The sequence below is a fragment of the Streptomyces sp. NPDC055140 genome (assembly GCF_053607285.1).
In genome coordinates this window covers 228,977-286,647 of record NZ_JBSGTG010000002.1, presented here as the reverse complement: position 1 = coordinate 286,647, position 57,671 = coordinate 228,977, and the positions used below count along the sequence as shown (strand labels likewise).

Sequence of the window (57,671 nt, the reverse complement as noted above, 5' to 3'; positions counted from 1 at the left end):
TCCAGGCCGGCGCCGTCCCGGAACACGATCGCGCGGAAGCCGTCCCACTTCGCCTCGTAACTCATCCCCGGCGGGATGTTCGCGACGGACTTGGCGAGCATCGGCTTCACGGGCGGCATCACCGGCAGATCCATGACCATGAGCCGATTCTGACGCGATGCGCCCTCACCCGCCCGGTATGCGCAAGTCGGCCGATGCGCCTAGCGTGGCCCGCATGGGCAAGTCGAACGGCGCGGCGGTGGAGCTGGAGGCGGGGGAGCGGACGGTACGCCTGTCCAGCCCCGACCGGGTCATGTTCCCGGAGCCCGGCTACACCAAGCTCGACCTCGCCCGCTACTTCCTCTCCGTCGGCGACGGCATCGTGCGCGCCCTGCGCGACCGCCCCACCACCCTCCAGCGCTACCCCGAGGGCCTGGACGGCGAGTCCTTCTACCAGAAGCGCGCCGCCAAGAACATGCCCGACTGGATCCCCGCCGGCACCATCACCTTCCCCAGCGGGCGCCACGCGGACGAGATGTGTCCCACCGAGATCGCCGCCGTCATCTGGGCGGCCCAGTACGGCACCCTCACCTTCCACCCCTGGCCCGTCCGGCGCGCGCACCCCGACCACCCCGACGAGCTGCGCATCGACCTCGACCCGCAGCCCGGGACCGACTACACCGATGCCGTCCGCGCCGCCCACGAGCTGCGCTCCGTCCTCCATGACTTCGGCGGCCTGCGCGGCTGGCCCAAGACGTCCGGCGGCCGCGGCATCCACGTCTTCGTGCCGATCGCCCCGCACTGGACGTTCGTCGAGGTGCGCCGCGCGGCCATCGCCTGCGGCCGCGAGCTGGAGCGCCGTATGCCCGACCGCGTCACCACGGCCTGGTGGAAGGAGGAGCGCGGCGAGCGCATCTTCGTCGACTTCAACCAGACCGCACGCGACCGCACCATCGCCTCCGCCTACTCGGTACGGCCCTGGCCGAGCGCCCCCGTCTCCGCGCCGCTGCGCTGGGACGAGGTCGACGACGCGCGCCCGGCAGACTTCGACATCGGCTCCATGCCGGCCCGCTACGCCGAACTCGGTGACGTCCACGAGGACATGGACGAGCACGCCTTCCGGCTCGACGCGCTCCTCGAACTCGCCGACGAGGACGAACGGGACCGCGGCCTGGGCGACATGCCGTACCCGCCCGAGTACCCGAAGATGCCGGGCGAGCCCAAGCGGGTACAGCCGAGCCGGGCCAGACACGAGGACTGACCCGGCTCGACTTGCTCAACTCCCTTATGAATACAGCCTGTTACAGCTCCTTGATGCGGATGTCCCGGTACGAGATGACGTCCGTCGTGCTGTGCACCTGGAGCCCGACATAGCCGGAGGAGAACCGCCGGCCGTCCGTGCCCGGGTCGTCCCCGCGCGGCGGCTCGAAGACCTGACCGCCCGTGTTGTCGAACTCGTTGATCAGGACACCGTTGCGCAGGATCGAGAAGTGCTGGCCGACCACACGGATCTCGTAGTCGTTCCACGTGCCCTTCTGGGTGACGCCCGCGCCCGCGAGACCCACGCGGTCGAAGCCGTAGATCGAACCGGTCTTGTACATGTCACCGTCAGGACGGTCGAGGACCTGCACCTCGTGCCCGTACTTGATGGCGACCCACTCCGGCCGCGACTCCTCCGGGTGGTCGTGGACCCACGGGAAGCGTACGAAGACACCGCCGTTGGCGTTGCCCGTGCCCGGCGCGTCGTCCCGCCACTGGAGCTTCAGCGAGAAGTCGCCGTACTTGCGCTGCGGGAACCACAGCATGCCCATGCCCTCGACCGTGGTGCTCGACGTGATCGAGCCGTCCGTGTTCAGGCCGAACTTGCCGCCGCCGACCTGCTCCCACTTGTCGAGCGAGCCCTGTGTGCCGTCGAAGATCTTGCGGTAGCCCTCGGTCTGGCCGGGCTTGCCGATCCCCGACTGCTTGGCGGCGCGGTTGATCTTGTTGTACTCGCGCTGGTCGATCACCCCTTCCTTGAGGAGCTTGTCGGTGACGGTCTTGACGTGCTTGAGGAAGAGGGCCTGCGAGGTCCACTCCCGCTCGTCCTCGATCAACTCGTTGATCCGGCACCGGTTGTTGGTGACCCGGTTCGGGATGCCCGTGTCGACCGTGCCGACGATCACCGTCAACCGCTCGTCGAACTCCGCGCAGTTGGGTGCCGGGACCCCGCCGCCCGTGGTGACCGTGAAGGCCTCCGACTTCGCCGCCGACGTGTTGCCGGCCTTGTCGGTCGCCCGGTACGCGACCGTGTGCGCGCCCGCCCGGTCCACCACGACCGGCGCCGTGTAGGCGAGGTAGGGGCCCGCGTCGAGCGAGTACTCGATCTTGTCGACACCCGAGTCGGCGTCCGTCGCGGAGACCGTCACCTTGGCGCTCTTGAGGTACGCGCCGTCGGAGTTCTTGTCGCCGTCGACCTTCGCCGACACCTCGGGCGGCGTCTTGTCCTGCACGGGCGGCGCGACCACGGTGAAGTCGACCGACTTCTCCGCCGCCATGTTCCCCGCCTTGTCCGCGGCCCGGTAGCGCACGGTGTGGGCGCCCACCTCGTGCACCATCACGGGTGAGGTGTACGGCTGCCAGGCACCGTCCGAACCCACCGCGTACTCGATGGAGTTGACGCCGGATCCGGTGTCGGAAGCCGTCACCGTGACCGTCGCCATCGAGAGGTACTCGCCCTTGTCGTTCTTCTCGCCGCTGACCGTCGCCGAGGTCTCCGGCGGCGTCTTGTCGTCCGTCGGCGGCGCGACCACGGTGAAGTCGACCGACTTCTCCGCCGCCACGTTCCCCGCCTTGTCGGACGCCCGGTAGCGGATCTTGTGCGCCCCGACCTGGTCGACGACCACCGCGGTCGTGTACGGCTGCCAGGCGCCGTCGGCGCCCACCGCGTACTCGACCTTGTCGACACCGGAGCCCGCGTCCGTCGCCGTCACACTGACCGACGCCGAACCCACGTACTCCCCTTGGGCGTTCTTCTGCCCGTCGACCTTCGCCGAGGTCTCCGGCGCGGCCGTGTCGTCGCCGCCCTCGGTCACGACGAGGATGCCCTGCATGCCCTCGTGGCCGGGGATCGAGCAGTGATAGCGGTAGCGGCCCGGGGTCAGGGTGACCTCGACCGAGTGCTTGCCGCCCTCACTGTCGTTCGGGTTGGCCAGGATGTTCACCGACACGTCGTTGTTGTACTCGGGGTCCGACGTGTCGAACGTCAGCGTGTGCGGCATGCCCATGGTGTTGCCGGTCGCCGCGCTGTTCTCGAAGACGATCGTCGTCGCGCCCGCGACCGCCGTCGTCGGCGCCGAGGCGTACTTGGTGATGTCGTCGCTGCCGGTCCAGTTCAGGACCTGCTGCGCGGCGGCGACGGGGGCGTCCTGCCCGAACGCGACGGGGGAGCCGAGTCCGAGCGTCATCAGCAGGGCGGCGAACAGCGCCGTCCACAGTCTTCGCCGGTTCTTGCTGCGCATCCTCATCACTGCGCCTTCCTGGCCAGGTCACCGGCCGCAGGGGTCGCCTCGCCGCCCGTGTAAGTCACCTTCCACAGGGCTGACTTGGCGTCCGAGGTGAAGAAGCCGCGGCCGTAGTCGAGGACGTAGAGCGCGCCGTCGGGGCCGAACTTCCAGTCCATGAGGTTCTTGATGCCGTCGTTGCCGACCGGCACGATCTTCTTGAGGTTCTCGGCGTGCACCGGGATGCCGCCGTCGCCGGCCGTCTTCGGGTCGGTGATCACCGCGTGCCGCGGCTGCGTGCCGTCGTAGAAGTCACCGACGAACCACTTGCCGTCCCAGTAGCTCGGCCACTTGTCGGCGTTCGGGACGGACGCGTCGTAGCGGTACACGGGACCGTTCATCGCCGCCTGGCCGCCGCCCTTCAGCCACGGCAGGAGGTACTTGGCCTCCTCCTTCTTGTACGAGGGGATGCCGTTGGCGTCGCGCGGGTAGTCGGGCGCCCCGCCCTGCGGCGAGTACCAGATGTTGTTGCCGGTGACCGGCGGGAGGTTGACGAGACCGTCGTTGTTCGGCGACTCGTTCTTCGGGTGGTCGCAGTCGTACCAGCCGAGCGGCTTCGTCGGGTCCGGCAGATTGCGGTCGCGGTAGGGCTGCTTGTTGCCCATGCAGTACGGCCAGCCGCGGTTGGACGCCTTGGTGATGACGGCGAACGTGTCGTACTTCGCCGGACCCCAGGTCGTCGACGGCTCACCGGCGTCCGGGCCGACCCAGCCCGCGTACAGCGTGTCGGTCTTCTTGTCGACGGAGATGCGCGCCGGGTTGCGGACACCCATCACATAGATCTCGCCGCGCGTCTTGCCGCCGCCCTCGGCCGTCTCCTTGCCGGTGAAGAGGTTGCCCTCCGGCAGCGTGTACGTGCCGTCGGCCTCCGGGTGGATGCGCAGGATCTTGCCGTTGAGGTTGTTCGTGTTGCCGGCGGTGCGGCGCGCGTCCGCGAAGGAGACGCCCTTGTAGTTCGGCTGCGGGTTGTTGCCCGAGTAGCCGTCGCTGAAGCCGGAGGAGTTGTTGTCACCGGTCGCGATGTACAGGTTGCCCTTGGAGTCCCAGGCCATCCCGCCGCCCGCGTGGCAGCAACTGTGGATCTGTACCGGCCACTTGAGCAGCACCTTCTCGCTGCCCATGTCCAGCTTGTTGGTGTTCAGGTCGAGCGTGAAACGCGAGACGCGGCGCTCGGCCATCTGCTTGTCACGGTCGATCTGCGAGTGCGGGGTGTAGTGCAGGTACACCCAGCCGTTCTGCTCGAACTTCGGGTCGAGCTCGATGCCGAGCAGACCCTCCTCGACCTTGGTCAGCTCGTCGCCGCCGCCCTTGTTGCCGAAGACGGTCAGCGCTCCGGCCTGGGTGACCTTCTTGGTGTTCGGGTCGTAGACGTGGATCTCGCCCTTGCCCTTGCCGACATCGGGGTTGTTCCAGTCGGTGATCACCGACTGCGAGGAGTCGGCGCCGCCGCGGCCGATGTAGAGGACGCGTCCGTCGGGCGCGGTGACCAGGCCGTGCGGCTCGCCGATCTGGTCGTTCTGGCCGGCCTGGTTGGGCTGGGTGAGGCGCTCCGCCTTGTAGTTGGAGTCGATCGCGGCCTTGCAGTCGGCGCGTACGATGCGGCTCGTCCACAGCAGGGCGCCGCGCAGATGCGACTGGAAGTCCACCTCGTCGTAGCTGGAGGCCGTGCCGCCCATGCCCGTGTAGAAGGAGCGTCCGCCGTCGTAGTCGCGGCACCAGGACACCGGGTGGTCCGCGCCGTTGGCGCTCGCGCCCGGCTGGTACGTCGACTCGCGGACCCGGGCGACGGTGTGCACCGAGCCGGACGGGTTCTTCACCCAGTTCAGCCACTGGTCGGGCCGCTTCCACTGCACGGGAAGGTCCTTGGTGGCCGGATGCTGACGGTCACCGACCTCGACGGTGGCCCGCTGGACGTTCGCCGGGCTGGAGTCCGCCGGGCGCGCGCCGATCAGGCCGGTGAACCAGTCCGAGTACGGCTCGGCGCGGGCCGCGTCATGGATGCCGACGAATCCGCCGCCGGCCTCCATGAACGACTCGAGCCCCGCCTCCTGGTCCGGGTCGAGCACGTCGCCGCCGCCGGTCAGGAAGACGACCGCGTTGAAACGGCCCAGCTTGGTGGCGTTGGTGAACACGGACGCGTCGTCCGTCGCCGTGATCTTGAAGCGCTGGGCGGCGGGGCCGCTCTGGCCGATCTTCTCGATGGCCGCGATCCCCGCGTTCACCACCGGTGACTCGTCGCCGCCCGCGGCGGAGCCGTAGTACACCAGGACGCGCACGTTCGCCCCGCCGGGAGGTGACGGCAGGGACATCGTTGTCACGGATGGTTCGGGGAACGGACGCGCGCTGGCGGCGGGCCCGGTGAGGAGTCCGGCGGCGACCGCCCCGGACGCCAGGACCGCGGCGACGGCACGGCGTCGTCTGCGTCTTTCTCTGTCCAACCCTCTTACGCCCAAGGGTTTTTGATGCGGCGTGGACCGCATGAGTTCACCCACCCCTCGTCGGTCACAGGTACGGCGCGGATGAAGCTAGACCTCTTTTCGCGGCTCGCCAATAGGTATGGCCGCAGTGGCGCGAACTTTGTCCTGAGTGTGGATAAACGAAGATCACCCGGTTACCGTCTCTCTGGTCGTCACGGCAGGCCCTGGTGGCACGTCCGCGTAAGTCCCGTACGAGAGTGGGGAGTTCGACATGGACAGACGCAGCTTCAACCGGCGGGTGCTGATGGGCGGGGCCGCAGCCGCGACGACGGCGACATCGTTGTCACTCATCGCGGCGACGGATGCCGCCCCCGCGGACGGCCCGGTGCGCACGGCCCCGGCCGGCGGTGAGGTCAGGCACATCAAGATGTACGCCGAGAAGCTCGCGGACGGGCAGATGGGCTACGGGTTCGAGAAGGGGAAGGCATCCGTACCCGGCCCCCTCATCGAGCTCAACGAGGGCGACACCCTGCACATCGAGTTCGAGAACACCATGGACGTGGCGGCCAGCCTGCACGTCCACGGCCTCGACTACGAGGTCTCCAGCGACGGCACCAAGCTCAACAAGAGCGATGTCGAACCCGGCGGCAAGCGCACCTACACCTGGCGCACGCACGCCCCGGGCCGGCGCAAGGACGGCACGTGGCGCGTGGGCAGTGCGGGGTACTGGCATTACCACGACCACGTCGTCGGCACGGAACACGGCACCGGCGGCATCCGCAAGGGCCTGTACGGGCCGGTGATCGTCCGGCGCAAGGGCGACGTCCTCCCGGACGCCACGTTCACGATCGTCTTCAACGACATGACCATCAACAACAAGCCGGCGCACGAAGGCCCCGACTTCGAGGCCACGGTGGGTGATCGCGTCGAGATCGTCATGATCACGCACGGTGAGTACTACCACACCTTCCACATGCACGGTCATCGCTGGGCCGACAACCGTACGGGCATGCTCACCGGCCCGGACGACCCGAGCCGGGTCGTCGACAACAAGATCGTCGGCCCCGCGGACTCGTTCGGCTTCCAGATCATCGCGGGCGAGGGTGTCGGGGCGGGCGCCTGGATGTACCACTGCCACGTGCAGAGCCACTCCGACATGGGGATGGTGGGGCTGTTCCTGGTGAAGAAGGAGGACGGCACCATCCCGGGCTACGAACCGCACCACCCGGCGGGTCACACCGGCTAGCGGCTGACCGAGGCGTACGCGACGGGTGTACACCTCCGGGGAGGACGGGGATCATCACCTTGACCCCAACCACCCATCCGGGGAGTCAAGTTGAGCAAGGACAGCGAGTACGACTACGTCATCGTCGGGGCCGGGTCGGCCGGCTGTGTGCTGGCCGCGCGGCTGTCGGAGGATCCGGCCGTGCGCGTCGCGCTCGTCGAGTCGGGCCCGCGCGACCGCAAACCCGAGATCCGCATCCCGGCGGCGTTCCCGAAGCTGTTCAGGACGCCGTACGACTGGGACTACTCGACGTCCAAGCAGTCCGCGCTCGACGGCCGCGAGCTGTACTGGCCGCGCGGCCACACACTCGGCGGCTCCTCCTCGATGAACGCCATGATGTGGGTGCGCGGCCACCGCGACGACTACGACGCGTGGGGCGAGGCGGCCGGCGAGGAGTGGTCTTACGAGCAGCTCGCGCGCTACTTCCAGCGCGCCGAACGCTGGGCGGGCACCCGGCGCGCCGACTCCCCGCACGGCACCCAGGGCCCGCTGTGGATCTCCCCGCCGCGCGACCCGAACGTGACGACGTCCGCCTTCCTCGACGCCTGCCGCGCCGCCGGTCTGCGCGAGCTGGCGGAGCTGAACCACGAGGACCACGGCGGCTTCGCGCTCACCCCGCTCAACCAGCGCCGCGGCCGACGGTGGAGCGCGGCCGACGGCTATCTGAAACCTGCCGCGCGCAGGCCCAACCTGCACATCCACACCGACGCCCGGGTCACGCGCCTCGACTTCGACGGCACCCGCGTGGCCGGCGTCGTCGCGGAAGGAGTCCCCGGCATCCTGCGCGCCCGCCGCGAGGTGATCCTCAGCGCGGGCGCGATCGGTTCACCGCAGCTGCTCCAGCAGGCGGGCGTCGGTGACCCCGAACAGCTCGCCGAGGCCGGGATCGACGTCCGCGTCGCGTCTCCCGACGTGGGCCGCCACCTCCAGGACCATCTCTCCTTCGCCGTCACGATGCGCTGCCCCCGGCCCATCACCCTCACCGGCGCGGACTCCCTCGCCAATGTCGGCCGCTTCCTCCTGGCCGGGCGCGGACCGCTCACGTCGAACGTCGGAGAGGCGGTCGCCTTCATCAAGACACGCTCCGAACTGGCCGCCCCCGACATCGAGTTGATCTACGCGCCCGTGCCGTTCGTCAATCACGGGCTCACCCCGCCCGTCGAGCACGGCATCACGATCGGCGTCGTCCTTCTCCAGCCCGCGAGCGAGGGCCGCATCACCGCGGGCGGGGCGGACCCCTCGGCGCGGCCGCTGATCGACCCCGGCTATCTCGCCCGCGACGAGGACCTGCGCACGCTGATGGCCGGAGTGCGCCGCGCCGAGGAGCTCCTCGCGGCCAAGTCCCTCGCCCCGTACACCGACGGGCCCCTCGGGCCGTACCCGGGGGCCGTCGGCGACGAGGAGCTGGCGCAGGTGATCCGCGCGGGCGCCGAGACGCTCTACCACCCCGTCGGCACGTGCCGTATGGGCGCCGACGAGGGCTCGGTGACGGACCCGCGCCTGCGGGTCAGGGGCGTCGAGGCCCTGCGCGTCGTCGACGCGTCGGTGATGCCGCGCATCACCCGCGGCCACACCCACGCCCCGACCGTCGCCCTCGCGGAGAAGGCGGCAGAGCTCATCCGCGAGGACGCCGGGGCATGAGCCGCCCGGGACCTACGATCCGACGCTGACGGTGAAGCGCCGCGGGTTCCCGTCGTGCGCCGCGCCGGACACGTCCGGCTGCCCGTCGGGACGCACGTCGTCGTACGGGAAGGCGTACCCGATGGGCGAGTTGGCGTGCACGACCCGCGACCAGTGGTTGGTGACGTCGCCCTGGTAGTAGTCGGCCGTCGTGGTGCCGTTCGGCTGCTCGGGGTGGGTCAGCATGATGCTGCGGTTGAACCCGGCGGCGAGACGGGCGAGGAGGCCCTTCTTGTCGTCGGGGTCGCCGGGGTTGTTGGTGAACGGGCCGTGGTTGCAGGTGAAGATGTCCTTCGAGGCGGGCTTGGGGAAGCTGTGCCCGCCGTTGAAGGTGAGGGTGTCGCCGCTGACGCGACCGGTGAACACGCCCCGGCCGCCCTGGAGGTCGATCTTCAGGTCGGTCGAGCGGTACTTCTCCCAGACCTGGTCGACATAGCTGTCCCAGACGTCCCTGAACGGCATCTGGTCGGGGCGGTCGAAGTACGGGGCCATCAGGTTCTGCGGCGAGATGACGCGCAGGACCTTGCCGTCGCCGCCACGGATGACGAGCTTGTCCCAGGGCTGCCCGTCCTTGGCGGTCTGGGCCGCGAGATCCGCGGCGATCCTCTCCACGGCGCCGTCCGGGAGCGGCGCGACGGTGTGCGTGGCGTCGCCCTCCAGGGTCAGGCCGATGGGCAGGGCGGTCACCAGGTCGACGTAGCTGATGTTCGCGTACAACTGGTCGGAGTTGAAGGTGAATTCGCAGAACGACCAGGTCTTCCCGTAGTTCGCGTCGGCGGAGGTCGCGAAGGCCGGCTCGACGAGCGAGGGGCCCGGGTTGAGGAAGAAGTCGAGCGTGTTGTCGCGTACGAAGTAGACGCGGGCGCCGTACATCTGAGGGAGCGTCAAGACCTTCGGCGCCGAACCCGCGGACCCCAGGGGGATGGCGCAGTCGACGGGCAGCGGGGTCTGCGGGGCGGCCGGTGAGTCGGGGTGGTAGACCCCGCCGTCGGGCTTGAGCAGCACCCAGCGGTCGGTGCCCTGCTCGTGGCCCGTGACGTAGGCGCGCACGGTGCCGGGCAACGACTTGTTCTGCAGGGCGAGTTCGCAGGTGGCGGGGGCTGCCTTGGCGTCCGGGCTGAGGGCACTGCCCCAGGCCGGGTAGGTGAGTGCGGTGGCGGCCGTGGCGGCGCCGGTCAGGAACAGTCTGCGCGATATCACGGAGGACTCCTGATGTGTGGGGGAGCCCTACTGTTGCGAGTGCGGTGCGACGGGTCAAGACTTGTGACGGGGAGCGCTCCCATTTCTGTGGACCGTTCAACTCTTGGCGGTAGCTGACGCGGTGGCTGGCGCAATGGGTGACGCGATGGGTGGGCGGTGACCGGGGCGATGGCTGCGCGGTGGCCCGGCGTTGGCCAGGTGGCCGTCCGGGGCGCGGCGGCGTTTGGAACGGCCATTGTCAGTGCGCGGTGCCAGACTCGGTGAGGCAGACAGCGGGACCCCTGCGAGGGGGGCACCCTCAACGAGGAGGGCACCATGCTCACCACCCGTTTCGTCGACGGCTCGCCGAACTGGCTGGATCTCGGAACCCCGGATCTCGACGCCGCCGTTTCCTTCTACAGCGGACTCTTCGGCTGGCAGTTCCAGTCGGGCGGCCCCGAGGTCGGTGGCTACGGCCTGTTCCAGCTGGACGGCAGGAGCGTCGCCGGCGGTGTGCAGGTCACGCCCGACCAGGCCCCGCCGTCCTGGACCGTCTATTTCCAGACGCCGGACGCGGAGGCGACGGTGAAGGCCGCCGAGCGGGCCGGCGGATCCGCGCCGTTCCAGACCATGGACGTGCTGGACCTGGGTCGCATGGCCGTCATCGCCGATCCCGCGGGGGCGACGTTCGGCCTCTGGCAGCCAGGGCGGAACAAGGGCCTGGATCTCGCCACGGACGACGGCTCGCTCAACTGGATCGAGCTGTACACCCCGAACGTCGCCGCGGCGAAGGACTTCTACGGCTCGGTGCTCGGCTGGGGCACGTTCGACGTGTCGTTCCCCGGCGGCACGTATGTGACGGTGAACCCGGCCGGCACGAGCGCGGACGACATGTTCGGCGGCATGGTCACGCTGGGCGACGACCCGTCGGAGTCCGACATCGGGGCGCACTGGTCGCCGTACTTCCATGTGCCGGACGTCGACGCGATCGCCGCCCGGACGCGGGAGCTCCGCGGTATGGTGCGCCTCGCGCCCACGAGCCTGCCCGGCGTCGGCCGCATCGCCAAGCTGACCGACCCGCAGGGCGCCCGCTTCGCGGTGATCAAGGGAGACCCGGACCAGACCTGAGCCGGGTCGGGCCGCGCCGGGCGGCCACAGGTCACGATCCGCCCGGCGCGCCGCGTTGATCAGTCGTTGATCGTCTGTTTTTCGCCACGCGGCACGATCGGCGGCATGTACTCGAACCACACGCTGCGCCCCGTGACGAGCGCTCCCGTGGCCCCCGTCCCCTCATGGCAGGACGCGGCGCTGTGCGCCCAGACGGGCGCCGACTTCTTCTTTCCCGAGCCCGGCAGCTCCGTGCGCGAGGCGAAGAGCATCTGCGGCCGGTGCGAGATGCGCTCCGCCTGCCTGGAGTACGCGCTCGACAACGACGAACGCTTCGGCGTCTGGGGCGGCCTCTCCGAGAAGGAGCGCCTCCAGCTGCGCCGCGGCTGAGCGGGCCACACGCCCGTGACGCGGCACGCCCCGGGCGCGTGGCCCGGGGCGTGCTTGCGTGACGGGGGGCGGGTCAGCCGGCGGCGCGGGCCGCCATGCGGGCCTTGCGGGCCGCCAGCTTCTCGTCGAACTTCGCGGCCTCGCTGTCCAGGCCGCCCATGTACAGACCGAGCTCCTCCTGGGCCTTGAGACCCTCCGGGCCGAGCCCGTCGATGTCCAGGACCTTCAGGAAGCGCAGCACGGGCTGGATCACGTCGTCGTGGTGGATGCGCATGTTGTAGATCTCGCCGATGGCCATCTGGGCGGCGGCGCGCTCGAAGCCGGGCATGCCGTGGCCGGGCATCCGGAAGTTGACGACGACGTCGCGCACGGCCTGCATCGTGAGGTCGGGGGCGAGCTCGAAGGCCGCGCCGAGCAGGTTCCGGTAGAAGACCATGTGCAGGTTCTCGTCGGTGGCGATGCGCGCCAGCATGCGGTCGCAGACCGGGTCGCCCGACTGGTGGCCGGTGTTGCGGTGCGAGACGCGGGTCGCGAGCTCCTGGAAGGCGACGTACGCGACCGAGTGCAGCATCGAGTGCCGGTTGTCGGACTCGAAGCCCTCGGCCATGTGCGCCATGCGGAACTGCTCGAGCTGGTCCGGGTCGACCGCGCGCGAGGCCAGCAGGTAGTCGCGCATCACGATGCCGTGGCGGCCCTCCTCGGCGGTCCAGCGGTGCACCCAGGTGCCCCAGGCGCCGTCACGGCCGAAGAGGGAGGCGATCTCGTGGTGGTAGCTGGGGAGGTTGTCCTCGGTCAGCAGGTTGACGACGAGCGCGATCCGGCCGATCTCGGTGACCTTGGACTGGTCCTTCGCCCAGGCCTCGCCGTCCTCGAAGAAACCGGGGAAGTTACGGGCGTCGGCCCACGGCACGTACTCGTGCGGCATCCAGTCCTTGGCCACCCCGAGGTGCCGGTTCAGTTCCTTCTCGACCACTTCCTCCAGCGCGTACAGCAGCTGGGCGTCGGTCCAGGTGGAGGACGAGCTGCCGAGGTGGGGAGAGGTGATGGTCACGAGGGCTCCAGGGGGGACGGGAGTAGTGCGAGGAGTCGAATCGCAGGCACGAGCGGTTGTACCTACGGTGTCGTAGGTTACGTTGCCGTAGGTTAAACCCTCTGTAAAGGGCCGCCCGGAACTGGCCCCTCCGGTCTCAGCTCCCTCTATGGCTTCATTGCGCCTCAGGAGTGCAGCTCTCGGAGCCTGACTGAGAGGCACGTCACACAGCCCTCGAGTTTTTCGAACTCGCCGATGTCCACCAGAACCGGCTCCAGACCGAGGTCCGAATAAAGCTCCGCAGTCCTCGGCGCGCTCGCCGCCATCAGGAGCTTCCCGCCGCCCAGGAGCACCACATGCGCGCCGGCCTCCTCCGGGACGGGAAGGAAGCGCGGGAAGAGGGACGGCACGTCCACCATCGGCTCGTGCCCGACGACCGTGCCGTCGGGCAGAGCCGTCACCGCCGACTTCAGATGCAGCACCTTGCTGACCGGTACGGCGACGATCCGCGCGCCGAGTGGCTCGAACACGGCCCGCAGCTGCCGCACGCCGTCGGCGTTCGTGCGCCCGCCGCGTCCGACGTAGATCGTGTCGCCGACCTTGAGGACGTCGCCGCCGTCGAGGGTGCCCGGCTCCCGCACCCGGTTGACGGAGCAGCCGAGCCGGGCCACGGCCTCCTCGACGCCCGCCGTCTCCCCGCGCCGGGACGCGGCGCCGGGCCGGGTGACCAGTGCGACGTTGCGGTACATGACCACCGCGTCCTCGACGAAGACCGCGTCGGGGCACTCGTCGGCGGCCTCGACCTCCGCCGTCTCCCAGCCGTGCTCCCGCAGCGCCGCGACGTAGGCCTCCCACTGCGTGAGCGCCCGCTCCGGATCGACGGGCGTGCGCTCGACATGCGTGACGAGCCCGTCCGCGAGGCGGGGTCCCGGGCGGCGGATCAAGGCCTTCTGGCTGGGCACGGGCGGCACTCCTCGGGGCTTGGGCGGCGGTTCCACGGGTGCTTGGACGGCTCGTGGGCGGACTTGGGCGAGCACTTCGGGCGGGGCCGGGTGCGCAAGGGTCCGGCGCGGACATCATGCACATCCCGGCCCCGGCGACGGAATCCCCTGCCCGCACCCGGTCCCGCCCCGCCGCCAGCCCCCGGCGCGGCTATCCGCCGTATCCGACCTCCCCCTTCGTGATGTCCCGGAGCCGGCCCCCCTCCATGAGCAGCGTCCGCGTGACCCCGATGGACTTCAGGAACGGCAGGTCGTGGCTCGCCACGAGCAGCGCGCCCTCGTAGGACTCCAGGGCCGTGGTCAGCTGCCGGACGCTCGCCAGGTCGAGGTTGTTCGTCGGCTCGTCGAGCATCAGCAGTTGGGGTGCCGGCTCGGCGAGCATCAGCGCGGCGAGGGTAGCCCTGAACCGTTCGCCGCCCGAGAGTGTCGCCGCCGACTGGTCGGCCCGCGCCCCCTTGAACAGGAAGTGGGCGAGACGCGCTCTGACGCGGTTGTTCGTCGCCCCAGGAGCGAACCGCGCCACGTTCTCGGCGACGGTCAGGCCCTCGTCGAGCACGTCGAGCCGCTGCGGCAGGAAGCGCAGCGGGACATGCGCCACCGCCTCGCCCGCAACGGGACCGAGGTCACCGGCGATCGTGCGCAGGAGTGTCGTCTTGCCCGAACCGTTGCGCCCCACGAGCGCGATCCGCTCAGGGCCGCGCACCTCGAACTCGCCCTTCACATACGCCCCGTAGGCCATCCGCAGCTGACTCAGCGTGAAGACGGAACGGCCGGGCGGCACCGCCGTGTGCGGCAGATCGACGCGGATCTCGTCGTCGTCGCGCACGGCGTCCACCGCCTCGTCGAGCCGCTCCTTCGCCTCGGCGAGCCGGCCCTCGTGCAGTTGGCGGTGCTTGCCCGCGGAGACCTGGGCCTGCCGTTTACGCTGGGCCATGATCGCCTTGGGCTCGCGCTTGGTGTCCCACATCTTCTGTCCGTAGCGCTTGCGCCGGGACAACTTGACCTGGGCGTCCGCCAGTTCGCGCTTCTGCTTCTTCAGGTCGGCGTCGGCGACCCGCACCATGCGCTCCGCCGCCTCCTGTTCGGTCGCGAGCGCCTCCTCGTGCGCGGAGAGGTTTCCGCCGTAGCGGACGAGGCCGTCCGGGCGCAGATCGGCGATCTGGTCGACCCGTTCGAGGAGTTCACGGTCGTGGCTGACCACGACCATGACGCCCGGCCACGCCTCGACGGCCGCGTACAGGCGCCTGCGTGCGGTCAGGTCGAGGTTGTTCGTCGGCTCGTCGAGCAGCAGGACGTCGGGGCGGCGCAGGAGCAGGGCGGCGAGGCGGATCAGTACGGACTCGCCTCCCGAGAGCTCGCCGACGGTGCGATCGAGACCGATGTGGCCCAGGCCGAGCCCGTCCAGGGTCGCGACGGCGCGCTCCTCGACGTCCCAGTCGTCGCCGACCGCGGTGAAGTGCTCGTCGCGTACGTCGCCCGCCTCGATGGCGTGCAGCGCGGCCCGGGCACGTGCGATGCCGAGGGCCTCGTCCACGCGGAGGGAGGTTTCGAGGGTGACGCTCTGCGGCAGGTAGCCGATCTCGCCCGACACCTTCACCGTGCCGTCGGCCGGAGCGAGTTCTCCGGCGATGAGCTTCAACAGCGTTGATTTTCCTGCGCCGTTGAGGCCGATGAGCCCGGTCCGGCCGGGGCCGAACGCGGCCTGGAGGCCGTCGAAGACCCGTGTGCCGTCGGGCCAGGCGTAGGTGAGGGAGGTGCAGGTGACGGACGTGGGGGAGGTAGACATACGGGCCTCGCGGTCGCTCGGTGGGAACGGTGGGCAACGCGTCGGGACACCGCGGGCGACGACAGCCGGAAGCAACGAGAGCGCATGGGGCGCGAAGGACGGTCCCGCGCCGGATTCCGGCAGGAGGACGGCTCGATCATCCGAGGTCGCACACGCAGGACACGTGGGGCACCGGTGGGGTGCGCCGCGTGACGCGGTGTCTCAGAACCTCAGAAGAGCAACGTCCTACTCCGATCGACGACAACAGGATCAACGGGAACGCTGTACACCGTAGGAAGGCTGCCCTGGGCCGTCAACGAATTATTGTGAACCCCTCGCTCCCACGGCTCCACCCCCATGGCCCCACCCATGTCCCGCTCCTGGAGGAGGCCCCCGTGCCCCACGGCTCGCTCTCGCTGCCCGCCCGGCTCTTCCTGCTGGGCTTCGACACGGAGAAAGGCAGGGTCTCCGGCGCCCCGGACCTCGCCCTCGCCGTCCGCGCCGCCGCGCTCGTCGAACTGGCCCGGCGCCGCATCATCAGCGACGTGGACGGGGTCGTCACCCCGGTCTTCGACGCGCGTACCGGCGACCCGGTCCTCGACGAACTGATGGAACTCGCAGAGGAGTCGAGGCCGCGCTCATGGCGCACCTGGATCGGCTACCGCTCCGGCGCCACCCTCGACACCGTGCGCCGCCAACTCGCCTCCGAGGGCTATCTGTCGGCCGAGCGCAAACGCGTCTTCGGACTCTTTCCCGTGACCCGCTACGGCCTGGAGCGCGCCGGATACGTCGAGGTGCTGCGGGCCGAGGTCCTCGGCGCGCTGGAGGGGGCCGAGCCGGTCGGCCGGGTGGACGAGGACGATGCCGTCCTCGCGGTGCTCGCCGCCACGGGCAAGCTGCGCCGGCTGATCCCCGGCAAGACCCGGCGCACGCACCAGGACCGCCTCGACCAGCTCGCCACACGCGCCGGCGGCATGTCCCCCGAACTGCGGCAGAGCCTGGGCGACATCCGTGCCGCGCTCGCCGCGGCCGTCAAGGCGGCGGAGGCGGCGCGGGCCTCGGCGGGCGGGGGCTGAAGAGGGGCTGAGCGGGTGTCACGCGTACGTGTCGGATTTTCGCCAGCGCGCGCGGGGGCCGGATGGTTGGCTCTACGGCATGACGAACCGTACGCACCTGAATGACCAGGCTTTGGCTTTCCGCTCGCGGCACGTCGCAGGCCGCCCGCTCGTCCTGCCCAATGCCTGGGACGTCGCGAGTGCCCGCATCGTCGAGGACGCCGGAGCCGCCGCTGTCGCCACCACCAGCGCCGGACTGTCCTGGGACCTCGGCGCGGCGGACGGGGACCGCCTCGGCAGGGACGAGGCACTCGACGCCGTCGCGCGGATCGCCGCCGCCGTGGACGTGCCGGTGACCGCCGACATCGAGAGCGGCTACGCCGACGCGGCCCAGGACGTGGCCGTCACCGTGCGCGCCGTCCTCGACGCCGGAGCGGTCGGCGTCAACCTCGAGGACGCCTGGCACGGCGGGAGCGCCCCGCTGCGGCCCGTGCAGGCGCAGGCGGAGCGGATCGCGGTGGCCCGTGCGGCAGCGGATTCGGAGGGTGTGGCGCTGTTCGTGAACGCCCGTATCGACACGTATCTGATGGGTGTGGGGGAGCCGGAGGAGCGGCTCGCGGCGACGCTGGAGCGGGCCGCGGGCTACCTCGCGGCGGGAGCGGACGGGATCTTCGTGCCCGGGGCCGTCGACCCGGTGACCGTGAAGGCGCTCGTCGCCGGTGTCGAGGGGCCGCTCAACGTGATGGCGTGGCCCGGGGCGCCGTCCGTGGCCGAGTTCGCCGCGCTCGGTGTCGCCCGGATCAGCGTCGGCGCGGGCATCGCGCAGGCCGCGCATGCCCTCGTCCGCAGGGCGGCCCGGGAACTGCTCACCGAGGGAACGTACGGGAGCCTGGCCGGCGGGCTCGAATACGGTGAGCTCAACATCCTGCTCAGCAACGGGAGTTGAGCCCGGGGGGCCGGGCTGGTCGGGTGGTCAGTACGCGTCCCGCATCAGTTCCGCGAGATCGCCGTCCAGGTCCACGTGCAGATGCTCGTCGCCCACCGGCACCATCGCCGCCGTGCTGCTGAGGAAGCGGCGCAGCTCGCCCGTCCGGATGTGCACGATCGCCGTGCCCTCGTGGGCGTGGAACTCCAGGACCGTGCGGTCGAATCCGTACGGCCGTACCCGGACGTCGCCCGAACCGGCCGGCTCCAGCACCCCGGCCGAGAGCAGCTCGCGGGCGAACGTCCAGCTCACGTCGACGTCCTCGAGGGTGGCCGGCGCGGGGAACGACATGCGCACGGCGAAGGGGTCCCGCATGTCGTAGCGCAACGTCGCGGGAATGGTCGACATCCGCGGCGCGGCGGCGACGAGACGGGCCTCTACGGCTTGCTCGATGACGGTGGACAACGCCTGCTCCCTTGTGACGGCTGAACGGACGGCGGTTCGGGCAACAGCTCGGACGGCGAGTCGGACGGCATGTCGGACGGCGGGTAGGACTCCCCGCCACTTGAAGAGACGGCGGAACGAGGGAATCCGTGCACCGAACGGCCGAGGAAAGGTGAGTGACCTCTGTCACCGGTCTGCGTCGTTCCGGTTCCGCGGGCCATCTGGACGGGGCCGGGGGAGTGGGCTAGCTTCGCCCGCCATGAGGGGCATGGGGAAGTCGAGACGCATGGTGTCCATGGGGCTGGCCGGGGCGGCACTCGCCCTCGCGTTCGCTCCGGCGGGTCCGGCGCAGGCCGATGAGGGGCACACACAGGCGACGCCGCACGGGACGCCGCACTGGGAGCTGAAGGACGCCGGCACGGATGCGCGGTTCCGGGGACTTGCCGCGGTGAGCCGCGACGTGGCCTGGGTGGCCGGGACCAAGGGCACGGTGCTCCGCACCTCGGACGGCGGTGCCCACTGGCGTAACGTGTCGCCGCCCGGCGCGGACGAGCTGGAGTTCCGTGACATCGAGGCCTTCGACAGCCGGCGCGCGGTGGTCCTCGCGATCGGTGAGGGCGACGCCTCGCGGGTGTTCCGCACGGACGACGGCGGGGCCACCTGGACCGAGTCCTTCCGCAACCCCGACCCGAAGGCGTTCTACGACTGCCTGACGTTCTTCGACGCGCGCCACGGCCTCGCGATGAGCGACCCCGTCGACGGTAAGTACCGGATCCTGTCCACGCGCGACGGAGGACGCTCCTGGGACGTCCTGCCCAGCGACGGCATGCCCGCGGCGCAGGAGGGCGAGGCCGGGTTCGCGGCGAGCGGCCAGTGCCTGGTCAGCTCCGGTCCGCGTGACGTGTGGCTGGCCACGGGCGGGGCCGCACGCGCGCGCGTGCTGCACTCGTCGGACCGTGGCCTGACCTGGCGGGCGACCGACGCCCCGATCCCGGCGGGCGACCCGGCGCGCGGCGTCTTCGGCCTCGCGTTCCGCGACCGCACGCACGGCCTCGCGGTCGGCGGTGACTACCGCGCGGATCAGGCGTCCCCCCGGGCCTCGGCCACGACGCGCGACGGCGGCCGCACCTGGACGGCGTCCGCCGCACCCGTCCCCGCCTACCGCTCGGGCGTCACCTGGCTCCCCCACAGCCGCTCGAGCGCCCTCGCGGTCGGCCCGACGGGGACCGACCTCACGCTCGACGCGGGCCGCACCTGGCGCACCGTCGACACGGGCTCGTACGACACGGCGGACTGCACCCACGACGGCGCCTGCTGGGCCTCGGGCGAGAAGGGACGCATCGCCCGGCTCGAACCCTGACCGGGGCTGACTAGCCGGCCAACTGCTGCCGGAAGCGCTCCAGTTCGGGTGCCGTCTTCCTCGCGATGAACTCCGTGACGCGGTACGCGCACACATCGCCGGTGACGAAGGGGTCGGCCGCCGTGATCTTCTCGATCTGCGCGCGGTCGTCCCCGACGGCGAGGATGATCCCGCCGTCGCGCGGGTTCTTGCGGCCGGAAGCGATGAAGACACCGGCTTCGTACTGCTCGTCGAGCCAGGCGATGTGCGCTTCGTGAAGCGCGTCGACGCGCTCGACCGGGGCCGTGTAGGTCAGCTCAAGTACAAACATGATCGCCAGGCTACCCGTGGCCCGCCGGCGCCGCGCCCTATGGTGGTCGCCACCATGAGCCACCAACAGATCCTCGCCGACTGGCCCACCGACGAGCGCTCCGCCCGCGCGGTCCAGGACGAGCTGCGCGCCCGCGTCGTCCTCGACGAGCCGGGGCCCCCGCCCGGCACCGGATTCGTCACCGGTGTCGACGTGGCCTACGACGACGAGCGCGACCTCGTCGCCGCGGCGGCCGTCGTGCTCGACGCGGCGACCCTCGACGTAGTCGAGGAGTCCACCGCCGTCGGCCGGATCTCCTTCCCGTACGTGCCGGGCCTGCTGGCCTTCCGGGAGATCCCGACCGTCGTCGCCGCCCTGGAGGCCCTCAACTCCCGCCCCGGGCTTGTCGTCTGCGACGGGTACGGGCTGGCCCACCCGCGCCGCTTCGGCCTCGCCAGCCACCTCGGCGTCCTGACGGGGCTGCCCACGATCGGCGTCGCGAAGAACCCGTTCACCTTCACGCACGAGGAGCCGGCGGCACCGCGCGGCAGCACGGCGCCCCTGCTGGACGGCGACGAGGAGGTCGGCCGGGCCCTGCGCACCCGCGACGGCGTCAAACCCGTCTACGTCTCCGTCGGCCACCGCACGAGCCTCGACACCGCGTGCGCCCACACCCTGAGCCTCACGCCGAACTACCGCCAGCCCGAAACGACCCGCAGAGCGGATGCGCTGTGCAGGCGAGCGCTGGCGGAGGCCCAGGAGAACGCCACGCGCGCGTAGCCATCTGCCGCGTCCTCGGCGAAGCCCGAGGCGTGTCCCCGCGCGCGTAGCCCCCTACCGCGTAGCCGCCACCCGGAACCTGATCCCCGCATCCCGCAGTCGGGTCGTCAGGGCGTCGCCCATCGCGACGGCCGTGGTGACCTGGCCCGCAGTCTCGGGCAGGTCGTCGAGGGCCAGGCACATCGCGGACTCGCCGAGCATCTTCGCCGTCTCGTCGTAGCCGGGGTCCCCGCCCGAGACCTCCGTGTACACGCGGCGGCCGCCGCCCTCGCCGACGAAGCGCACCGAGAACCAGCTTGCCGCGCGCCGCGCCTCGTCCGGCCCGTCACCCGGCTTGAGCCGTCCCGACAACCACCTGCGCGCGGGCGGCAGTTGGGCGGCGGCGAACAGCGCGCCCGTAGCCGCGACGCCGCCGAACGCGACGGGCAGGTGCCGCACCGCCGCGTAGTGCCGGTAGCGGAAGTCGGGACCGTAGCGCTCCAGCGCCCGCGCGGAGCGCTGCACGACCTGCGGGTCGATCGTCGGGAGCGGCAGCGCCCACGCGTCGACCTCCTTGGCGTAGCGCGGCGCGCCCGTCGGCGCGTACGCCTTGCGGCCGACGAGGCGCGGCTGGTGCCGCCGCCGGTCCTGCTGCGCGGCCAGCATCTGCCGGCCCCGCGAGAACTGCGTCAACGCCGACGCGAACGTGCCGCCCGAGAACGTCGCGTTCGACCGCACGAACCCGTCGATGCGCAGCGGCACGCCCTCGGGGAGCTGCTCCACCGTGAAGCGCACGCCCAGGTCGTGCGGGATCGAGTCGAAGCCGCACGCGTGGACGAGGCGCGCACCGGTCTCCCGCGCGCGGGCGTCGTGCCGGACGTACGTGACGTCGACGAACTCGGGCTCGCCGCACAGGTCCGTGTAGTCGGTGCCCTCCTCGGCGCACGCAGCCACGAGGTCCTGGCCGTAGGTGACGTACGGGCCGACGGTCGTGGCCACCACGCGCGTGCGTGCCGCGAGGGCGCGCAGGGACGCCGGGTCGGCGACGTCGGCGCGGACCAGCGGCAGCACGGCGCACGCGGGGTCGATCGTGGTGAGGCGTTCGCGCAGCCGCTCCAGCTTCCCCATGTCGCGCCCCGCGACGGCCCACCGCAGCCCCTCGGGCGCGTGCGCCGCCAGATACTCGGCGGTGAGCGCGCCGGCGAAGCCGGTCGCCCCGAAGAGCACGATGTCGTACTCGCGGCCTGTCCTGTCGGCTCTGCCGGGCCTGTCCCGCATGTCCCGATCCTCGCCGTGCCCGCTGTCCTGCCTGGTCATGACACCCCTCAGTCCTGCGCCCCGCGCCGTTGTCGGTGGCCGAGGCTAGCGTGAGGGGTGAGCGGAGGTTCAGGGGCCCCGCCTGGAGCGGGAGGTCGTCGTGGCCGAGCCGAAGAAGCCGTCGCAGCGGGCGCTCAAGACGTGGGCGCGCGTACGGGAGTTCGCACTCGGGATGCCGGGTGCCACGGAGGACTTCCCGTGGGGCGAGACGGTCGCGAAGGTGAACAAGAAGGTGTTCGTGTTCCTCGGCGTCGACGACGGCAGCTATCCGATGGGGCTCACGGTCAAGCTCAGGGACGAGGAGGCCCACGCGCACGCGCTCACGACACCGGGTGCCGAGCCCGCCGGATACGGCCTGGGCAAGGCGGGCTGGGTGCGGATCCCCCTGGACGTGAAGGGCGCCCCGGGCGCGGAGCTGATCTTCGACTGGGTGGAGGAGAGCTATCGGACGGTGGCCACGAAGAAGCTCGTCGCCGAACTGGACGCGCGGTGAGCGCCGCCCCCGGGAGGTAATGGCATGCCGTCCCAGGCCTGTGCCGCCGAATCCATACGTGTCTCCTGGCAGCACCACCGCAGCGCGTCGTAAATTACTAAGCGCTTGCTCTCCAGGGGTTGTGCTGAGTGGAACACGTTCTTAGCATCGCTGGTGTTACATCAGTTGTGTCACAGTGCTGGGGGCTCGATGGCAGTGGCAGGGATGGCGAACAGCGGCCCGCTCGCCGGGGTGCGCGTGGTGGAACTGGCGGGCATCGGCCCGGGCCCGTTCGCCGCGATGCTCCTCGCCGACCTGGGCGCCGATGTCGTGCGCGTGGACCGCCCCGGTGGCGCCGGGCTCGCGATCGACCCCGAGTACGACATCACCAACCGCAACAAACGCTCCGTGATCATCGACCTCAAGGCGGACGACGGCCCTGCGCGCGTCCTCGACCTCGTCGCCAAGGCGGACGTCCTCATCGAGGGCTACCGTCCCGGGGTCGCCGAGCGCCTGGGCGTCGGCCCTGACGCCTGCCGGGCCCGCAACCCGCGCCTCGTCTACGGACGCATGACCGGCTGGGGCCAGGACGGCCCCCTCGCGCAGCGCGCCGGGCACGACATCGCGTACATCGCCCTCACCGGCACCCTCGGCATGATCGGCAAGCCGGACGAGCCGCCGACCGTCCCCGCGAACCTCGTCGGCGACTTCGCTGGCGGCTCGCTCTACCTCGTCGTCGGCATCCTCGCCGCCCTCCACCACGCGCGTGACACCGGCGCGGGCCAGGTCGTGGACGCCGCGATCGTCGACGGCGCCTCGCACCTCGCCGCGATGATCCACGGCATGCTCGCGGCCGGCGGCTGGCAGGACCGGCGCGGCAGCAACCTCCTCGACGGCGGCTGTCCGTTCTACGGGACGTACGAGACCTCCGACGGCCAATACATGGCGGTCGGCGCTCTTGAGCAGCAGTTCTACGACGAGTTCATCGCGCTCCTCGGCATCGGGGGCACGGCGCCCGCCCGCAAGGACCTCGCCCGCTGGGGCGAGCTGCGCGACGCCGTCGCCGCCCGCTTCAAGACCCGTACCCGAGAGGAGTGGACGGCCGTGTTCGAGGGGTCCGACGCGTGCGTGGCGCCGGTCCTGTCCCTGCGCGAGGCGCCCGGCCACCCCCACCTGGCCGCGCGCGGCACCTTCACCGACCACGGCGGCATCACCCAGCCCGCCCCCGCACCCCGCTTCTCCGCGACCCCCACCGCCGTCCGCAGCGGCCCCGCCCAGCCGGGCGCCGACACCGCCGGCGTGGCCCGCGACTGGGACGTACCGAGCCTGACGAAGGAAGAGAACTGATGGAGCTGTCCGCACCCCTCGCCTACGCAGCCGACCCCCGGCAGGCGGCCGACGACGCCGCTGCGCTCGAGTCGGCGGGCCTCGACGCCGTCTGGGTCGCGGAGGCCTACGGCTTCGACTCGCCGACGATCATGGGCTATCTCGCCGCCCGCACCGAGCGCATGAAGATCGGCGCCGCGATCCTCAACGTCTACTCGCGCACCCCCGCCCTCATCGCCCAGACCGCCGCCGGACTCGACGCCGTCTCCGGCGGCCGCGCCATCATCGGCCTGGGCGCGTCGGGCCCGCAGGTCGTCGAGGGCTGGCACGGGAAGGCGTACGACAAGCCCCTCGGCCGTACCCGCGAGACCATCGAGCTGACCCGGCGCATCCTGCGCCGCGAGGTCATCGACCACCACGGCATCACGGACATGCCGCTGCCCCCGGAGAAGGGCGGCAGGCTCGGCAAGCCCCTGAAGATCCTCTCCAGGCCCGTGCGCCCCGAAGTCCCGCTGTACGTCGCGTCGTTGGGCCCGGCCAACGTCCGGATGACGGCCGAGATCGCCGACGGCTGGCTGCCCACCCTCTTCATCCCGGAGAAGGCCCACCAGGTGTGGGGCACCCCGCTCGCCGAGGGCGCCGCCAAGCGTGCCCCGGAGCTCGGGCCGCTCCAGGTCGTCGCGGGCGGTCTGCTCGCGATAGGCGAGGACGCGGCGGCTGCCCGCGATCTCGCCCGCCCCAACATCGCCCTGTACGTGGGCGGCATGGGCGCGGTCGGCAAGAACTTCTACAACGACCTCGCCGTGGCCTACGGCTACGAGAAGGAGGCCAAGCTCATCCAGGAGCTCTACCTCTCCGGGAAGAAGAAGGAGGCGGAGGCCGCCGTTCCGGACGAGTTCTGCGAGCTCATGAGCCTGTGCGGGCCCGAGAGCTACGTACGTGAGCGTGTCGAGGCCTTCCGCGCCGCGGGCGTCACCATGCTGAACGTCATCCCGGTCGGCCCCGAGCCCGCCCGGCTGGTCGAGACCGTCAAGAACTGGCTGTAGGAAGGGCACCACGATGGCAATGCAACGGCAGATCTTCACCGAGGAGCACGACGCGTTCCGCGAGACCGTGCGCACCTTCCTCGCCAAGGAGGTCACCCCGCACTACGAGCAGTGGGAGAAGGACGGCATCGTCTCGCGCGAGGCCTGGCTCGCGGCCGGACGCCAGGGACTGCTCGGGCTCGCCGTGCCCGAGGAGTACGGGGGCGGCGGGAACGCCGACTTCCGCTACAGCGCCGTCATCGCCGAGGAGTTCACGCGCGCGGGAGCCGCCGGCCTCGCGATCGGTCTCCACAACGACATCATCGGGCCGTATCTGACGTCTCTCGCCACGGACGAGCAGAAGCGCCGCTGGCTGCCAGGGTTCTGCGACGGCTCGCTGATCACCGCCATCGCGATGACCGAGCCGGGCGCCGGATCGGACCTCCAGGGCATCCGCACCTCGGCCGAGGACCGTGGCGACCACTGGGTGCTCAACGGCTCCAAGACGTTCATCTCGAACGGGATCCTCGCCGACCTCGTGATCGTCGTCGCGAAGACGACGCCCGACGGCGGAGCCCGCGGCCTGACCCTCCTGGTCGTCGAGCGCGGCATGGAGGGCTTCGAGCGCGGCCGCAACCTCGACAAGATCGGCCAGAAGTCCCAGGACACGGCCGAGCTCTTCTTCAACGACGTACGCGTCCCGAAGGAGAATGTCCTCGGCGAGCTCAACGGCGCCTTCGTCCACCTGATGACGAACCTCGCGCAGGAGCGCATGGGCATCGCCGTCGCCGGGATCGCCGCCGCGGAGCACCTCCTGGAGATCACCACGACCTACGTCAAGGAGCGCGAGGCCTTCGGCCGGCCGCTCGCCAAGCTCCAGCACATCAGGTTCGAGATAGCCGAGATGGCCACCGAGTGCGCCGTCACCCGGACCTTCCTGGACCGCTGCATCGTCGACCATTCGAACGGCGAACTCGACGCGGTGCACGCCTCGATGGCCAAGTGGTGGGCGACCGAGCTCCAGAAGCGCGTGGCGGACCGCTGCCTCCAGCTCCACGGCGGCTACGGCTACATGACGGAGTACCGCGTCGCCAAGGCCTTCACCGACGGACGCATCCAGACGATCTACGGCGGTACGACCGAGATCATGAAGGAGATCATCGGGCGCTCCCTGCTCGGCTGACTCCCCACCGACCTCCCGGCCCGGCCGACACCCTCATCGCCCGGCCCACCCTCATTGAAAGGCAAGCGAGTGAGCACCGAAGCGTACGTGTACGACGCGATCCGCACCCCGCGCGGACGCGGCAAGGCGAACGGCGCCCTGCACGGCACCAAGCCGATCGACCTGGTCGTCGGACTGATCCATGAGGTCCGGCGGCGCTTCCCGGACCTCGACCCCGCCGCCATCGACGACATCGTGCTCGGCGTCGTCGGCCCGGTCGGCGACCAGGGCTCCGACATCGCGCGGATCGCGGCCATCGCCGCCGGACTGCCCGACACCGTGGCCGGAGTGCAGGAGAACCGCTTCTGTGCCTCGGGCCTCGAAGCGGTCAACCTGGCGGCCATGAAGGTTCGTTCGGGCTGGGAGGACCTCGTCCTCGCCGGCGGCGTCGAGTCGATGTCGCGCGTCCCGATGGCCTCGGACGGCGGCGCCTGGTTCGCCGACCCGATGACCAACTACGAGACGGGCTTCGTGCCGCAGGGCATCGGCGCGGACCTGATCGCCACCATCGAGGGCTTCTCGCGGCGTGACGTCGACGAGTACGCGGCGCTCTCGCAGGAGCGCGCGGCCGCCGCCGTCAAGGACGGCCGCTTCGCCCGCTCCGTCGTGCCCGTCACGGACCGCAGCGGCCTGACCGTCCTCGACCACGACGAGTTCCTGCGCCCCGGCACCACCGCCGACTCGCTCGCCAAGCTGAAGCCGTCGTTCGCGGACATCGGTGACCTCGGCGGCTTCGACGCCGTCGCGCTGCAGAAGTACCACTGGGTCGAGAAGATCGACCACGTCCACCACGCGGGCAACTCCTCCGGCATCGTCGACGGCGCGTCCCTCGTCGCCATCGGCACCAAGGAGGTCGGCGAGCGCCACGGCCTGACCCCGCGCGCGCGGATCGTCTCCGCGGCCGTCTCCGGCTCCGAGCCCACCATCATGCTCACCGGTCCCGCGCCCGCCACCCGTAAGGCCCTCGCCAAGGCCGGTCTGACCATCGACGACATCGACCTCGTCGAGATCAACGAGGCCTTCGCGGCCGTCGTCCTGCGCTTCGTCAAGGACATGGGCCTCTCCCTCGACAAGGTCAATGTCAACGGCGGCGCCATCGCGCTCGGCCACCCGCTCGGCGCCACCGGCGCGATGATCCTCGGCACCCTCATCGATGAACTGGAGCGCCAGGACAAGCGCTACGGCCTCGCCACGCTGTGCGTCGGCGGCGGCATGGGCATCGCCACCATCGTCGAGCGTCTCTGACCGTCCTTTCCCGCACTGGCATCTACGGAGCAGCAAAAATGAGCGAGAGCACCACCATCCGCTGGGAACAGGACGAGACCGGCATCGTCACGCTCGTCCTCGACGACCCCAGCCAGTCCGCGAACACGATGAACCAGGCGTTCAAGGACTCCATCGCCGCGATCGCCGACCGCGCCGAGGCCGAGAAGGACTCGATCCGCGGCATCATCTACACCTCCGCGAAGAAGACGTTCTTCGCCGGCGGTGACCTGAAGGACATGATGAAGGTCGGCCCCGGGAACGCCCAGCAGGCGTTCGAGACCGGCACCGGCATCAAGAACTCCCTGCGCCGCATCGAGACGCTCGGCAAGCCCGTCGTCGCGGCGATCAACGGCGCGGCCCTGGGCGGTGGTTACGAGATCGCGCTCGCCTCCCACCACCGCATCGCCCTCGACGCGCCCGGCTCCAAGATCGGCCTCCCGGAAGTCACGCTCGGTCTGCTCCCCGCGGGCGGTGGCGTGACCCGCACCGTACGTCTCATGGGCATCACCGACGCCCTGCTGAAGGTGCTCCTCCAGGGCACCCAGTACACCCCGAAGCGCGCCCTGGAGAACGGCCTCGTCCACGAAGTGGCGGCCACCCCCGAGGAGATGCTCACCCAGGCGCGCGCCTTCATCGACGCCAACCCCGAGTCGCAGCAGCCCTGGGACAAGCCCGGCTACCGCATCCCGGGCGGCACCCCGGCCAACCCGAAGTTCGCGGCGAACCTGCCCGCCTTCCCGGCCAACCTCAAGAAGCAGCTGAACGGCGCCCCCTACCCGGCCCCGCGCAACATCCTCGCCACGGCCGTCGAGGGCTCCCAGGTCGACTTCGAGACGGCCATGACCATCGAGGCGCGCTACTTCACCGAGCTGGTCACCGGCCAGACCGCGAAGAACATGATCCAGGCGTTCTTCTTCGACCTCCAGGCCGTCAACTCCGGCGCGAACCGGCCCAAGGGCATCGAGAAGCGCACCGTCCGCAAGGTCGCCGTCCTCGGCGCCGGCATGATGGGCGCGGGCATCGCCTACTCGTGCGCCCGCGCGGGCATCGAGGTCGTCCTCAAGGACGTGACCGCCGACGCCGCCGCCCGGGGCAAGGGCTACTCCGAGAAGCTCTGCGCCAAGGCCGTCTCCCGCGGCCGCACCACGCAGGAGAAGGCGGACGCGCTCCTCGCCCGCATCACGCCCACCGCCGAACCGCAGGACCTCGCGGGCTGCGACGCCGTGATCGAGGCCGTCTTCGAGGACCCTGCGCTCAAGCACAAGGTGTTCAAGGAGATCCAGCACGTCATCGAGCCCGACGCGCTGCTGTGCTCCAACACCTCGACCCTGCCGATCACCCTGCTCGCCGAGGGTGTCGAGCGGCCCGTCGACTTCATCGGGCTGCACTTCTTCTCGCCCGTCGACAAGATGCCGCTCGTCGAGATCATCAAGGGTGAGCGCAGCGGCGACGAGGCGCTCGCCCGCGCCTTCGACCTGGTCCGCCAGATCAACAAGACGCCGATCGTCGTGAACGACTCGCGCGGGTTCTTCACCTCGCGTGTGATCGGGCACTTCATCAACGAGGGCGTCGCGATGGTCGCCGAGGGCATCGAGCCCGCCTCCGTCGAGCAGGCCGCGGCCCAGGCCGGCTACCCGGCCAAGGTCCTGTCCCTGATGGACGAGCTGACGCTGACCCTGCCCCGCAAGATCCGCAACGAGACCAAGCGGGCCGTCGAGGAGGCGGGCGGCACCTGGGCCGGCCACCCCTCGGACGTCGTCATCGACCGCATGGTCGAGGAGTTCGGCCGTCCCGGACGCAGCGGCGGCGCCGGCTTCTACGAGTACGTGGACGGCAAGCGCGCCGGCCTGTGGCCGGGCCTGCGCGAGCACTTCACCAAGCCCGGGCACGAGATCCCGTTCAAGGACATGCAGGAGCGCATGCTCTTCTCCGAGGCGCTCGACACGGTGCGCCTCCTGGAGGAGGGCGTCCTGACCTCGGTCGCCGACGCCAACATCGGCTCCATCTTCGGCATCGGCTTCCCGGGCTGGACCGGCGGAGTCCTGCAGTACATCAACGGCTACGAGGGCGGTCTGCCCGGATTCGTGGCCCGCTCGCGCGAGCTCGCCGAGCGCTACGGCGAGCGTTTCCAGCCGACCGCGCTGCTCGTCGAGAAGGCCGAGAAGGGCGAGACCTTTACCGACGCCTGACCGTCACGGGGTTCCGCGCCGGGGCTCAGCCCTCGGCGCGGAACGCCTCCCGCAGCTGCTCGTTGAGCGACCGCTGGAACGCGGTCACCAGGGCCTGCACCACCAGCGGCTGCATATGGCCCGACAGGGACTTCATCGCCGCCACGTGCGCGGGATCCTCGGGGTTCGACTCCCGCTCCCGGTAGGGCCCCCACACCTCGTCGCGGAACAGCCGCGTCAGTTCCTGGGCGGCGTCCCGCGTGTGCTCCATGAGGACCGTGCGCGCCGCGAGGATCGTCTCGTGCGCGATCGGCACCCCGAGCAGCTCCACCCCGAGCCGCAGCAGACCGGGGTCCACGCGGAAACTGTCGGTGTCCTCCAGGTACGCGACGGCGCCCATCGCGGACAGCCGGTCCAGATCCTCCCCGGACAGGGCGTGCCCGGCCCGGCGCTCCAGCTCGGCCCGCGTGACGTCCTCCTCCGCGTCCGGGGCCCAGCTCGCGACCAGCGCGCGGTGGATCGCCAGATCGTGCGCGCTCAGGCCTGTCGGCAGCTGCCCCAGATACCGCTCGATCGCGGCGAGCGTCATGCCCTGGTGCTGGAGCTCCTCGATGAGCGCGAGCCGGGAGAGGTGGTCCCGGCCGTAGTGGCCGACCCGGCGCGGCCCGATCACGGGCGGCGGCAGCAGGCCCTTCGTGCTGTAGAAGCGGATCGTTCGGACGGTGACGCCCGCGCGCGCGGCCAGTTCGTCGACCGTGAGCGTCGGCTCCTCGGTGTCCGTCGTCATGCTGCGCCTCGCTTCTCGGGTCCCGCGTCCTGCCGTGCTCCGGTTCCACGCCCGGCAGGTTCAACAGTATTGCTGACACACCAATGTTGTGAAAGCGCGACGCGGCGGAAATGGCGGACGCTCAGGGGCCGTTCGGAAATGAGCGAGTGCTTATACGCCTTGCAGGACCCGCTGTACAGAGGCTGATCATCATGTGAGAAGTGCCGCTATGTGATCTCCGCCACCGCGTGCCGCTCGCCTCGTGGGGGAAGGTGCACAGTCGGCCCGCGCCATGTCAGGAATGTCGCGGGCCGCAGCACATCCGGACCCCGGAGCGATCCGGGCACCACAGAGGGATCCCCCCACGTGAGCAAGGAAGCCGCCAACACGGCTCTGGACGCATCCCGCACAGATGCGTCCCAGGCGCCCGCCGACGCGGGTGACGCCGGCTACAGCAAGGACCTCAAGGCCCGCCACGTCAACATGATCGCGATCGGTGGCGCGATCGGTACCGGACTGTTCCTCGGAGCGGGCGGACGCCTCCACTCGGCGGGCCCCGCACTCGCCGTCGCGTACCTCGTCTGCGGAGTCTTCGCGTACCTGGTCGTGCGCGCCCTCGGCGAGATGGTCGTGTACCGGCCGTCCTCCGGTTCCTTCGTGTCGTACGCGCGCGAGTTCCTCGGCGAGAAGGGTGCCTACGTCGCCGGCTGGATGTACTTCCTGAACTGGTCGATGACGGGCATTGCGGACATCACCGCGATCGCCCTGTACACCCAGTACTGGAGTGCCTTCACGACCATTCCGCAGTGGGTGCTCGCACTGATCGCCCTCGCGGTCGTGCTCGGCGTGAACCTGATCTCGGTGAAGTACTTCGGCGAGATGGAGTTCTGGTTCGCGATCATCAAGGTGGCCACGCTCGTCGCCTTCCTGTTCGTGGGCGTCTTCCTGATCGCCACCCAGCACCCGATCGACGGCCAGACCCCAGGCCTGAGCATGATCACGGACCACGGCGGATTCATGCCGAGCGGCACGATGTCGGTGATCCTCGTGATGCAGGGTGTCGTCTTCGCGTACGCGGCCCTGGAACTGGTGGGTGTCGCGGCGGGCGAGACCGCCGACCCGCAGAAGGTCGTCCCGCGCGCGGTGAACTCGATCATGTGGCGCGTCGGTCTGTTCTACTGCGGCTCGGTGGTGCTCCTCGCGCTGCTGCTCCCGTCCTCGGTGTACTCGTCGAACGAGAGCCCGTTCGTCACGCTCTTCAGCAAGCTGGGCATCGGCGGCATCGGCGACATCATGAACCTGGTCGTGCTCACCGCGGCCATGTCCAGCCTGAACTCCGGCCTCTACTCCACGGGCCGCATCCTGCGCTCCATGGCGATGTCGGGCTCCGCGCCCAAGTTCACCGCCCGCATGAACCGCAGCCAGGTGCCGTACGGCGGCATCCTGCTCACCGCCGGTGTCGGCGTCCTGGGAGTGGGCCTCAACTACCTCCTCCCGCACGACGCCTTCGAGATCGTCATCGAGGTCTCCTCGATCGGCATCATCGGCACCTGGGTCATGATCATGGTCGCCCACCTGGCGTTCGTCCGTCGGGCCAAGCAGGGCCTGATCAAGCGGCCGTCGTTCCGCCTGCCCTGGTCCCCGGTCACCGAGATCGTCACGATCGTCTTCCTGCTGCTCGTGCTCGGCCTCATGTGGAACGACCCGGACACGGGCCGCAAGACCCTGATGCTGATCCCGGTCATCGCGGTCCTGCTCGTCGCCGGCTGGTTCGCCGCCCGCCGCCGCATCCGGCGCGAGGCAACCCAGGAACTGACCAAGTTGACCGACGGCGAATAACGCCGCCCCCCACGGTCAGTGGCAGCTCCTACGGTGGCGTCATGTCGGAGATCACGTATGTCTTCGAGGTGACGCCACCTTGCTGTTGGACATCGCGGTGACGGTGTACGACCACGGGGACCGCGCCGCACGTTGCGAGTCGGGGGTGGTCGGGTAGGTCCCAGGCATGGCCCTGGTACCCCTGCCCCTGGAATTCCACCTCAAGGTGGGTCAAGTCGGCGCATCGGTCGCCCTGTTCGCGGCGGGGGTCCTCTCCCGGGCGCGGCGGTGGGCGGGTGCGCAGGGCACGGTCGTCCCTGGGCGCGAGCAACCGCCTCAGCCTTGCCAGTGCGCCCCCGTCCGGCCCCGCGCGGACGTCACCGGCGTGCCGCGCGGCCCGGTCGCCGCCGCCGAGACGGACCTGCGCACCTGTGTCTCGGAGCTCGCGTCCGACCTGGCGTCCCGGTTGGGCAGTGAGTCGCAGGGCAGTGGCGGCAAAGCACACCGTTTCTAGATAGTGAGCGGGAGTGAGTCGTAGATCCACTCTCGTTCGCTACGCCCGTCCCGAACGGTGTTGGGCGGGCTGGGTCGCCGCTTTCGCTTCCCTGGTGGCGTCACCACTGCTGGTGGTGGTGGTCCGGTCCGGGGTGGGCGGTCTCCCTCACGTCCGGGGTTTCGGAGTGCGGCCTGGGCGATCCGATGCCCCATGCGATCTCTCCGGTCGCGTGGGGGCGGTGTCGCCCGTCGCCGCGCCCCGAATCCCTGGGCGCGCCTTCCGATCACGAGGCTCGCGGCCTCATGCCGGGTGGTCTGATGGGTGGGGATGCTGGTCGGCTTCTGCCAGTGCTCGGCGCCCCACCGACTGCTGTACGCGGCATCGACCGCGATCACGCTGATGCCCTGCTCGGCAGCCATCGAAATGAGCCGGGCAGCCAGCCGTGCGGTGGGAAAGCGGGAGATCAGACGGCGGAAACGCTTGTTACGGCCATGCTTCTCCCGGGTCTTGGAGTCCGCGAAATCGAGGTCCTCGATCGCAATAGCGCTCGCGCCACACCGTTGCGCGTAGTGGAGCAGGCGGCTGGTGGCATGCCGGATCTGCGCATCCCGATGCAGGGCATTGCCGGTCAGGTCATAGAAGAAACGCTCCGGACGCCCGACCGGGTTGCCGTGGACGTCGAGGCGCCAGGCGGCGTAGTGATCGTTGTTGGTGTCCACGCCGATCACGGTCCCGTCTGCCAGGGCGGCTTCCAGGGTGAGGGTAGGGGCTGGGGTGCGTTGCCAGGATGCGGTCACATACCAGCGGTCTCGCACCACATCTTGGTGGATGCGATACGCAACTGCCCGGTGGTCAACGACCCGGTCCGCCCACTGTTGGCCCCTGTGCGCGAACACCGCCCGGGCGGCCAGCACGTAGCGGCCGTGCGGGGCGTTCGCCAAGTGGGCGAGCGGGGCGGGGAGTTTGAGGCTCAACTGTCCGTCAAGATCGAGACGGATGGTCTCGTTGCCGAGGCGCTTGCCGGACTCGCCGTCAGCGGACAGGAACATTCGGGCCGCCTCCCAACGAGAGCGCCACCCCTGCTCGCTGAGCCCGGCCGCATCCAGGTGATGCCGGGTATTGGCCAGCCGCTTGCCGCCACGCACCACCCGCACCCGGCCTGCCACCCAATCCGCCCGCGCCAGGGCCAAACGGTCCTCAAGGACGCGCAGGCGGCGCGACTTGGCATGCCACTCACGCCGGGAGCGATACCCGCCCGGCACGCCCCGCTCGCCCTTGGCGCCCAGCTCCAGCGCGAGGCGCTGCCGGATACAGGTGATGCCCGCCTCCAACTCCCGGACATGCGCGGCCAGGCACCGCCGCGCCAGCGCCCACTGGTCATGCGAGGCCTTGGTGACCGACCCCGCCCACCGCGCCGATGAGAGGGCACTCAAATCCCGCTTACGCACCGCCCATTGACCGGCATCGTGACCGAGCCCAGCCCTGCTGCGGACCTTCAGATCCCGTCCGGCCAACGACCCCAAATGCCGCCCCACCGCACCGAGCACCTCGGTATCGGTTGGGGACAGGCCCTTGAGACGGGTCCGCACCGCTACCCCGCTCGGGGACGAAGCCACGAACGGAGCCGCCAACACCCGCAACGCCTTCCCCGCCACCCCACCCACTCCGTCCAGCGAGCCACTCACGCAATCCGATCATCAGTCCACCCGCCCAACGAACCCCACCCGACCAAGGTCACGCACTCGACACAGGATTCTGCGTTCCCACCGCACGCTCCACACACTCACGCTCACTCCTGCGCGGTAGAAGCACGCTCAAAGCCCAACAGTTCGCCACCCCTGACCGGCACCACCGGGCCCCGGGGTCGCATACTGGATCACGTATCACCCGGGAACCGCTGGGGAGCCGTATGAAGCAGCACGAGCCCGATCCGGAGCCGCCCCCGCCCGGTGGCATCCTGTGGGACATCGCAGGTGAGGTGCGGTCCCTGTTGGCGCTTCCGGCGGCGCTCACCCTTCAGGTCGCCCACCCGGCGGTCGGCGCGGGCGTCGACGAGCACTCCGTGTTCCGCACGGACCCCTGGGGCCGCGGCGAGAGGTCCCTGCGCTCGGTGATGCTGTGGGTCTACGGCGGTGACGCCGCCGCGGAGGAGGGGCGCCGGCTGCGGCAGCTCCACCGCACCATCCGCGGCACCGACACCCGGGGTCGCAGTTACCACGCGCTGACCCCCGCCAACTACGCCTGGGTCCACGCCACCGGCTTCCCCGTCTACCGCCAGGCCCAGCGCTACCTCGGCCGCCGTCCCTTCACCGAGGCGCAGGAGCGCCGGCTCTACGCGGAGTGGCTCCAGGTCGGCCGGATCCTCGGCCTGCACGACCGCGACATGCCGCTGACCGTCGAGGAGTTCTGGCCCTACTACCGCAAGGTCCTGGCCGACGAGATCGAGCTGACGGCGGTCGTCCGTGAACTCGTCGCGGTCGACGTGCCGGTCCCGCCGCCCGACCGCGGGCCGCTGCCGGTCAGGCTCGTGCTGCGCGCACTGTGGCCGGTGCTGCTGCCCCCGCTGGCCCGCTTCCGCCGCTTCCTCACGATCGGGCTGATGCCGCCCGACGCGCGGGAGGCCATCGGCCTGCCGTGGACCCCGGTCCAGGAGCGCAGGCTGCGACGGTTCGGCGCGGTCGTACAACAGGTGGTGCCGCTCCTGCCGGAGCGCCTGCGCTATCTGCCGATGGCGAGACGGGCGCGAGCCGCCGAAGCGGCCCGCGCCCGCTGACCCCGAGAGGCCACTGCTCACGGCGCGATCAGGCGTCAGTGGTCGTGCACCGAATTCGTCGCGGCGATCTGCTTCCACGACTTCGGCTTCGCCGGCGCCACCCCGGCCCGCGCGACCCGGTCCCGCTGCGCCGCTGCCGTGCCCGGCTTCGACGGCTGGTAGAGCCATGTGTCGAAGAGCCCCGCCAGCGGCTTGCCCGAGACCTTCTCGGCGAACTTCACGAAGTCGGAGACCTTCGCGTTCCCGTACGCGTGCTCCTGCGGCCAGCCCTTGAGGATCGCGGCGAACTTCTTCTCGCCGACCTCGTTGCGCAGCGCCTGGATGGCGAGTGCCCCGCGGTCGTACACGGCGATGTCGAACTGGTTCTCCGCGCCCGGGTCACCGGGCTTGACCTGCCAGAACGCGTCGTCGGCCGGGTGCTGCGCGTACGTGTAGTCCGCCAGCTCCTGCGCCGTGCCCTCGCCCTCCTTCTCCGACCACAGCCACTGGCTGTAGCGGGCGAAGCCCTCGTTGATCCAGATGTCCTTCCAGCCGTCGACGGAGACGCTGTCGCCGTACCACTGGTGCGCCAGCTCGTGCACGATCACCGACACGTTCGACCCGTTCGCGAACTGCTTCGGGCTGTAGAACGGCCGCGTCTGCGTCTCCAGGGCGAAGCCGGACGGCACGTTCGGGACGTACCCGCCGAGCGCGTTGAACGGGTACTTCCCGAACTTCGTCTCCAGCCACTCGGCGACCTCGGTGGTCCGCTCGACGCTCGCGCGCGCCGCGCCGTAGTTGTCGCCCAGGTCCTTGCTGTACGCGTTCACGACCGGCAGGCCGTCCGCCGTCTTGTCGGTCGTGATGTCGAACTTGCCGACCGCGAGCGTGGTCAGGTACGTCGCCTGCGGCTTGTTGGAGCGCCAGTTGAAGCGCGTCCAGCCGAGCTTCGACGACTGCGACTGGAGCACGCCGTTGGAGATCGCCTGCGTCCCGTCCGGCACGGCCACCGACACGTCGTACGTCGCCTTGTCGCGCGGGTGGTCGTTCGACGGGAACCACCAGGCCGCGGACTCCGGCTCGTTCGCCCCGATGCCGCCGTCCGGGGTGCGCTGCCAGGACGTGAAGCCGTACAGCTTCACCTCGGACGGCTTGCCGGCGTAGCGGACGACGACGGTGAACGTCGATCCCTTGGGCAGGCCCGCCGGCGGAGTGACCTCGAGTTCCTCCACGCCGGACGTGGCGAACTTGGCCTTCTTGCCGTTGACGAGGACCTCGCTGACCTTGAGGCCGAAGTCGAGGTCGAAGCGCGACAGGTCCTGCGTGGACGTGGCGAGGATCGTCGCCGTGCCCTCCAGGAGGTCCGTCTTCGGCTGGTACTTCAGGCGCAGGTCGTAGTGGGAGACGTCGTAGCCGCCGTTCCCGTAGTCCGGGTAGTAGGGGTCGCCGATGCCCGAAGCCCCAGGGGAGAAGTCCGCCGCCGATGCCGGGATCGCCAGCATGAGAGCGGCCGCCAGTGCGCCCGGGGCGATGAGTCTGCGGTACACGAAAGCTCCAAGTCGTAGGGCCGTGAACGTTGTTGCCGACCCTATTCAGCCCCTCCCGACCCGGTCATGTCCATGGCCTCACGTGTCACACGATCGCCATTCGGCCGACATGTGCCAATCCGTCCCATGGACCTTTCATCGCCAAGGACTGCCCTCTTTTGCAAGGGAGTTCACCGGGGTAGCTTCCGCCCCATGCCGATACCTGAGAGACGCACGCGCCCCCTGTGGAGGACGCTCGCGACAGCGGCCACCGCCGCACTCCTTGCCGTCCTTGTCTCTCCCGGGGCCGCCCAGAGCGCCGCGCCCCGTGAGTCGAAGCCTGTCTACTCGTACGACAAGGCCATCCGTGAATCCGTCTGGGTCGACACCCGGCTCGACGGGGACGGAGACGGGAAGACCGACCGGGTCGCCGTCGACATCATCCGGCCGCGCGAACCCGCGCAGCAGGGCCGCAAAGTCCCCGTGATCATGGACGCGAGCCCGTACTACTCCTGCTGCGGCCGCGGCAACGAGAGCCAGCTGAAGACGTACGACGAGCACGGGAACGTCGTCCAGTTCCCGCTGTTCTACGACAACTACTTCGTGCCGCGCGGCTACGCCTTCGTCGCCGTCGACCTCGCCGGAACCAACCGCTCCGACGGCTGTGTCGACGTCGGCGGCCGCTCCGACATCCAGTCCGGCAAGGCCGTCGTCGACTGGCTGAACGGCCGCGGCAAGGGCTACACCACCCGCACGGGCACCGAACGCGCCAAGGCCGGCTGGACCAACGGCAGAACCGGCATGATCGGCAAGAGCTACGACGCCACCATCGCGAACGGCGTCGCCGCCACCGGAGTCGAGGGCCTGAAGACGATCGTCCCGATCGGCGGCATCTCCTCCTGGTACGACTACTACTTCCAGCAGGGCGCGCCCCTGTACGACAGCGGGCCCGAGTGGCTGTCCGACTACGTCGAGAGCCCCGAGGCCCGCGCGCGCTGTGCCGCCGCGCAGAAGCGACTTGTCGACGAAGCGCCCAGGACCGGCGACTGGACCGGCCTGTGGGACGAGCGGAACTACGTGCCCGACGCCGGCAAGGTCAAGGCCAGCGTCTTCGTCGTGCACGGCATGCAGGACCTCAACGTCCGCGCCAAGCACTTCGGCCAGTGGTGGGACGCCCTCGCGAAGGCGGGCGTCGACCGCAAGATCTGGCTCGCGCAGACCGGCCACGTCGACCCCTTCGACTCCCGCCGGAGCGCCTGGGTCGACACCCTCCACCGCTGGTTCGACCATGAACTCCTCGGCTACGACAACGGCGTGGACCGCGAGCCGATGGCCGACATCGAGCGCACCCCCGACCACTGGACCACCGACCGTGTCTGGCCGCCCCGCACCACCGACTCCGTGCGTCTGAGCCCCGCCAAGGGCAGCGCGGCCGGTGTCGGCACGCTCGGTCTGAAGCACGGCTCGGGCACGGAGGCGTTCACCGACGACCCGAAGCTGAGCGAGACCGACTGGGCCGCGCAGATCGACAAGTCGACGCCGGAAAAGGCCGGGTTCATCACCGAGCCGCTCGGCAAGGACCTGCGCCTGTCCGGCTCGTCGAAGGTCACGGTCACCGCCACGCCGTCGACCACGACCGCCCACCTCTCGGCCGTCCTCGTCGACCTCGGCCCGGCCACCATCCGCGACTACGCCGGCGCCGGTGAGGGCATCACCACGCTCACCGACCGCACCTGCTGGGGCGCGAGCACGGCCGGCGACAGCTCCTGCTTCCTGCGGACCGAGGCCAAGACCGCCGACGTCGACCGGACCGTGTTCAGCCGCGGCTGGGCCGACCTCGGCAACTACGCCTCCGACCGCACGGGCAAGGCACTCACCCCGGGCAAGCCCTACACCATCACCCTCGACCTGGCCCCGAGCGACCACGTCGTGCCGGCGGGCCACCGCCTCGCGCTGATCGTCGCGGGCACCGACAAGGACCTCATCGACCCGCCGTCCACCAAGCCCACGCTCACCCTCGACCTGGCCAGGACGTCCGCGCGCGTCCCGTTCGTCGGCGGAGCCCACGCGTTCGCGTCCGCCACGGCCGGCACCCACACCGCCGCGCCGCGCACGTCGGCACCCGAGCGCCTGACCGACCCCCGCCCGTTCCGCCCCGTCCCGGGAGGCAGCGCTCGATGACACCGCCCTCGATGACACCCCGTATCCGTACCCTCGCGCTGGCCGCGACGGCGGCCGCCCTCGCCGCGCCCCTGCTCACGGCCCCGGCCCAGGCGTCCTCCGCGGTGCCGCGGACCGGCTTCGAGCAGCGCGACGGAGCCGGCTGGACCAGTCAGCCCGAGGAGCAGGACTTCCTCGCGTCGGTCGACAAGGGCAGTGACCGTGTCTCCGTCGACACGGCCGGCACCACCAAGCAGGGCAGGCCCGTCCAGCTCGTCCGCATCGGCGAGCACCGGACCGCGAACACCGTGCTGCTCATCTGCAGCCAGCACGGCAACGAACCGTCGGGCCGCGAGGCGTGTCTCACCACGATCCGCGACCTCGCCTACGCCAAGGACAAGCAGACGAAGGCCTTCCTGTCCCGCACCACCCTGCTCGTCGTCCCCACCGCCAACCCCGACGGACGCGCCGCGAACACCCGTGGCAACTCCGACGGCATCGACATCAACCGCGACCACATCGCCCTGGAGACCGCCGAGGCGCGGGCCATGGCCGCCGTCATCCGCGACCGCAAGCCCGACGTGATCTACGACCTCCACGAGTACGGGGCCACACCCAAGTACTACGACAAGGACCTCTTCGACCTCTGGCCGCGCAACCTCAACACCGACACCCAGGTCCACGACGAGGCGGAGACCCTCTCGACGGCGTACGTCCGTCCTGCCGCCAACTCGGGCGGATACTCCACCGGCACGTACGGCATCTGGACCGACCCCGTGACCGGTGAGCCCGTCAAGCAGACCGCGGGGGACGGGCAGGAACGCATCCTGCGCAATGTCTCCGGCGTGAAGCACGCGGTCGGACTGCTCATCGAGAGCCGTGTCGACCCCCGGACCGACGCGGAGAAGGCCGACCCGGCGCTCAACAACCGGCGCCGGGTGAAGAGCCAACTGGCCGCGCTCGGCGGCCTGTTCACGTTCACCGACCAGCATCGCGGCAGGATCGAGGCGGCCACCGGCGCCGCCCGCGTGGCCGGATTCCGCGACCGCGGACCCGTCTACGTCGGTGGCGCGGACAACGACCCGGCCGAACCCGCGGAGATCATCCAGAATCCGCCGTGCGGCTACCGTCTCGACGCGGCTAAGTACGCGGCCGTGAAGGACAAGCTGGCGCTGCACGGGATCACCGTGCGCAAGGACCGGGCGGGGGAAGGGGTGTTCGTGCCGCTGCGCCAGTCCGAAAGGGCGCTCGTGACACTGCTCCTCGACGCGCGTGCTCCGTATCACCTCATTGAGGGGGAACCCGACACAACCTGCTGAATCCGGGGCATTCACGCCATTTGTGGTAGGCCCTGAGGGGTGAATAATCCCGAAATCAAACCTGCCGCGGAGGCGACGGGGCGACGGAGTCCGGCGACCGACCGGGTGGTGTTCGGCGTGACAGCCGCACTCACCGTGGCGTTCGTCATCTGGGGCTCCGTCGCCACCGACTCCCTTGAGGACGTCTCGACACGCCTCCTCAAAGGGCTGATCCACAACGCCGGTTGGGCGTTCATGCTGGCCGCGTCCGGGTTCGTCGTCTTCGCGCTCTGGTTGGCGATCAGCCGGTACGGGAAGATCACGCTGGGCGACGAGGGCGAGACGCCCGAGTTCAGGACCGTCTCCTGGGTCGCCATGATGTTCAGCGCCGGCATGGGCATCGGCCTGATGTTCTACGGAGTCAGCGAGCCCCTCGCCCACTACACCAGGCACCCGCCGGGCACCCAGCCCGTCGACTCCGCCCAGGCCATGGAGACCTCCATGGCCACGACCCTCTTCCACTGGACGCTGCACCCCTGGGCGATCTACGCCGTCGTCGGACTGGCCATCGCCTACAGCACGTTCAGACGCCGTCGCCGGCAGACCATCAGCTCCGTCTTCGTACCGCTGATCGGCGAGCGGCACGCGCACGGGGCCTGGGGCCGCGTCATCGACATCATCGCGATCTTCGCCACGCTCTTCGGCTCCGCCGCGTCCCTCGGCCTCGGCGCCCTGCAGATCGGCAGCGGATTCGAGGTGCTCAACTGGATGGACAAGGCGAGCACAGGGCTCCTCGTCACCATCATCGCGGTCCTCACCGTCGCCTTCGTCGCCTCGGCGGTGTCCGGGGTGGAGAAGGGTATCCAGTGGCTGTCCAACATCAACATGGTCCTCGCGCTGATCCTGGTCGTGTTCGTGTTCATCGCCGGGCCGACGATCCTGGTCCTCGACCTGCTGCCCACGTCCCTGGGCGCGTACCTCGGTGACCTGCCGCAGCTCGTCGGGAGGACCGAGGCGTCCAGCGGCAAGGGCGTCGCGGCCTGGCTGGGCAGCTGGACGGTCTTCTACTGGGCGTGGTGGATCTCCTGGACGCCGTTCGTCGGCATGTTCATCGCCCGCATCAGCAAGGGCCGCACGATCCGGCAGTTCGTCGGCGGCGTCATCCTCGTCCCCAGCACCGTCAGCCTCATCTGGTTCGCGGTCTTCGGCGGTACGGCGATGAACCTGAAGGAGGACGGTGCACTCGGCAACGCCTCCACCCCCGAGGCCCAACTCTTCGGCGTGCTCCACGAGTTCCCCATCGCCACCGCGACGAGCCTGCTCGTGATGATCCTCGTCGGGATCTTCTTCGTGTCCGGCGCCGACGCGGCCTCCATCGTGATGGGCACCCTCTCGCAGAAGGGCGCCCTCGAACCCGGCCGCTTCGTGGTCATCTTCTGGGGCGTCGTCACCGGAGCCGTCGCCGCCGTGATGCTCCTCATCGGCAACGGCTCGGGCAACGCGCTGACAGGCCTGCAGAACCTGACGATCCTCGTCGCCGCGCCCTTCACCCTCGTCATGATCGGGATGTGCGTGGCCCTGATGCGGGACCTGCGCCACGACCCGCTGATCGTCCGCGGCGACAAGGGCGTCGAGGCCGTCGAGGCGGCGGTCGTCGCCGGACACGAACAGTACGACGGCGACTTCGAGATCCGGATCGGGCCGGGCCAGGGCACGGAGCGTGAGGGCGACCCGATCGGCTAGCCCCCGGTCTGTGCGGTCGAAGCACTCAGGAGACGGCGAGCCCGGTCGCCTCCTGGGCGCAGCCCCCAGGCGACCGTCACACCGGCCCCGCCGTGGCCGCAGTCGTGGACCGACACCCCGCCCCACGGCACCCGTTCACGCTCGACCCGCACCTCGGGCCGCGTCGGCCGCAGCGCCGCAGCCCCACCCGGTGCCCGACGACCCGCGCCCCCGCTACCTCGGGCCGCACCGCCGCACACCGCACCGCCGCACACCGCGCCACGATCGCTGTGCCTCGGCGGGATCGGGTTCCACGAGCGGACCGTAGCGGAATGAGTCATGCCGTGCTCACATCAGCACTTGGGTGGGAATACTCAGGACATGTCTGCCGAGTACACGACCTTCGGCCTGGCACCGGCCATGCGCGCCGGTGGAGTTCTCACGAACGGGGACTACCAAGTCCACCGGGAGTTCCTGGACTTCATCGTGAACGGCTCGCCGCTGCTGTTCCAGCTCTCCGACCTCGACGCCGTCTCCCCGCTCGCCTCCGACATCCCGCCGGCGATCTTCACGGCCCACGTCCGCAGCCTGCTCCTCGAAGCGGACGCGCCGCTGCCCGGCGGCCGCTACGTCATCTACGGGTGCCCCGAGTGCGAAGGCCTCGAATGCGGGGCCGTCACCGCGGTCATCGAGGCGGACGGGCCCGACGTCATCTGGCGCGACTTCGCCTGGCAGACCGAGGAGCAAGCCGACCTGGAACTCAACGGCTATCACGGCATAGGCCCCTTCCGCTTCCACGGCACCGTGTACCGCGAGGCCCTGCGGCCGCTGCTCGACGGCGCCGCGGTGCCGGCCCCGGCCCGCCGTGTCCTGCTCATCGGGGCCCGCGTAGCCGTCCTCGCCAGACTCGCCGCCGCTCTGCGCACGATCGGCATCGGCGCCGAGATCACCCAGGACGCGGCCGGTGTGCCGCCCGAGGAACTGCGTACCTACGGCGCGGTCGCCTTCGGGCGCGCCGTCAGCGAGTCCGACCGGGCCGCGGTGCGCGAACAGTTCGAGCGGGCGGGTGCGGAGGCGGCGTACGTGGACGGTCTCGCCCCGATCATCCCGCTTCTCGTCGCCCAGATAGAGAGCGCCCTGGACCGCCGCGCGGTCCCGCAGCGGCGCCTCACCCGCCTCGTCGCCGCCGACGGGGAGGCGGGCCTGGAGGTGACCTCCGCCTGCCGGGTCCGCCTCACCGCGTACCGCCTCGACCGTCTCTACCGCACCCACGCCGAGGACGTCTTCGACGCCGTACTCGAACCGGGCCGCCACCGCATCGCGCTCGACCCGAAGGCGACCAGGGGTGAGTCGTTCGTCGTGGCCCGCACCACGGGGAGCGTGCTGGTGGCGCCCATGGCCCGGTGAGGGGGGTCTTGCGCTGACGGGGAGCGGCGGGCGTAGGGGTCCGCCCGCTCGCTAAAATCGGCGGTCTGATGACTGCCACTCTCGTAGCCAAGAACCTCGCCGCCGGGCACGGCGACCGGTCCCTGTTCTCCGGGCTCGACCTCGTGGTCGCGCCCGGCGACGTGATCGGGCTCGTCGGCGCCAACGGCGCCGGGAAGTCCACGCTCCTCAAACTCCTCGCCGGCCTCGACACCCCCGAGCAGGGCGAGCTGCGGCTCTCGCCGCCCGGCGCGACCGTGGGGCACCTGCCCCAGGAGCCGGAACGCCGCCCCGGCGAGACCGTGCGCGAGTTCCTCGCCCGGCGCACCGGCGTCGACGCCGCGCAGCGTGCCATGGACGAGGCCACCCAGGCCCTCGTCGACGGGGCGCCGGGGGCCGACGACGCCTACTCCGTCAGCCTGGAGCGCTGGCTCGACCTCGGCGGCGCCGACCTCGACGAGCGCGCCGAGGAGATCACCGGCTCCCTCGGCCTCGGCGTCGGCCTCGACCAGGCGATGACCTCGCTCTCCGGCGGCCAGGCCGCTCGCGCGGGTCTCGCCTCGCTGCTGCTGTCCCGCTACGACGTGTTCCTGCTCGACGAGCCGACCAACGACCTCGACCTGGACGGCCTGGAGCGCCTGGAGTCCTTCGTGCGCGGGCTGCGCGCGGGCACGGTCGTCGTCAGCCACGACCGTGAGTTCCTGACCCGCACCGTCACCAAGGTCGTGGAGCTCGACCTCGCCCAGCAGGAGATCAACCTCTACGGCGGCGGATACGAGGCGTACCTGGAGGAGCGCGAGGTCGCCCGACGGCACGCGCGCGACGAGTTCGACGAGTACGCCGACAAGAAGGCCGCGCTCGAAGGCCGCGCCCAGATGCAGCGGGGCTGGATGGACAAGGGTGTCAAGAACGCCCGCCGCAAGGCCACGGACAACGACAAGATCGGCCGCAAGTTCCGCAGCGAGGCCAGCGAGAAGCAGGCGGCCAAGGCCCGGCAGACGCAGCGCATGATCGAGCGCCTCGACGTCGTGGACGAACCGCGCAAGGAGTGGGAGCTGCGCATGGAGATCGCGGCGGCGCCGCGCTCCGGCGCCGTCGTCGCCACGCTGCGCGACGCCGAGGTGCGGCGCGGCGACTTCACGCTCGGTCCGGTCTCGCTCCAGATCGACTGGGCCGACCGCATCGCGATCACCGGGGCCAACGGCGCCGGGAAGTCGACGCTGCTCGGCGCTCTCCTCGGCCGGGTGCCCCTGGACGCGGGGCACGCGACGCTCGGCTCCGGTGTCGTCGTCGGCGAGGTCGACCAGGCGCGGGCCCTGTTCCACGGCTCGGAGTCGCTGCTCGACGCGTTCTGCGCGGCCGTGCCGGACACCGAGCCGGCCGACGTGCGCACGCTGCTCGCGAAGTTCGGCCTGAAGGCCGATCACGTCCTGCGGTCGGCGGCCACGCTGTCGCCGGGCGAGCGCACCCGCGCAGCGCTGGCGCTGCTACAGGGCCGCGGCGTCAACCTGCTCGTCCTGGACGAGCCGACCAACCACCTCGACCTGCCCGCCATCGAGCAGCTGGAGTCGGCGCTCGACTCGTACGAGGGCACGCTCCTGCTCGTCACCCATGACCGCCGGATGCTGGACGCCGTCAGGACGCAGCGGCGGCTGGAGGTCGCCAACGGCAAAGTGACGGAGCTGTCCGTCTGACCTTCTGCGGTGTGGCGCGTGGGCCGACGTGTGGCGCGTGGGCCCACGCGTGGCGCGGGGCTGACGTGAGCCGACCGCGTCGGCGTGGCGCCCGGGGCCGGTCACCTGCGTGGTGACCGGCCCCGGGTGTGTCAGCGCCCCTTCGGGTTGAGCAGGCCTGCGCGGCGCAGCGCTTCGGCCATCTCGCTGTTCGCGGGCGCGGGCGCGGACGCGCCACCACGCCGCTGCCCCTGGGACTGCTGCCGCTGACCCTGACCCTGACCCTGACCCTGGCCCTGCTGGCGTCGGCCCTGGCCGCCCTGACCCTGACCGCCCTGTGCCTGGCCCTGGCGCTGCTGCCCTCGCTGCTGCGGCGGGCGCCCGCCACGCTCCCGGCGGCCGCCACCGCCACCGGCACCTGCTCCGCCCCCGGCGCCCGGCTCGCCCGCCGCCGCCTCGTCGTCAAGGCGGAGCGTCAGCGAGATCCGCTTGCGCGGGATGTCCACGTCGAGGACCTTCACCTTGACGATGTCACCCGGCTTCACGACGTCCCGCGGGTCCTTCACGAACGTCTTCGACATCGCGGACACATGCACGAGCCCGTCCTGGTGCACACCGACGTCCACGAACGCGCCGAATGCCGCCACATTCGTCACGACACCCTCGAGGACCATCCCGGAGGCCAGGTCGGAGATCTTCTCGACGCCGTCCTTGAAGGTCGCCGTCTTGAAGGCGGGACGTGGGTCGCGCCCCGGCTTCTCCAGCTCCTTCAGGATGTCCGAAACCGTCGGCAGACCGAAGGTGTCGTCCACGAACTCGGCCGGCTTCAGCGACCGCAGCGCCGCTGCGTTCCCGATGAGGGACGCGACCTCGCCGCCCGTCGTCTTGACCATGCGACGGACCACGGGGTACGCCTCCGGGTGCACGGACGACGCGTCGAGCGGGTCGTCGCCGCCACGGATCCGCAGGAAGCCCGCGCACTGCTCGTACGCCTTCGGGCCCAGCCTGGACACGTCCTTGAGACCCTTCCGGGACGTGAACGGGCCGTTCGCGTCGCGGTGCGCCACGATGTTCTCCGCGAGGCCCGAGCCGATGCCGGACACGCGGGAGAGCAGGGGAGCGGACGCCGTGTTCACGTCCACGCCCACGCCGTTCACACAGTCCTCGACGACCGCGTCCAGGGAGCGCGACAGCTTCACCTCGGACAGGTCGTGCTGGTACTGGCCGACACCGATCGACTTCGGGTCGATCTTCACCAGCTCGGCCAGGGGGTCCTGGAGGCGGCGGGCGATCGACACGGCGCCGCGCAGCGACACGTCCATGTCGGGCAGCTCCTGCGAGGCGAAGGCCGACGCCGAGTACACCGACGCGCCCGCTTCCGACACCATCACCTTGGTGAGGTTCAACTCCGGGTGCTTGGTGATCAGTTCACCGGCGAGCTTGTCGGTCTCGCGCGACGCCGTGCCGTTCCCGATCGCGATCAGGTCGACCTTGTGCTCCTGGGAGAGACGGGCCAGTTTGGCCAGCGCCTCGTCCCACCGGTTCGCAGGCACGTGCGGGTGGATGACGTCCGTCGCCACGACCTTGCCCGTCGCGTCGACGACCGCGACCTTCACGCCCGTACGGAAGCCGGGGTCGAGGCCCAGCGTCGCGCGCGTGCCCGCAGGGGCGGCGAGCAGCAGGTCCCGCAGGTTCGCCGCGAAGACCTGCACGGCCTCGTCCTCCGCCGCCGTGCGCAGCCGCAGCCGCAGGTCGAGGCCGAGGTGCACCAGGATGCGGGTCCGCCAGGCCCAGCGCACCGTGTCGGACAGCCACTTGTCCCCGGGCCGCCCCTGGTTCCTGATCCCGAACCGGTCCGCGACGATCGGCTCGTACGAGGACGGGCCCCCGGCCGCGTCCCCCGGCTCCTCCGGATCCAGGGTCAGGTCGAGGATCTCCTCCTTCTCGCCGCGGAGCATCGCGAGGATCCGGTGGGAGGGCAGCGCGGTGAACGGCTCCGAGAAGTCGAAGTAGTCGGCGAACTTGGCGCCCGCCTCCTCCTTGCCCTCGCGGACCTTGGCGGCCAGCTGTCCCCGGCCCCACATGCGCTCACGCAGCTCGCCGATCAGGTCGGCATCCTCGGAGAACCGCTCGGTGAGGATGGCGCGGGCGCCGTCGAGCGCGGCCTGCGCGTCCGCGACGCCCTTGTCGGCGTCGACGAACGCGGCCGCCGCGGCGGCCGGTTCCACCGTCGGGTCCCCGAGCAGCCCGTCCGCCAGCGGCTCGAGCCCCGCCTCACGCGCGATCTGCGCCTTGGTGCGGCGCTTCGGCTTGAACGGCAGGTAGATGTCCTCCAGGCGCGCCTTGGTCTCGGCGGCCATGATCTGCGCCGCCAACTCGTCGGTCAGCTTGCCCTGTTCCCTGACCGAGTCGAGGACCGCCGCACGCCGCTCCTCCAGCTCCCGCAGATAGCGCAGCCGCTCCTCGAGCGTGCGCAGCTGCGCGTCGTCGAGCATCTCGGTCGCTTCCTTGCGGTAGCGCGCGATGAACGGGACCGTCGAACCGCCGTCGAGCAGCTCGACCGCGGCCTTCACCTGCCGCTCCCGTACGCCGAGCTCCTCGGCAATCCTGCCTTCGATGGACCCCGTGATGGGGCCTGCGCTGGGTGTTGCCACGATGCCGTACCGCCTTCTCAACTGAGGGTGCGCGGCAATTGTGGCAGGTGGCGCCGACAACGGGGGGCAGCCCACCGGCCTGCCGGCGCCCGGTGGCCTTTCAGGCTGCCTTGCCGATCAGGTCGGCCGGGAACGCGCCCGCGGCGAGTGCGGTACCCATGAAACCGCCCGCCAGCTCCGTGAGCCGGGCCACGCCCGCCTCGCCCAGGTGCGCGTACGGCTCCCGGTCGAGCCGGTCGGTCTGCGCCTCCAGGTCGCGGCGCAGTGCCACCCCGAGCTCGGTCAACTCGCCCTGCGCGTCGAGCACCTTGCGCTCCCGGAGCCGGTCGGCGGCCGCGTCGAAGTCCTCGCGGGTCCAGCCGCGCGTGGCGAGCAGCCACTTCGGGGCCATGCCCTTGCCGGTCGCGACATGGCTCACCAGCGCCTCGACCGGGTCGAGGTCGGCGGCGAGCAGCGCGGCCAGGTGCCCGTCGCCGCGGTGTTCGCGCAGCAGCGTGGCGGCGTGCCAGTACGCGAGGTGCGGCTCCTCGGGCACGGGCAGGTCGGCGTGGGCGGCGTAGAGCGGCCGGGCGTGGCGGGTGCAGGCCTCCGTGGCCTGCAGCGCGAGAGCGGCGGCCTCGGCCATCTCGGGGGAGGCCAGGATCTCGTCACCCAGGAGCCTGCGCAGCGTCGAGTCGACGGCACGCGCGCGTGCCGCGAGGACCGTCTCCGGGGAGGCCGTCTCCCACACCGCGGGCACGTGTTCGGCGACGAGCTCGTGCTTGAAGTTGTAGAACGTCGCCGTCACGGTCCCGGCGCCGACGGCCCCCATCGCCGCCGCGCGGGCCGCGAAGTACGCCGCGCTGCGGTGGGTGATCCCGACGGCGCCCAGCTCCTTGCCCAGGTCGGGCGAGAAGTAGTGCATCGAGTGGAACGGATTGAGCATGTTGTGGCAGCGGCGGGCGGCGCGCGGGTCTGGGGCAGGGGAGGTCGTCATGCGAGTACGTTACCGACTGGTTGGTACGGACGGAACGTGCGGGACGCGGACCATTCGCCGAACCGTTCGCCGAGCCGCCGGCCGGACCGCTCCCACCGCTCCCGGCCCGCGATGGCAGGAAAGGTGGGGTACTCGTCATTGCGGCCATCGTGCCGTGCCCGAAGACTGGCCGTATGGCCGCCCGCACCGTGCTCATCCTGTTGTTCGACGATGTCCAGAGCCTGGACGTGACCGGCCCGGCCGAGGTCTTCGCCGGCGCCGCCCTCTGCCAAGGGCCGCGCCCCGCGGACACGTACCGCATCCGCACCGCCTCCCTCGACGGCGGTCCCGTCCGCACGTCCAGCGGGCTCACGCTCGTCCCGGACCACGCACTGGCCGACGCGCCCGCCCCGCACACGCTCCTCGTCCCCGGCGGCCGCGGCACGCGCCGCCCGGATCCGCGCCTGACCGCCTGGCTGCGGGAGCACGGCCCGCGCGCAGAGCGTCTCGTCTCCGTGTGTACGGGCGCCATCCTGCTCGCCGGGGCGGGCCTGCTCGACGGCCGCCGGGTGACCACACACTGGGCGTACTGCGACCGCCTCGCCCGCGACCACCCCGCCGTCGAGGTCGACCCCGATCCCATCTACGTACGCGACGGGAACGTGGCGACCTCGGCCGGCGTCACCGCGGGCATCGACCTCGCCCTGGCGCTCGTCGAGGAGGACCACGGCCGCAACACCGCGCTGACGGTCGCCCGTCACCTCGTCGTGTTCCTGCGGCGCCCGGGAAACCAGGCCCAGTTCAGCGCCCAGCTCTCCGCCCAGACCGCGCGGCGTGAGCCGCTGCGCGAGATCCAGCACTGGATCACCGAGCACCCCGACGACGACCTGTCCGTCGAGTCGCTCGCCTCCCGCGCCCGTCTCTCGCCGCGCCACTTCGCCCGCGCCTTCCAGGCGGAGACCGGAATGACCCCCGGCCGGTACGTCGATCTGGTCCGTCTCGAACAGGCGCGCCGCCTCCTGGAGGACACCTCCGACGGTGTCGAGGAGATCTCCCGCACCTGCGGCTACGGCACCCCCGAAGCGATGCGCCGCGCCTTCGCCAGAACGCTCGGCGCGTCCCCTGCCGAGTACCGCCGCCGCTTTTGCGTGCCTGGACCCCGTACGCCGGGCCGGCGCCCGTCCGAACCCCGCACACCCCGACCGAAAGGCACTCGATGAAGATCGCCATCGTCCTCTTCGACCGCTTCACCGCGCTCGACGCCGTCGGCCCCTACGAGACGCTCGGCAGGCTCCCCGACGCGGACCTCACCTTCGTGGCCGAGCGGACCGGGCCCGTGCGGTCGGACACCGGACGGCTCGCCCTCACCGCCGACAAGGCGCTGTCAGAGCTGACCGACCCGGACATCGTCGTCGTTCCCGGCGGCCCGGGCCAGTCCACGCAGATGGAGAACGAGGTCCTGCTCGACTGGCTGCGCGCCGCCGACGCCACCAGCACCTGGACGACCTCCGTGTGCACCGGTTCGCTGCTCCTCGCCGCGGCCGGCCTGCTCGAAGGCCGGCGTTCGGCGTCGCACTGGCTGGCGCTCGGCACCCTGAAGGAGTTCGGCGCCGAGCCGACGGGCGAGCGGGTCGTCGTCGACGGCAAGTACGTCACCGCCGCCGGGGTCTCCTCCGGCATCGACATGGGCCTGACCCTCGTCGGCAGGATCGCGGGCGACGAGCAAGCGCAGGCGGTACAGCTGCTCACCGAGTACGACCCGCAGCCGCCCTACGACGCGGGTTCGCCCGAGAAGGCCCCCGCGCACCTCGTCGAGAAGTTCCGCGCGGAGAGCCGCTTTTTCCTGACGTAGCCCAAGAATCCTGCTTCACCCTGACGTGGTCCACGTGAAGTGCGGCTTCCTGCGCTCCAGGAACGCGGCGACGCCCTCCGCGGTGTCGCCGCTTCCGCGCGCCTGCTCGGCCCAGTGCGCCGCCCGGTCCACGCGCCCGTCGGCGAACTCCTTCGCCGCGGCCTGCGTCAGCTGCGAACGCTCACCGAGAATCCGCGCGAACTCAGCGACGCGCTTGTCCAGTTCGTCCCCGGCGAGCACCTCGTCCACGAGCCCGGTCCGCAGAGCACGCTCCGTACCGATCAACTCGCCCGAAAACAACAGGTACTTGGCCGTCGCGGGTCCTACCAGGGAGGCGAGGCGGCGCGTCGAGCCCGCCGGGTAGACGATCCCCAGCTTCGACGGAGTGACCCCGAACAGCGCATCCTCGGCCGCGAACCGCAGGTCACAGGCCGCCGCCAGCTGGCAGCCCCCGCCCACGCAGTACCCGCGCACCGCGGCCAGCGTCGGCTTGGCGAAGGCCGCGAGCGCCTCCTCGGCCGCGACCGCGAGCTCCTGCGCCCGCGACCCCGAGCCGCCGAGCGCGGAGATGTCGGCGCCCGCGCAGAACGTCCCGCCCGCCCCGGTCAGCATCAGCACCCGCACCGCCGGATCGGCCTCGAGCCGGGCGAGCAGCGGCGGGAGCGAGCGCCACATGCCGTCCGTCATGGCGTTCCGTTTGGCGGCGTGGTCGATGACGACGGTGGCGATGCCGTCGGTGACCGAGTGCGTGAGCTGCGGCGGTGTGTGCGACATGCGCCGGATGCTATCCGCAGCGCTCGAACGTACGACCAGGAAGGGGTGGCCCGCGAGGAGGCGCTCGGCGGCCGACGCGTCGCCGGGCTCATGACGGCCGACGGCGACTCCAAACACGTACAACCTGAATAGCCATGGAAGAGAGAACTAGAGCGGCAGGATCAGTCGCACATCTGACGCTGTCATACGCCAATGGTCAAATTGCGTCGATACTCGCTGACTTCTGGTCAGTCATTCGGTACGGACCAGTGGATTCCCAACACTCGATGCGTGGTGACAATCGAGCGCAAGGGCGGCGACCGGACGATGAGCGACCAGGGGTGGGGGTCCCGCCCGCGTCCTCAAGACACTGGGGGAGTGACCCCCGACCAGGAACCGGGAAGTCCGCTGCCGTACGAGGGGGTCTGGCGCTTCACGGCGCAGGCCGTCGACGCGTCCGTGCCGCAGGCCCGGCACGCCGTCCGTGACCTGTTGGTCCGTCAGGGCGTACCCGCCTCCGACGACCTGGTCCAAGGGCTGCTGCTCATCGTCTCTGAGCTGGTCACCAACGCCGTGCGGCACGCGGTCCTGCTCTCGCCCGTCCTCGCGGTGGAGGTCGCCGTGGGCGCCGAGTGGGTGCGCGTCTCCGTGGAGGACGAGCACCCCTACCGCCCGACCGCCCTGGAGGCCACCGACGGGCAGACGGGCGGGCGCGGACTCCTCCTCGTACGGGAGGTCACCCGTGAGGCGGGCGGGGTGTGCGACGTCGAGCACACGGCGAGCGGGGGCAAGGTGATCTGGGCCGCCCTGCCCCTCAAACCCGCTGACGCCTGAGCGGCGGACTCACCAGCCGGCGGACGGCCCCGTCAGCTCCCGGATCGCCGGCCGCGCGGCGTCCAGCACGGTCATGAACCAGGCCGAGAACGGCCCCTGGGCGTGCCGCAGGGCCAGGTCCTCCGCCGTCACATACGCGGTCTCGCCCACCTCGGAGGCGTCCGGCCGCAGCGGCGCCTGGACCATCCCCACGAACAGGTGGTTGAACTCCTGCTCCACCAGGCCCGAGTCCGGGTCCGGGTGGTTGTACCGCACCGTCCCCGCCTCCGCGAGCAGCGAGGGCGAGACCCCCAGCTCCTCGAACGTCCTGCGGGCGGCCGCGGCGAACGGCGCCTCGCCCGGATACGGGTGCCCGCAGCACGTGTTCGACCACACGCCGGGGGAGTGGTACTTCCCGAGCGCGCGCTGCTGGAGCAGCAGCCGACCCTGTTCGTCGAAGAGGAACACGGAGAACGCTCTGTGCAGCTGTCCGGGCGCCTGATGCGCGGAGAGCTTCTCCGCCGTGCCGATCGTCCTGCCGTCCTCGTCCACGAGTTCCAGCAAGATCGCTTCTCCGGTGCCGTTCGACGAGCTGTTCGCCGCGGTGGCAGGTGTGGTCGGCATACCCATCCTTCGCTTCGGTCCTCGAACCCCAAGTCTGCCGTACCGGACAGACAGTCCCGGCACTTGGCAGCGCCCGCATGTCCCGCCCGGAGGTCCGGGCGGGACATGCACAGGGTCAGACGCCGAAAGCGGCCGGGTAGGTGATCGTGCCCTGCGGCACCTGCCAGGAACCGTCCGCCGCGCCCAGGACGAGCGCCATCATCGCCTCGTCGGGCACCTCGAAGCCGGGCCGGATGCCGTACCCGGAGGCGGGAGCGAAGCCGAACCTCGGGTAGTACTCCGGGTGCCCGAGCACGAGGACGAGCCGCTCCCCACGCGCGCGTGCCGCGTCGAGCACCGCGCGGACGACGGCCGAACCGGCGCCCGTGCGCTGGTATCGCGGAAGTACCGAGACGGGTGCCAGGGCCGCCGCGGGCGTGCCGCCGACCAGGCACCGGGTGATCAGCGCGTGCGCCGCCACGGTGCCGTCCGGCGCCTCGGCGACGTACGACAGACCCGGCAGCCACGCACCGTCGTCCGCCCGCAGGGCGCCGACCAGGTCGGCCTCCGCCTCGGTCGGGAAGGCGGCGGCGTTCACGGCGTGCACGGCCGCGACGTCGGCGGCCGACTCCGGCCGCGTCGGCCAGGACGCCGCGGGGCGCAGCGCATAGCCGGTGTAGCCGTACTCCTCGCCGTGGTCGCGCCGCATCGCCAGCTCGGCGCGCGCGCCCGCGACGGCCTCGGCCATGCCGGGTGCCCCCGCGTCCGCTGCGTCGGCGCGCTCGGTGAGCGGGCCGTAGTACTCGTCCCAGTCGGACTCGGGCTGCGGGTGGACGCCGAGCACGGAGTACCCGGCGCCGGTGCAGGCCCGGAGGTTCCCCTCGGTCGTCCGCAGCGCGTAGTGCGGCTCCCAGAAGGCGCGTGCCTCGGGGGAGGGATCGGCGGTGGTCCACTCGCACTCGGTGAGCACGAGCGAGCCGCCAGGAGCGAGCAGCCGCTTCCACCGCAGGAGCGCGGTGTCGAAGCCGATGGAGTACGCCGAGCTCTCGGCCCAGATCAGGTCGAACGAAGCATCCTGACAGGGGAGTTCGCCCATGTCGGCGTTGACCGGGTGGATCCGGTCGGCGAGGCCGCGCGCCTTCGCGGCGGCGCGCAGCTCGTCGAGGAACGGCTCGTGGAGGTCGACCGCGGTGACGTCGCCGCCGGTCTCGGCGGCCAGGAGCAGCGCGGAGCGGCCGGGGCCGCAGCCGAGGTCGAGCACGCGCGGGCGCTCGGGCAGCGGCCCCACGAGGGAGAGGAGCCGCAGGGTGGTGGAGTCGGAGCCGGGGCCCTGCCGGGGAAGTCCGTGGTGCAGGGCGAAGAAGGCGTCACGTACGACGTTGTCTGTCAACGGTTTGAACCCTTGGGTGTGAGGGCCCGCCGACGCACACCCCGACAACCGAAAAGGGGAGGGGGAGGGTCAGCCGGTGGCCCGGGAGATGGGGATGCACCTGTCGCTGCGCGGGGCAGCACTCACCGCGACGACAGTCATCAACCCACCTCCTCAAAGATCCATGGCCAACGTAGCACGCAGCGTGCGCGCCTGGCCCGCCATCGAAGACACTGGCCCGCCATCGAAGAAGCAGCGGCTTCAGTGGCAGAGCTTCGCCTCGTGCTCCGCGTGTCCGACCGGCTCCAGCTGGAACGTGCAGTGCTCGACGTCGAAGTGGACGCCGAGGCAGCCCTGGAGTTCGTGCAGCATCTTCTCGTGCCCGATGGCGTTGAGGGCCTCCGAGCTCACGACGACGTGCGCGGACAGGACGGGCATGCCCGAGGTGATCGTCCATGCGTGCAGGTCGTGGACGTCCAGAACGCCGGGGAGGCCCGCGATGTGCGCGCGCACCTCCGCCATGTCGACGCCCTTCGGAGCCGCTTCGAGCAGCACGTTCAGCGTCTCATGCAGCAGCTTCACGGTCCGCGGGACGATCATGAGGCCGATGGCGATCGACGCGATCGGGTCGGCGGCCTGCCAGCCGGTGGTCAGGATGATCGTCGCCGAGACGATCACGGCGACCGAGCCCAGCGCGTCGGCGGCCACCTCGAGGAAGGCGCCGCGCACGTTGAGGCTGTCCTTCTGGCCGCGCACCAGGATCGACAGCGAGATCATGTTCGCGACGAAACCGATCACGCCGAAGATGATCGTCAGCCCGCCTTCGGTCTCGGCGGGCTCCATGAACCGCTGGATCGCCTCGACCAGCACATAGCCGCCGACGCCGAGCAGCAGCAGGCAGTTGGCGAGCGCGGCCAGGATCTCGGCGCGCGCGAATCCGAAGGTGCGCTGTTCGCTCGCGGGGCGGTTGGCGAAGTGGATGGCGAGCAGCGCCATGCCGAGGCCGAGCGCGTCGGTCGCCATATGTGCCGCGTCCGCGACCAGGGCGAGCGAGTCCGCGAGGACCCCGCCGACGATCTCGACCACCATCACGGTCAGCGTGATGCCGAGCGCGATGCGCAGCCGGCCCAGATGCGCGGCCGAGGCTGTGCCCGTGGGCGCGTGACTGTGCCCGTGATCGTGTCCGGCCCCCATGGAAACCGCCCTCCGTCCGTTCCTCGGCGCACCCCCGTGAGCGGCGCGCCCGCCCCCGCGATCACAGTGAACTACGGGTAGGGGGTATCTGCAAACACTGCACTGAACACCGTTGTCATGTGCCCTGACCTGCGGAAATGGGTGCAGGTCAGGGCGTCGGGAAGGTCAGTTGCCGGAGGTCTCCGGGTGCCGCAGCCGCCAGCCCGCCCACGCCGACTCGACCATCTCGCGCACCCCGCGGCTCGTCGCCCAGCCGAGCTCCTCCGCCGCGCGCTCCGCGACTGCCACCGCACGCGGGGAGTCGCCCGCGCGGCGCGGCTCGACCACGGCCGCCCGCGGGTCGCCGCTGACCTCGGAGATCAGGTCGACCAGTTCGCGTACGGAGACGCCCTCGCCGGACCCGATGTTCAATGTCAGGTCGCCCGTCGCGCCCGGCTCCGTGAGCCGGCGCGCGGCCGCGAGATGGGCCTCGGCGAGATCGGCGACGTGCAGATAGTCACGTACACACGTGCCGTCCGGCGTCGGGTAGTCGTCGCCGAAGATCCGGGGGGCCTCGCCGCGGCTCAGCCGGTCGAAGACCATCGGGATCACGTTGAAGACGCCGGTGTCCGCGAGCTCGGGGGCTGCGGCGCCCGCCACGTTGAAGTAGCGCAGGCACGCGGTCGCCATGCCGTGCGCGCGGCCGGCCGCCCGCACCAGCCACTCGCCCGCCAGCTTCGTCTCGCCGTAGGGGCTCATCGGCGCGCAGGGGGTGGACTCGGTGATGAGGTCCGCATCCGGATTGCCGTACACGGCCGCGGACGAGGAGAAGACGAAGCGCCGCACGCCGGCCGCGGCGACCGTGTCCAGGAGTACCGCCAGGCCGCCCACGTTGTCGCGGTAGTAGAGCTCGGGCCGCTCCACGGACTCCCCGACCCGCTTGCGGGCCGCGAGATGCACCACACCGGTCACGGAGTGCTCGGCGCACACCCGCTTCACCAGCTCGGGGTCCAGGGCCGAGCCCCTGACCAGCTCGATGTCCGACGGCAGCCGCTCGGCCACCCCGGTCGAGATGTCGTCGACGACGACCACGTCCTCACCGGCGGCAGCCATCACCCGCGCCACATGTGCCCCGATATAACCCGCTCCACCTGTGATCAGCCATGTCATGGTCGACCACCCTAGGCCGTGCCCGTATGTGCCCTCGCGCGAGCGGCAGTTTGTGGGGCGGGGCCTTGATCGACAATGATGACGGGGCGGTCGCGCACACTCAGACCGCTCTTATCGGGCCGTAAACGGGCGGTGAACGTCCGCTTCTCATCATCCGATAGCCTCTGCCGACGTGCCGCCCGGCCGATCTCGGCCCGGGGCGCCCCCACCACGCCTGTGCCCGCTGCGCCGGCGTGCAGGCAATCCAAGGAGTGAGTTCGTCTGTCGACCGCCATCGTCACCGGTCAGCCGGTACCCGGGTCGTCGCTCGAGGGTGAGCTGCGGGCACTCGGCTTCGACGTGCGGCTCGCCCCGGACGCCGCACAGGCAGGGGCGGCGCTCGCCGCGGTCCCGGCAGGACAGCGGGTCGCGCTCGTCGACGCGGGCTTCGTGGGCCACACCCACGCGCTGCGCCTCGGCCTCACCGACCCCCGCTTCGCCGCCTCGGCCGTCCCCGGAGCCGTCTCCGTACAGCCCGCGGCCCGCGAGGCGCTGACCGGCGCCCTGCGTGACACCGCCGAAGGGCCTTCCCCGACGGACTTCGGTACGCGGGCCGGCACCCTGGCCGGTGTGCTCGCCGACCGCGTCGCCGAGCGCCTGGCGGCGGCGTACGGCACCGAGGTGCACCACCCCGAGCTCGGTGAGCTCGTCGCCGCCGTGCCCGCCGACCCGCAGGCCCGCAACGAGGCCCGCCAGGCGGTCGCCGCCGTCGACGACGAGGCGATCCGGCTGCGTACGGCGGTCAAGGCGCGCGACGGCTTCTTCACGACCTACTGCATCAGCCCGTACTCCCGCTACATCGCCCGCTGGTGCGCCCGGCGCGGTCTCACCCCGAACCAGGTGACGACCGCCTCGCTGTTCACCGCGCTGATCGCGGCGGGCTGCGCGGCCACCGGCACCCGCATCGGTTTTGTCGCCGCGGGACTGCTGCTCCTCTTCTCCTTCGTCCTGGACTGCACGGACGGGCAGCTCGCCCGCTACTCACTGCAGTACTCGACGCTCGGCGCCTGGCTCGACGCGACTTTCGACCGCGCCAAGGAGTACGCCTACTACGCGGGCCTCGCGCTCGGCGCGGCCCGTGGCGGTGACGACGTGTGGGCGCTCGCGCTCGGCGCGATGGTCCTGCAGACCTGCCGACATGTCGTGGACTTCTCCTTCAACGAGGCGAACCACGACGCGACGGCCAACACCAGTCCCACCGCGGCCCTCTCGGACAAGCTCGACAGCGTCGGGTGGACGGTCTGGGTGCGCCGGATGATAGTGCTGCCGATCGGCGAACGCTGGGCCCTGATCGCGCTGCTCACCGCGCTGACGACGCCACGCATCACGTTCATCGTCCTGCTGATCGGCTGCGCCCTCGCGGCGACGTACACCACGGCCGGCCGCGTCCTGCGCTCGCTGACCCGCCGGGCCACCCGCACGGACCGGGCCGCGCAGGCCCTCGCGGAGCTCTCCGACAGCGGGCCGCTGAGTGAACTGCTCCAGCGCGCGGTGCGCGGTGTGCCTCGTCACACGGCCCCGGCGATCGCCGCGCTCGGAGCCCTGGTCCTCGTACTCGCCACCGCGCTGTCGGACTACGGCAGCTGGTGGCCCGTCCTCGGCGCCGCCGTCTACGCGCTGACCTCCGCCGCGGCCGTCTCGCGCCCTCTGA

At 70.9% G+C, this 57,671-nt stretch carries 47 protein-coding genes and 1 pseudogene (2 of these 48 running past the window's edge); 27 read left to right on the top strand and 21 right to left on the bottom strand.

Features of this window, described 5'->3' with window-relative positions; translation table 11 throughout:
* On the bottom strand, positions 1-134 hold the start of the coding sequence (locus ACWFR4_RS05165; protein WP_453463060.1) for an ATP-dependent DNA ligase. Its footprint begins 928 nt before the window's first position; only the first 134 of its 1,062 coding nucleotides appear in the window; its start codon is at positions 132-134; its stop codon lies beyond the left edge, outside the window.
* 80 nt (positions 135-214) lie between these two features.
* Here ACWFR4_RS05165 and ligD point away from each other — a divergent pair, with 80 nt between their 5' ends.
* Complete coding sequence (ligD, locus tag ACWFR4_RS05160) at positions 215-1,240, top strand: non-homologous end-joining DNA ligase (protein WP_453650900.1); 1,026 nt, start codon at positions 215-217, stop codon at positions 1,238-1,240.
* A gap of 40 nt (positions 1,241-1,280) precedes the next feature.
* Here ligD and ACWFR4_RS05155 read toward each other — a convergent pair whose 3' ends face one another.
* A complete protein-coding gene (locus ACWFR4_RS05155; protein WP_453650898.1) occupies positions 1,281-3,479 on the bottom strand; it encodes an OmpL47-type beta-barrel domain-containing protein in 2,199 nt (732 codons plus the stop codon).
* Between the two features lie 5 nt (positions 3,480-3,484).
* Entirely contained in the window at positions 3,485-6,001 is a 2,517-nt protein-coding gene (locus ACWFR4_RS05150; RefSeq protein WP_453650896.1) for a ThuA domain-containing protein, read from the bottom strand.
* A 208-nt stretch (positions 6,002-6,209) separates the two neighbouring features.
* Here ACWFR4_RS05150 and ACWFR4_RS05145 point away from each other — a divergent pair, with 208 nt between their 5' ends.
* Positions 6,210-7,184 (top strand): multicopper oxidase domain-containing protein, encoded by a 975-nt coding sequence (locus tag ACWFR4_RS05145; protein ID WP_453650895.1) that lies wholly within the window; start codon positions 6,210-6,212, stop codon positions 7,182-7,184.
* Between the two features lie 90 nt (positions 7,185-7,274).
* Entirely contained in the window at positions 7,275-8,864 is a 1,590-nt protein-coding gene (locus ACWFR4_RS05140; protein WP_453650893.1) for a GMC family oxidoreductase, read from the top strand.
* A gap of 12 nt (positions 8,865-8,876) precedes the next feature.
* Here the strand turns inward: ACWFR4_RS05140 and ACWFR4_RS05135 are convergent, their stop codons facing one another.
* Positions 8,877-10,103 (bottom strand): glycoside hydrolase family 64 protein, encoded by a 1,227-nt coding sequence (locus ACWFR4_RS05135; protein WP_453650891.1) that lies wholly within the window; start codon positions 10,101-10,103, stop codon positions 8,877-8,879.
* Positions 10,104-10,418: 315 nt separating this feature from the next.
* Here ACWFR4_RS05135 and ACWFR4_RS05130 point away from each other — a divergent pair, with 315 nt between their 5' ends.
* Both ACWFR4_RS05130 and ACWFR4_RS05125 read left to right on the top strand, forming a co-directional pair.
* On the top strand, positions 10,419-11,210 hold the full coding sequence (locus ACWFR4_RS05130; RefSeq protein ID WP_453650889.1) for a VOC family protein: 792 nt from the start codon (positions 10,419-10,421) through the stop codon (positions 11,208-11,210).
* A gap of 105 nt (positions 11,211-11,315) precedes the next feature.
* Entirely contained in the window at positions 11,316-11,579 is a 264-nt protein-coding gene (locus ACWFR4_RS05125) for a WhiB family transcriptional regulator (RefSeq protein ID WP_366121477.1), read from the top strand.
* Between the two features lie 73 nt (positions 11,580-11,652).
* Here the strand turns inward: ACWFR4_RS05125 and ACWFR4_RS05120 are convergent, their stop codons facing one another.
* The 3 genes from ACWFR4_RS05120 to ACWFR4_RS05110 all read right to left on the bottom strand — a co-directional run bounded on the left by ACWFR4_RS05120 (position 11,653) and on the right by ACWFR4_RS05110 (position 15,396).
* Positions 11,653-12,630, bottom strand: coding sequence for an acyl-ACP desaturase (locus ACWFR4_RS05120; RefSeq protein WP_453463030.1), 978 nt, complete (start codon positions 12,628-12,630; stop codon positions 11,653-11,655).
* A 164-nt stretch (positions 12,631-12,794) separates the two neighbouring features.
* Positions 12,795-13,571 (bottom strand): dimethylargininase, encoded by a 777-nt coding sequence (ddaH, locus tag ACWFR4_RS05115; protein WP_453463033.1) that lies wholly within the window; start codon positions 13,569-13,571, stop codon positions 12,795-12,797.
* 190 nt (positions 13,572-13,761) lie between these two features.
* Positions 13,762-15,396: an ABC-F family ATP-binding cassette domain-containing protein gene (locus tag ACWFR4_RS05110; RefSeq protein ID WP_453650888.1), complete on the bottom strand. Its 1,635-nt coding sequence runs from the start codon at positions 15,394-15,396 to the stop codon at positions 13,762-13,764.
* 374 nt (positions 15,397-15,770) lie between these two features.
* Between ACWFR4_RS05110 and ACWFR4_RS05105 the strand changes: the two genes are divergently transcribed.
* Both ACWFR4_RS05105 and ACWFR4_RS05100 read left to right on the top strand, forming a co-directional pair.
* Positions 15,771-16,451, top strand: coding sequence for a GOLPH3/VPS74 family protein (locus ACWFR4_RS05105; protein ID WP_453650886.1), 681 nt, complete (start codon positions 15,771-15,773; stop codon positions 16,449-16,451).
* A gap of 79 nt (positions 16,452-16,530) precedes the next feature.
* Entirely contained in the window at positions 16,531-17,376 is an 846-nt protein-coding gene (locus ACWFR4_RS05100) for an isocitrate lyase/PEP mutase family protein (protein ID WP_453463040.1), read from the top strand.
* A 27-nt stretch (positions 17,377-17,403) separates the two neighbouring features.
* On the opposite strand, the gene ACWFR4_RS05095 is transcribed toward ACWFR4_RS05100, so the two are convergent.
* Entirely contained in the window at positions 17,404-17,820 is a 417-nt protein-coding gene (locus ACWFR4_RS05095; RefSeq protein WP_453463043.1) for an SsgA family sporulation/cell division regulator, read from the bottom strand.
* A gap of 247 nt (positions 17,821-18,067) precedes the next feature.
* Between ACWFR4_RS05095 and ACWFR4_RS05090 the strand changes: the two genes are divergently transcribed.
* Positions 18,068-19,159, top strand: a complete 1,092-nt coding sequence (locus ACWFR4_RS05090) for a WD40/YVTN/BNR-like repeat-containing protein (RefSeq protein ID WP_453463046.1) — start codon at positions 18,068-18,070, stop codon at positions 19,157-19,159.
* Positions 19,160-19,169: 10 nt separating this feature from the next.
* Here the strand turns inward: ACWFR4_RS05090 and ACWFR4_RS05085 are convergent, their stop codons facing one another.
* Entirely contained in the window at positions 19,170-19,469 is a 300-nt protein-coding gene (locus tag ACWFR4_RS05085) for a YciI family protein (protein WP_453463049.1), read from the bottom strand.
* 54 nt (positions 19,470-19,523) lie between these two features.
* Here ACWFR4_RS05085 and ACWFR4_RS05080 point away from each other — a divergent pair, with 54 nt between their 5' ends.
* Positions 19,524-20,228, top strand: a complete 705-nt coding sequence (locus tag ACWFR4_RS05080; RefSeq protein WP_453463052.1) for an endonuclease V — start codon at positions 19,524-19,526, stop codon at positions 20,226-20,228.
* Between the two features lie 54 nt (positions 20,229-20,282).
* Here ACWFR4_RS05080 and ACWFR4_RS05075 read toward each other — a convergent pair whose 3' ends face one another.
* Positions 20,283-21,485 (bottom strand): saccharopine dehydrogenase family protein, encoded by a 1,203-nt coding sequence (locus ACWFR4_RS05075; RefSeq protein ID WP_453651404.1) that lies wholly within the window; start codon positions 21,483-21,485, stop codon positions 20,283-20,285.
* 211 nt (positions 21,486-21,696) lie between these two features.
* On the opposite strand from ACWFR4_RS05075, the gene ACWFR4_RS05070 reads away from it, so the two are divergent.
* The 6 genes from ACWFR4_RS05070 (at position 21,697) to ACWFR4_RS05045 (ending at position 29,024) form a co-directional block, all read left to right on the top strand.
* A complete protein-coding gene (locus tag ACWFR4_RS05070) occupies positions 21,697-22,017 on the top strand; it encodes an MmcQ/YjbR family DNA-binding protein (RefSeq protein WP_453651402.1) in 321 nt (106 codons plus the stop codon).
* A 189-nt stretch (positions 22,018-22,206) separates the two neighbouring features.
* Entirely contained in the window at positions 22,207-23,343 is a 1,137-nt protein-coding gene (locus ACWFR4_RS05065) for a CaiB/BaiF CoA transferase family protein (protein ID WP_453463054.1), read from the top strand.
* Positions 23,343-24,368, top strand: a complete 1,026-nt coding sequence (locus tag ACWFR4_RS05060; RefSeq protein WP_383080379.1) for an LLM class F420-dependent oxidoreductase — start codon at positions 23,343-23,345, stop codon at positions 24,366-24,368. The genes ACWFR4_RS05065 and ACWFR4_RS05060 overlap by 1 nt, the downstream gene beginning before the upstream one ends.
* 19 nt (positions 24,369-24,387) lie before the next feature.
* A complete protein-coding gene (locus ACWFR4_RS05055; RefSeq protein ID WP_453463069.1) occupies positions 24,388-25,530 on the top strand; it encodes an acyl-CoA dehydrogenase family protein in 1,143 nt (380 codons plus the stop codon).
* Positions 25,531-25,599: 69 nt separating this feature from the next.
* On the top strand, positions 25,600-26,814 hold the full coding sequence (locus ACWFR4_RS05050) for an acetyl-CoA C-acetyltransferase (protein WP_405476771.1): 1,215 nt from the start codon (positions 25,600-25,602) through the stop codon (positions 26,812-26,814).
* A 38-nt stretch (positions 26,815-26,852) separates the two neighbouring features.
* Positions 26,853-29,024, top strand: a complete 2,172-nt coding sequence (locus ACWFR4_RS05045; protein ID WP_453650884.1) for a 3-hydroxyacyl-CoA dehydrogenase NAD-binding domain-containing protein — start codon at positions 26,853-26,855, stop codon at positions 29,022-29,024.
* Positions 29,025-29,049: 25 nt separating this feature from the next.
* Here ACWFR4_RS05045 and ACWFR4_RS05040 read toward each other — a convergent pair whose 3' ends face one another.
* Positions 29,050-29,790: a MerR family transcriptional regulator gene (locus ACWFR4_RS05040; RefSeq protein WP_453650882.1), complete on the bottom strand. Its 741-nt coding sequence runs from the start codon at positions 29,788-29,790 to the stop codon at positions 29,050-29,052.
* A 345-nt stretch (positions 29,791-30,135) separates the two neighbouring features.
* Here ACWFR4_RS05040 and ACWFR4_RS05035 point away from each other — a divergent pair, with 345 nt between their 5' ends.
* A complete protein-coding gene (locus ACWFR4_RS05035) occupies positions 30,136-31,608 on the top strand; it encodes an amino acid permease (RefSeq protein ID WP_453650880.1) in 1,473 nt (490 codons plus the stop codon).
* A 166-nt stretch (positions 31,609-31,774) separates the two neighbouring features.
* Entirely contained in the window at positions 31,775-32,101 is a 327-nt protein-coding gene (locus tag ACWFR4_RS05030; RefSeq protein ID WP_453650878.1) for a hypothetical protein, read from the top strand.
* Here ACWFR4_RS05030 and ACWFR4_RS05025 read toward each other — a convergent pair.
* On the bottom strand, positions 32,098-33,768 hold the full coding sequence (locus tag ACWFR4_RS05025; protein ID WP_453650876.1) for an IS200/IS605 family accessory protein TnpB-related protein: 1,671 nt from the start codon (positions 33,766-33,768) through the stop codon (positions 32,098-32,100). The genes ACWFR4_RS05030 and ACWFR4_RS05025 overlap by 4 nt on opposite strands.
* Before the next feature lie 224 nt (positions 33,769-33,992).
* Between ACWFR4_RS05025 and ACWFR4_RS05020 the strand changes: the two genes are divergently transcribed.
* Positions 33,993-34,856, top strand: coding sequence for an oxygenase MpaB family protein (locus ACWFR4_RS05020; RefSeq protein ID WP_453650874.1), 864 nt, complete (start codon positions 33,993-33,995; stop codon positions 34,854-34,856).
* 35 nt (positions 34,857-34,891) lie between these two features.
* On the opposite strand, the gene ACWFR4_RS05015 is transcribed toward ACWFR4_RS05020, so the two are convergent.
* Entirely contained in the window at positions 34,892-36,382 is a 1,491-nt protein-coding gene (locus tag ACWFR4_RS05015; RefSeq protein WP_453467441.1) for a M1 family metallopeptidase, read from the bottom strand.
* Positions 36,383-36,574: 192 nt separating this feature from the next.
* On the opposite strand from ACWFR4_RS05015, the gene ACWFR4_RS05010 reads away from it, so the two are divergent.
* The 3 genes from ACWFR4_RS05010 to ACWFR4_RS05000 all read left to right on the top strand — a co-directional run bounded on the left by ACWFR4_RS05010 (position 36,575) and on the right by ACWFR4_RS05000 (position 41,562).
* Positions 36,575-38,542, top strand: coding sequence for a Xaa-Pro dipeptidyl-peptidase (locus tag ACWFR4_RS05010; RefSeq protein WP_453650872.1), 1,968 nt, complete (start codon positions 36,575-36,577; stop codon positions 38,540-38,542).
* 11 nt (positions 38,543-38,553) lie between these two features.
* The gene (locus ACWFR4_RS05005; protein WP_453467437.1) at positions 38,554-39,840 is read left to right on the top strand and encodes a M14 family metallopeptidase; all 1,287 of its coding nucleotides are present in this window, start codon (positions 38,554-38,556) and stop codon (positions 39,838-39,840) included.
* Positions 39,841-39,948: 108 nt separating this feature from the next.
* On the top strand, positions 39,949-41,562 hold the full coding sequence (locus ACWFR4_RS05000; protein ID WP_453651400.1) for a BCCT family transporter: 1,614 nt from the start codon (positions 39,949-39,951) through the stop codon (positions 41,560-41,562).
* A gap of 25 nt (positions 41,563-41,587) precedes the next feature.
* On the opposite strand, the pseudogene ACWFR4_RS04995 reads toward ACWFR4_RS05000, so the two are convergent.
* A pseudogene (locus tag ACWFR4_RS04995) lies at positions 41,588-41,812 on the bottom strand (amino acid oxidase); the annotation flags it as partial.
* A 110-nt stretch (positions 41,813-41,922) separates the two neighbouring features.
* Here ACWFR4_RS04995 and ACWFR4_RS04990 point away from each other — a divergent pair.
* Entirely contained in the window at positions 41,923-42,948 is a 1,026-nt protein-coding gene (locus ACWFR4_RS04990; RefSeq protein ID WP_453467435.1) for an oxidoreductase, read from the top strand.
* A 68-nt stretch (positions 42,949-43,016) separates the two neighbouring features.
* A complete protein-coding gene (locus ACWFR4_RS04985; protein WP_453467433.1) occupies positions 43,017-44,660 on the top strand; it encodes an ABC-F family ATP-binding cassette domain-containing protein in 1,644 nt (547 codons plus the stop codon).
* Between the two features lie 131 nt (positions 44,661-44,791).
* Here the strand turns inward: ACWFR4_RS04985 and ACWFR4_RS04980 are convergent, their stop codons facing one another.
* Together ACWFR4_RS04980 and ACWFR4_RS04975 are read right to left on the bottom strand one after the other, a co-directional pair.
* Complete coding sequence (locus tag ACWFR4_RS04980) at positions 44,792-47,293, bottom strand: Tex family protein (protein ID WP_453650870.1); 2,502 nt, start codon at positions 47,291-47,293, stop codon at positions 44,792-44,794.
* Positions 47,294-47,393: 100 nt separating this feature from the next.
* Complete coding sequence (locus ACWFR4_RS04975; RefSeq protein ID WP_453468570.1) at positions 47,394-48,269, bottom strand: SCO6745 family protein; 876 nt, start codon at positions 48,267-48,269, stop codon at positions 47,394-47,396.
* A 173-nt stretch (positions 48,270-48,442) separates the two neighbouring features.
* On the opposite strand from ACWFR4_RS04975, the gene ACWFR4_RS04970 reads away from it, so the two are divergent.
* Positions 48,443-49,468 (top strand): GlxA family transcriptional regulator, encoded by a 1,026-nt coding sequence (locus tag ACWFR4_RS04970; RefSeq protein WP_453468571.1) that lies wholly within the window; start codon positions 48,443-48,445, stop codon positions 49,466-49,468.
* On the top strand, positions 49,465-50,100 hold the full coding sequence (locus tag ACWFR4_RS04965; RefSeq protein ID WP_453468572.1) for a DJ-1/PfpI family protein: 636 nt from the start codon (positions 49,465-49,467) through the stop codon (positions 50,098-50,100). The genes ACWFR4_RS04970 and ACWFR4_RS04965 overlap by 4 nt, the downstream gene beginning before the upstream one ends.
* 15 nt (positions 50,101-50,115) lie before the next feature.
* On the opposite strand, the gene ACWFR4_RS04960 is transcribed toward ACWFR4_RS04965, so the two are convergent.
* Complete coding sequence (locus tag ACWFR4_RS04960) at positions 50,116-50,874, bottom strand: enoyl-CoA hydratase/isomerase family protein (protein ID WP_453468573.1); 759 nt, start codon at positions 50,872-50,874, stop codon at positions 50,116-50,118.
* Between the two features lie 306 nt (positions 50,875-51,180).
* Here ACWFR4_RS04960 and ACWFR4_RS04955 point away from each other — a divergent pair, with 306 nt between their 5' ends.
* Positions 51,181-51,687 (top strand): ATP-binding protein, encoded by a 507-nt coding sequence (locus ACWFR4_RS04955; protein WP_453468575.1) that lies wholly within the window; start codon positions 51,181-51,183, stop codon positions 51,685-51,687.
* Positions 51,688-51,696: 9 nt separating this feature from the next.
* Here the strand turns inward: ACWFR4_RS04955 and idi are convergent, their stop codons facing one another.
* The 4 genes from idi to galE all read right to left on the bottom strand — a co-directional run bounded on the left by idi (position 51,697) and on the right by galE (position 55,981).
* Complete coding sequence (gene idi, locus ACWFR4_RS04950; protein ID WP_453468574.1) at positions 51,697-52,290, bottom strand: isopentenyl-diphosphate Delta-isomerase; 594 nt, start codon at positions 52,288-52,290, stop codon at positions 51,697-51,699.
* Between the two features lie 115 nt (positions 52,291-52,405).
* Positions 52,406-53,659 (bottom strand): GNAT family N-acetyltransferase, encoded by a 1,254-nt coding sequence (locus ACWFR4_RS04945; protein WP_453650868.1) that lies wholly within the window; start codon positions 53,657-53,659, stop codon positions 52,406-52,408.
* Positions 53,660-53,899: 240 nt separating this feature from the next.
* Positions 53,900-54,832 (bottom strand): cation diffusion facilitator family transporter, encoded by a 933-nt coding sequence (locus ACWFR4_RS04940; protein WP_453650866.1) that lies wholly within the window; start codon positions 54,830-54,832, stop codon positions 53,900-53,902.
* Positions 54,833-54,997: 165 nt separating this feature from the next.
* The gene (galE, locus tag ACWFR4_RS04935) at positions 54,998-55,981 is read right to left on the bottom strand and encodes a UDP-glucose 4-epimerase GalE (protein WP_453650864.1); all 984 of its coding nucleotides are present in this window, start codon (positions 55,979-55,981) and stop codon (positions 54,998-55,000) included.
* A gap of 261 nt (positions 55,982-56,242) precedes the next feature.
* Here galE and ACWFR4_RS04930 point away from each other — a divergent pair, with 261 nt between their 5' ends.
* Positions 56,243-57,671, top strand: partial view of a DUF5941 domain-containing protein gene (locus ACWFR4_RS04930; protein WP_453651398.1) — the 5' portion only. The gene runs 398 nt beyond the window's last position; the window shows 1,429 of its 1,827 coding nt (coding positions 1-1,429); the start codon lies at positions 56,243-56,245; its stop codon lies off the right edge, out of view.

Bases quoted from the DNA above. Each gene is read 5' to 3' on its own strand.
- ACWFR4_RS05110 (WP_453650888.1), bottom strand. From the start codon at position 15,396: ATGTCTACCTCCCCCACGTCCGTCACCTGCACCTCCCTCACCTACGCC.
- ACWFR4_RS05090 (WP_453463046.1), top strand. From the start codon at position 18,068: ATGGGGAAGTCGAGACGCATGGTGTCCATGGGGCTGGCCGGGGCGGCA.
- ACWFR4_RS05005 (WP_453467437.1), top strand. From the start codon at position 38,554: ATGACACCCCGTATCCGTACCCTCGCGCTGGCCGCGACGGCGGCCGCC.
- ACWFR4_RS05085 (WP_453463049.1), bottom strand. From the start codon at position 19,469: ATGTTTGTACTTGAGCTGACCTACACGGCCCCGGTCGAGCGCGTCGAC.
- ACWFR4_RS04990 (WP_453467435.1), top strand. From the start codon at position 41,923: ATGTCTGCCGAGTACACGACCTTCGGCCTGGCACCGGCCATGCGCGCC.
- ACWFR4_RS05070 (WP_453651402.1), top strand. From the start codon at position 21,697: ATGCCGGGTGCCACGGAGGACTTCCCGTGGGGCGAGACGGTCGCGAAG.
- ACWFR4_RS05100 (WP_453463040.1), top strand. From the start codon at position 16,531: ATGACGAACCGTACGCACCTGAATGACCAGGCTTTGGCTTTCCGCTCG.
- ACWFR4_RS05155 (WP_453650898.1), bottom strand. From the start codon at position 3,479: ATGCGCAGCAAGAACCGGCGAAGACTGTGGACGGCGCTGTTCGCCGCC.
- ACWFR4_RS05020 (WP_453650874.1), top strand. From the start codon at position 33,993: ATGAAGCAGCACGAGCCCGATCCGGAGCCGCCCCCGCCCGGTGGCATC.
- ACWFR4_RS05040 (WP_453650882.1), bottom strand. From the start codon at position 29,790: ATGACGACGGACACCGAGGAGCCGACGCTCACGGTCGACGAACTGGCC.
- ACWFR4_RS05065 (WP_453463054.1), top strand. From the start codon at position 22,207: ATGGCAGTGGCAGGGATGGCGAACAGCGGCCCGCTCGCCGGGGTGCGC.
- ACWFR4_RS05145 (WP_453650895.1), top strand. From the start codon at position 6,210: ATGGACAGACGCAGCTTCAACCGGCGGGTGCTGATGGGCGGGGCCGCA.
- ACWFR4_RS05130 (WP_453650889.1), top strand. From the start codon at position 10,419: ATGCTCACCACCCGTTTCGTCGACGGCTCGCCGAACTGGCTGGATCTC.
- ACWFR4_RS05125 (WP_366121477.1), top strand. From the start codon at position 11,316: ATGTACTCGAACCACACGCTGCGCCCCGTGACGAGCGCTCCCGTGGCC.
- idi (WP_453468574.1), bottom strand. From the start codon at position 52,290: ATGCCGACCACACCTGCCACCGCGGCGAACAGCTCGTCGAACGGCACC.
- ligD (WP_453650900.1), top strand. From the start codon at position 215: ATGGGCAAGTCGAACGGCGCGGCGGTGGAGCTGGAGGCGGGGGAGCGG.
- ACWFR4_RS04975 (WP_453468570.1), bottom strand. From the start codon at position 48,269: ATGACGACCTCCCCTGCCCCAGACCCGCGCGCCGCCCGCCGCTGCCAC.
- ACWFR4_RS04940 (WP_453650866.1), bottom strand. From the start codon at position 54,832: ATGGGGGCCGGACACGATCACGGGCACAGTCACGCGCCCACGGGCACA.
- ACWFR4_RS04965 (WP_453468572.1), top strand. From the start codon at position 49,465: ATGAAGATCGCCATCGTCCTCTTCGACCGCTTCACCGCGCTCGACGCC.
- ACWFR4_RS04970 (WP_453468571.1), top strand. From the start codon at position 48,443: ATGGCCGCCCGCACCGTGCTCATCCTGTTGTTCGACGATGTCCAGAGC.
- ACWFR4_RS05030 (WP_453650878.1), top strand. From the start codon at position 31,775: ATGGCCCTGGTACCCCTGCCCCTGGAATTCCACCTCAAGGTGGGTCAA.
- ACWFR4_RS05045 (WP_453650884.1), top strand. From the start codon at position 26,853: ATGAGCGAGAGCACCACCATCCGCTGGGAACAGGACGAGACCGGCATC.
- ACWFR4_RS05075 (WP_453651404.1), bottom strand. From the start codon at position 21,485: ATGCGGGACAGGCCCGGCAGAGCCGACAGGACAGGCCGCGAGTACGAC.
- ACWFR4_RS05010 (WP_453650872.1), top strand. From the start codon at position 36,575: ATGCCGATACCTGAGAGACGCACGCGCCCCCTGTGGAGGACGCTCGCG.
- ACWFR4_RS05060 (WP_383080379.1), top strand. From the start codon at position 23,343: ATGGAGCTGTCCGCACCCCTCGCCTACGCAGCCGACCCCCGGCAGGCG.
- ACWFR4_RS05080 (WP_453463052.1), top strand. From the start codon at position 19,524: ATGAGCCACCAACAGATCCTCGCCGACTGGCCCACCGACGAGCGCTCC.
- ACWFR4_RS04955 (WP_453468575.1), top strand. From the start codon at position 51,181: ATGAGCGACCAGGGGTGGGGGTCCCGCCCGCGTCCTCAAGACACTGGG.
- ACWFR4_RS04985 (WP_453467433.1), top strand. From the start codon at position 43,017: ATGACTGCCACTCTCGTAGCCAAGAACCTCGCCGCCGGGCACGGCGAC.
- ACWFR4_RS04960 (WP_453468573.1), bottom strand. From the start codon at position 50,874: ATGTCGCACACACCGCCGCAGCTCACGCACTCGGTCACCGACGGCATC.
- ACWFR4_RS05150 (WP_453650896.1), bottom strand. From the start codon at position 6,001: ATGCGGTCCACGCCGCATCAAAAACCCTTGGGCGTAAGAGGGTTGGAC.
- galE (WP_453650864.1), bottom strand. From the start codon at position 55,981: ATGACATGGCTGATCACAGGTGGAGCGGGTTATATCGGGGCACATGTG.
- ACWFR4_RS05055 (WP_453463069.1), top strand. From the start codon at position 24,388: ATGCAACGGCAGATCTTCACCGAGGAGCACGACGCGTTCCGCGAGACC.